Genomic DNA, 57,671 nt, shown 5'->3' with positions numbered 1-57,671 from the left:
GCCACCTCCATCTGCGTTTTGCCCTCGAAGAAGCGCAGGGTGAGGATCAGCCTTTCCCGGTCGCTCAGCTTGTCCAGCGCGTCCCGGATGGCGATCCCCTCCAGCCACGTGCTGTCGTGGTTCTTCTCGTCCGAGATCTGGTCCATCACGAAGATCGGGTCCCCGCCGTCGTGGTAGATCGGTTCAAAAAGGGAAACCGGCTCCTGGATGGCGTCCAGGGCGAACACGATCTCCTCCCGGGGGATCTTCAGTTCCTGGGCGATCTCGGTCACCGAGGGTTCCCGGGAGAAACGGTTGGCCAGGCTGTCCCGCACCTGGAGCGCCTTGTAGGCGACGTCCCGGAGGGAGCGGGAGACGCGGATCGGGTTGTTGTCGCGGAGGTACCGCCGGATCTCGCCGATGATCATCGGCACGGCGTAAGTGGAGAACTTGACGTTCTGGGAGAGGTCGAAGTTATCGATGGCCTTTATCAGGCCGATGCAGCCCACCTGGAAGAGGTCGTCGACGAACTCGCCGCGGTTGGTGAAGCGCTGGATAACGCTGAGAACCAGGCGGAGGTTACCGTTAACGAGCTTAGTCCGGGCGGAGGGGTCACCGTTGTGCATCGCTACGAAGAGTTCGCGCATCTGGGCGGAGGTGAGGACGGGAAGCTTGGAGGTGTTGACACCGCAGATCTCCACCTTGTTGACCACAGGCCACGGCCTCCCCTATGCTTTATGCGTTACTCATTATTGCCCCGCCCATCTGGGGCTATACGCGGCCATGGCCAAACAAAAAAGCGCTTTCCCGCCGGAAAGCGCCAGTCAGCTATGATGTGAGATGTGGGATGTGGGATGTGAGAGGTGAGAGGTGAGAACACATGTGGGATATAAGAGGTGGTATGGGGGGAGGGGCAGGGGATTCCCCCGACTCGGCTTCCAGCACTCAACTTACTGCCTTAGGAAAGCCGTCTGTACTTAGGTTTGCAATTCAACCAAAGTATAAAGTTGAGTGCTGGACTGGAAGCGGAGGGGGATTCCTCTGCCCCTCACCTCTTCTGCTACACCCGGTTCTGGCGTGCATAACGGTCGTCAATCATCAGACTTGATGGGGATTGGCGAAGCGAATTCCTTCAAGCATCCCACTTCCCACTTCCCACTTCCCCTTATCCCAGCCGGCTGATCTCTTTGCGCAGGCGCTTGATGATCCGCTTCTCGAGCCGGGAGATGTAAGACTGAGAAATGCCTAGCAGGTCCGCGACCTCCTTCTGCGTTTTTTCCACGCCGTCCCCGGCCAGCCCGAAGCGCAGCTCCATGATCATCCGCTCCCGCCCCGAAAGCTTCTGCAGCGCCAGGCGCAGGAGCTTACGGTCCACTTCATCCTCCAGGTTCTTGTAGATAATGTCCCCTTCGGTGCCCAGGACGTCGGAGAGCAGGAGTTCGTTGCCGTCCCAGTCGACGTTCAGGGGCTCCTCGAAGGAGATCTCGCTCCGCGTCCGAGCGTTGCGGCGCAGGTGCATCAGGATTTCGTTCTCGATGCAGCGGGAGGCGTAAGTGGCCAGCTTGATCCGCTTCGAGGGGTCAAAGGTATTAACCGCCTTGATGAGCCCGATGCTCCCGATCGACACCAGGTCCTCGATCCCCACCCCGGTGTTTTCAAACTTTCTCGCGATGTAGACCACCAGGCGCAGGTTGCGCTCGATGAGGACGGTGCGCACGGCGCTGTCCCCGGCCTCGAGACGGCTGATCAGCCCAATCTCCTCGTCCACCGAGAGGGGCGGGGGCAGGGTCTCGCTGGACCCGACGTAGTGTACCTCCCCTTGCCTCCGCCGCCACCACAGACGAAGCCGGAGCAGGATCCGCTCCCCAAACCGGCGGACGCCCGTAATCAGCGACAACGCATCGTCCCTCCTCCCCCCGCAAGGTCCTGTGTGCCCGGTCCCCTAATTGGGCGCCAGTTGAAAGGGTATGCCCGCCCCTGTTTCCAGAAGCCTGGGGTTCAAGAGCGCCCGGTATCCCGCCTCCGGGCTGAGGCGCCTCTGGTAGATGGCCACGATCACGTCGCGTATCTTGAGCCTTTCCCTCCCGAAAACAACCTCGACCTCGTCCGGCCGAAAGCCGAGCAGCAGCCCGTGGGCGCGCCCGAGCGAAGAAAACGGGATCAGGCGGAACCTTGTCGCCCAGCGTGTATCCCGCAGGGACTCCAGAATGGCTGCATAGTCGGGGTCCCGCCCGTCGGCCCGGGAAAGGAGCCGTTGGACCGCTTCAGGCAGGAGCTTGCGTACGGCCTCGTATTCCACGACGATCACCGGCGCATGCGACAGAGGGTCCGCCAGCTGGTTGCCGGTGTCCAGCAACGCTTCCAGGCGCAGGCGCCGCCCGTACAGGGTGATCGTCACCGGCAGGTGGAACAGGCCCTTCAGTTGCCGGCGCCGCAAGAAGGTCCGGCCCGCCTGCCCAACGCCCCAGGCTATGAGAAGGGAGATGGCAACCGCCGGCCAGAAAAAGTGCTGCGGCATAGCAAACAGCTGACTGGGATCCCCGGGGCCGCCCCCAAGCAGGAAACTCAAGCCGAAGACCAGGCCCCCCAGGCCGAAGGAGCAAAGATAGAACAGGACCAGGATCCCTCCCAGGGTCCGCCACGGGGGGAAGCCGAAGGCGACAAGGAGCATGACCACCGACAGGGCGAGTTTCGCCGGCAGCCCGGCGGCCAGCGGCACCGGGCAAAGGAAGATTGCCATGACGTAAAGCGCCCCGAGGGCCGCCGCGGCGGCCAGGCGCCATAGGGGGGCGGGGCACCGGCTGAAACGGGCGGTCACCCAGAGGATGGCGAAGTTCATCACCAGGTTTCCGGCCAGCACCTCGTCCAGGTAGACGGTATAGGTCATCCCCCTCGCCCCCAGTCCGCTACCAAATATATATGAGCCATCCCTGGACAGCTATGACGGAAATGAAATACCCCGGCTTCCATTATAGAAGACCGGGGTAAGAATCCTGTGTCGTCCCTTGTCCGGTGCAGAAAACCTTTTACGGCCTAATTTTGCGCTTTCCCTTTCGCCTAACGGCGGCGGCGCAGGAAAACCGGTATTTCGATATCCTGCACGCCGGGCCGCGCCACCGGCTTGATCTCCATCTCATCCCTGGAGACGCGCTCGACCGGCGCCTCGAAACCGGTGGCAATGACGGTTACACGCACCTCGTCGTTCAGGGTCTCGTCAATCACCGCGCCGAAGATGATGTTGGCATCCGGGTCCACGGCCTGGGCGATGATCTCCGCAGCCTCGTTCACCTCGAAGAGGCCCAGCGAAGAACCGCCGGTGATGTTCAGTAGAACTCCCCGCGCTCCCTCAATCGAGGTCTCCAGCAGCGGGCTGGAAATGGCGAGGCGCGCCGCGTCTACCGCCCGGGTCTCCCCGCTGGCCGTCCCGATGCCCATCAGGGCCGAGCCGGTTTCCCGCATGATCGTCTTCACATCGGCAAAATCCAGGTTGATGAGGCCGGGGACGGCGATCAGGTCGGAGATCCCCTGCACGCCCTGGCGCAAGACGTCGTCCGCGATACGGAAGGCTTCGATGATGGAGGTGTTCTTATCGATGACCTGCAGCAGCTTGTCGTTGGGGATGGTGATCAGGGTGTCAACGCGGGTCCGGAGGTTTTCAATGCCGGTATTGGCCTGGGAGTAGCGCTTCCGTCCCTCGAAGGTAAAGGGCCTGGTGACCACCCCCACCGTCAGGGCGCCCTGCTCGCGGGCGATCTCGGCCACCACCGGCGCCGCCCCGGTTCCGGTGCCGCCGCCCATGCCGGCGGTGACGAAGACCATGTCGGCTCCCTTCAGGCACTCAACGATCTCGTCCCGGCTTTCCTCCGCCGCCTTCTGCCCGATTTCCGGGTTTCCCCCGGCGCCGAGCCCCTTGGTCAGCTTGGCGCCGATCTGCACCTTCTGGCTGCTCAACGACATGGTCAGGGCCTGGGCATCGGTGTTGATGGCGATAAACTCCACGCCCCTCAGCCCGGCGCTGATCATGCGGTTGACCGCGTTATTGCCCCCTCCGCCGACTCCGATAACCTTAATGTTCGCCACGCCGGTGGGTTCCAGTTCAAGGTCGATCATCCCGCTCCTCCTTCGGGGTTTGTGCCACTTCCAGCTATAGCAGGAAGATTCAACACTGCGACCGCTATTCCTTTAACGGCGCGGGAAATTTATTTTATTTGTGAAACAGGTGCCGCCGGATCAGCGCCAGGTTCTGGAAGAGGCGAACCCCAAAAGCGACGATGGCGGCCAGGTAGAGGTCGACGGCCAACCGGTCCCCGATAAACACCAGCAACCCGGCCACCAGGGCGTTGCCCACAAAACCGGAGAGGAAAATGACATTATCGAAGCGGTCGTCCTGGGCGGCGCGGATGCCTCCGAACACCGAGTCCAGGCCGGCCAGGATGGCGATACCGAGATACTTCGAGTAGGCCTGGGGCAAGAACAACGGCAGATTAAGGCCGATACCCACGCCGGCGATAAGCCCGATGACGGCCAACCAGATCGACAGCCACATTCTTCGGTTCCTCCTCTTCCCGCAAAGGCCGGACAACCCGGCTTTCTTTGTTTAGGACCCTTCCGTTTTCGCAGACTGCCCCCTCACGGGCTGCGCGAAGAGAAGTGTGCTGGGGCCCTGATAGCCCGGGATTTCAATATGTGGATGGGTCTTGATCTCCACATCCACGCCCCATTCGCGCAACGCCGCGGCCAGGCCGTCGGTCATCTCCAGGGCGGCACGGAGGGCCTCCGGGTCGCCGATAGCCTGGATCCTGTAAGGGGGCGTGATACGGTTCATGTTGACGTTGATGAAGGCCCCCGCCAGCCTGATCTCCGAGGATCCGGTCAGGCGCTGGCCGTTGATCGCCAGGGCCTCGGCTCCGGCCGCCCGCAGTTCGTTGGCGGCGCGCAGCAGATCCTCGTCGCGTACCGTGAACAGATGATCACCGCCACCGCCCAACGTCCCATCCGTGGGCGGAGGGTTGCGCAGGATGACCTCGATGCCCGGGCCCTCCACCGGCGTAACACCGGCCATCACCTTGGTACGCTCGATCTCCTTGCGCAGGGCCACTTCCAACTCGTCGTTGCCCTTCCGCGCCGCCGACAGCCGGCTTTCCAGGTCGCGAATCTCGGCCTCGATGCTCATCCGTTCCGCCGTCAGGTCCTTCAGTTCCATGGTCAGGCCCTGGACCCGGTCGGCCGAGACGGTGGCCGGCGGCAGCGCGCTGGTACGGAACTGAAAGGCCATCATCAGCCCCAGGAGAAGGGCCACAACGCCGATCGAATACTTGCTGGCCATGGCGCCTTAGCCCTCCCCTCCCTTGGGACGCGCGTACTGCAGGCTGACGGCGCCCGAATAGGCCGGGATTTGGACGCGGGAGACCTTCTTCACCGTGGACTTGATGCCCCAGAAACCAAGGATATCGAGGACCCCGCCCTTCATCTTCAGGGCTGACACCAGCGTATCCGGATCACCGATGGCGGACACGACGAACGGGGCCGCCAGGTGCCTGGTCCTGTTGACGATGACCACCGGGCCGTTGCAGCGGATCTCGGTGGTGGCCAGGATACGCTCGCCGTTGATCGCCAGCGCCTCCGCTCCCGCGGCCCGGAGTTCGTTGATGACCTTCAGGAGGTCCTCGTCGTGCAGGACGTAGAAGTTAGGGTCCTGCCCCGGCTGGAGAGGGGCCTCACTGTCGTTCAAGGTCACTTCCACCCCCGGTCCGGCAACGGCCGCTACCCCTGCCTGGATCCCCAGGGTGTCCAGCTCGCCGCGTAACCGGCTGAGCGCGGGGTTGGCCGTGACCTGGTCCAGCTGCCGGCGCAGGTCCTCGAGACGCGCCTGCAGGCGGTCACGCTCCGCCGTCTCCCGGTCCAGTTCGGCCTTCAGCTGTTGGACTCGCTGAATGGTTAAAGTGCGTGAACTCTCGTCGGCGAAACGAAACTGGAGCGAGAGCATTACCCCCAGAGTCAAGGCGACCAGGACCACGCCCCACTGGACGCTCTTGATGTTAGCCATCCAGGCCGTTTTCAGCATACATCACCACCGCCTTCTCCGGGTCCGACAAGTCTATATAGGTCACCGGGCGGCCGTCACGCCGTACCGCGTGAAGGATACTCAATAACATAGAACCCTGCGCCCACGGCTTTTCTGCCGTCCCCAGGTGCACCTCAATACCTTCCAGGGTGTAAGCGACCAGGCACCGGTCGGGCCGCACGTGGATTTCCGAGAGTTCCGCCACGGCTTGGCCGGGAAAAGCGGCGACGATCCTCAGTACCCGGCCGAGACCGGGGCCTTCGGGAGCGACCCCGGTAATCAGGGGCAAGTCGCGGGCGCCCAGCGACTCCTCGCGCAGGGGTACCCCGTCCTCGGCCACGCTCCAATAACGGCCCCGGATGTTTATCAGCGCTACCGGCCGGCGCTCGGTGATTTCGATAACAACCGTGCCCGGCAGGTCGCGGCTCAAACGCGCTTCCTTGACAAGGGCCAGGCCCTTGAGCCTGGCCTGTGCCTCGGCAAGCTGCACGCGGAAGATGTTGGTGCCCAGGGCGATCCCGCTGGCCTCCACGACCTGGCGCGCCGGGAGGAGGACGTTGCCCCGGACGGTAACCTGGCGCACCTCGAACAGGGAGGAACGGATGAGGATGAAGGCGGCCACCAGGACCAGCGCCGCGAAAAAAACACTTTCCCACCAGTTAAAGCGACGTTCCGCCACGCGGGTACCCCTCCCTGACCAATTAATTATAACGCCGGCCCAGGGGGCCTGTCCAAGAGCAAAGCAAAAAACGGCGGGGTTAGTCCCGCTCCCTGGTAATCATAGCACCCAGTTTCTGGTATTTACCCACCAGGTCGTCATATCCCCGGTCGATGTGCAGGGGCTGTTCGATCACCGTCGTGTTTTCGGCGGCCAGCCCGGCCAGAACCAGGGCCGCCCCCGCCCGGAGGTCGGTGGCCTGAACCGTCGCGCCCCCCAGGTAGGCCATACCGCGGACGATCGCCGTCTGCCCCTCGATCTTCACCGAGGCGCCCATCCGCCGAAGCTCCGGCACGTGCTTGAACCGGTCTTCGAAGATGGTCTCGTGGACCACGCTGGTGCCCTCGCAAAGACAGAGAAAGGCCAGAAAAGGCGCCTGCATATCGGTTGGGAACCCGGGGTAGGGCATTGTCTTGATGTCCACCGCCTGGGTCCGTCCACGGGCGCGCACGCGTACCGAGTCATCTTTCACGGTCACCTCGACCCCGGCCTCGCGCAGCTTGGCGATCACCGGCTCGACGTGTTCTGGAATCACGTTGGTCACCGTGACGTCGCCGCCGGTGATGGCGCCCGCCACCAGGTGGGTCCCCGCCTCAATACGGTCCGGTATGACCTGGTGCCGGCAGTTGCCGAGGCGCGCCATGCCCTCGATGCGGATGGTACCGGTACCGGCCCCCTTGATCGAGGCCCCGGCGTTGTTGAGGAAGTTCTGCAGGTCGACGATCTCCGGCTCCTTCGCGGCGTTATGGATCAGCGTCGTCCCCTGGGCGAAAACGGCGGCCATCATGATGTTCTCCGTCGCCCCCACGCTGGGGAAGTCCAGATGAACATCCCGGCCCACAAGGTCCGGCGCCTCCGCCGTGATATACCCGTGGTGGTCCAAGATCCGCGCCCCCAGGATCTGTATCCCTTTAAGGTGCAGATCCATAGGCCGGGAACCGATGTTGCAGCCCCCGGGATGGGAAATGCGCGCCCGCCCGAAGCGCCCGAGAAGCGGCCCCAGGAACAGGTTCGAGGCCCGCATCTCGCGCATCAGCTCCTCCGAAACCTCATTGGAGTTGATAACCGAGGTGTCGACGCGCAGCACGTCCCCTTCCCATGAAACTGTTGCGCCGAGGTGTTCCAGGACGGCGAGCATAACCTGCACGTCCTTCAACCTCGGCACATCCTGGATCACACATTCCCCTTGACACAACAGAGTCGCCGCGATAATCGGAAGTACGGCGTTCTTCGCGCCGCTTACCCGCACCGCCCCCATGAGAGGGCGGCCGCCCTTGATAATGATCCGGTCCATCTTTCACCCCGCCCGCAAAAAGTCATGCGGTCTTCTACGGATCCTCCCCGAGAAGCTTCACCTCCAGTTCCAGAGTAATCCCAAAGCGCGCCGCCACCAATTCCCGGACGCGCGCGATCAGCTCCCGTACGTCCCGCGCCTTCGCCGAGCCAAGATTGACGATGAAGTTCGCATGGCGTATGGAAACCTCGGCGTCCCCGACGCGCAGGCCCTTACCCCCCGCCCGGTCGATCAGGCGGCCCGCCGCGTCCCCGGGCGGGTTCTTGAAGACACTGCCTGCGCTCGGGTATTCCAGCGGCTGCACACAACGGCGGCGGCGGAGAAGCTCCCCCATCTCCTCCCGGATCTCGGCCGGGTTCCGCGGCGTACCGCGTAATGCGGCCTCGACCACGATAAGGCCTTCGCGCTGCAACACCGTCTGCCGGTACCCGAAGCCGCACTCCTGCGCCGTGCGCGTCATCAGGCGTCCGGCGGTATCCAGAACCGTCACCCGCCCGACAACGTCGGCCATGGACCGGTCATGCGCCCCGGCGTTCATCATTATCGCTCCGCCCACCGAAGCGGGAATACCGGTGGTGAACTCAAAGCCGCTCAAGCCGACGCGCATCGCCGCGCCCGCCACCCGCGCGAGGCGCGCCCCGGCCTCGGCCCGGATGCGCGTCCCTTCCACTTCGATGCGCCCCATCCGTGTCCCCAGCTTGACCACCGCCCCGCACACGCCGGAGTCGGCGACCAGCAGGTTCGAGCCGTTGCCGATGACCGCCGTCGGCACCCCTTGCTCCCGCAGGTAACGCAGGACAAAGGCCAGTTCCTCCACCCCGGCGGGTTCGATAAACAGGTCGGCCGGGCCGCCGATCCGCCAGGTGGTATGGCGGGCCATCGGCTCATCAACGCGCACCTCGCCGGACAGGCGCCGGGCGAGGTACGCCGCCAGATCCTTCACCTTTTCCCCCCCAGCTTTTCCAATAGCGCCACGCCGGCCTTCCAGATATCACCCGCGCCCATCGTCAGGACCAGATCCCCCTTGCGCACCACGCCCGCCACTTTCTCGACCAGTTCCTCGCGCGATTCGTAAAGCGGAGGGACGGCGTCACGATGCCGTCCGACGGCATCGGCGATCATGGCGGCCGAAACGCCCTTGATCGGGGCCTCGCCCGCACCGTAGATCCCGTTCAGGAAGACGAGGTCGGCGGCGCCGAAGGCCCGCCCGAAGTCCTCGTGCAGGAAAAGCGTCCTGCTGTAGCGGTGGGGCTGGAAGACGGCTATCACCCGTCCCCCCCCCACGGCATGGCGGGCCGCCGCCAGGGTGGCGGCGATTTCGGTCGGATGGTGGGCGTAATCGTCCACGATGCGTACCCCCTGCGCTTCGCCGATCAACTCAAAGCGGCGCTTGACCCCATGGAAAGAGGCCAATACCTGCGCGATCTCGGCAAACTCCAGGCCCAGATGAAGCCCCACGGCGGTAGCCGCCAGGGCGTTCTTCAGGTTATGCATGCCCGGTACCAGAAGCTCCAGGCGCCCCAAGTGCCGGGCACCGTAGTAGACTTCCGCCCATGTCCCCACCCCGTTCACCCGCGGAGCGGCGAGGACGTAGTCGGCATCGGGGCTGGTGCCATAGGTCAGGACGGGAACCCTCAGTTCCAGCGCCAGGCGGCGCAGGAACGGGTCGTCGTGGCACAGGACGGCCAGTCCGTGTGACGGCACTCGTCCGATGAAGGCGCTGAAGGTTCGCTCGATGTTCTCGACGGTCTGGTAATAATCCAGGTGGTCGTTCTCGACGTTGGTGACGACGATGATTTCGGGGTTCAGCAGCAGAAAGGAGCCGTCGGACTCGTCAGCCTCGGCGACCAGATACTCACCCCGTCCCGTACGGGCGTTCTCCCCGAGGTCCCTGGAGTCGCCCCCGATAAGGATCGTAGGGTCAAAGCCGGTGCGTAAAAGGAGATGGGCCACCATCGCCGTGGTGGTCGTCTTCCCGTGGGCCCCGGCGATGGCGATGCCCCTCTGCCGACGCATCAGGCGGGCCAGCATCTCGGCCCGCGGCACCACGGGCAGGCCTCTTCGCCGCGCGGCTACCACCTCGGGGTTGTCAGGCCGTACGGCAGCGGAGATCACCACCAGTTCAGCCTCACCGAGGTTTTCCGGAGCGTGCCCGTAATAAACCCGGGCCCCCAGAGCCTGCAGGCGATCCGTAGTCGGAGACTTCTTCAGGTCCGAGCCGCTGACCTTCGTTCCAAAGTCCAGGAGGACCCTGGCGATGGCACTCATCCCCACCCCACCGATACCGACAAAATGCACGCGCTGGGGAATCAATGGCACTGACCTCTCTCCTTCCTGATCGGGGGCCTGCTCCTGTGCTGTCATACTATGCAGGGCCCGTGGCAAAGGGTGACGGGACTTGTCCATCCGTGCCCAATGCTTATGAACCGGTATAAGTATAACGCCCAAGCCGATCTACTGACAACCACGACCCTTGTCCCGGGAGGATCGGGCCAGGCGGTCGATGGCGTCGAGAAGGTTTTCCAACGCCCGCGGTTTGCCCAGCGCACGGGCGGCGGCGGCCATGGCCGCCCGCCGTTCCTCGTCGGCCCGCGCCAGGGAGGTGATCATCGATACCAGCGCCGCCCCATCCAGATCGGCGTCCCGGATCACGACGGCCGCTCCCCGCCGTTCCAGGGCCCGGGCATTGTATTCCTGATGGTTGCCCGTGGCGTAAGGATACGGAATCAAGATGCTGGGTAGTCCCAGCACCGTAAGCTCGGCGATCGTAGAAGCCCCCGCGCGGCAGATTACGAGGTCGGCGGCCGCCAGGAGCCCTGCGATGGCATGGAAGTAGGGGGCGACGGTCACGTTCGGCAACGAGTCCGGGTCCAGCCCCGTCGCGTGCAGGTCTTCAATGAAAGCCGAATAGCCCTGTTCCCCGGTGGCATGAAACAGGCGAAAACCCTTTCGCCCCGCAAACGCGCGCACTACATCCCGGTAGGCGCTGTTGATACTCTGCGCGCCGAGGCTCCCCCCGAAGGAGACGAGCACGAACTCCCCCGCCGCCGCGCCCAGAGCGGCACGCGCCTCGTCCCGCCGCGCCCCCAGGATCTCCGGCCGTACCGGCAGCCCGGTGAGGATGACCCGCGCCCCCGGCGGGAGGTGGCGGCGGGCCTCGATGAAGGTCAGGGCCGTCTTCGTGGCGAAGCGGGAGAGCAGGCGGTTGGTCAGGCCCGGCAGGGCGTTCTGCTCATGGATCAGAGTGGGGACCCGGGAGAGGGCCGCCGCGAGAATGACCGGCCCGCAAACGTAACCCCCCGTGCCTACCACCACCTGCGGCGCGAAATCGCGCAGTATGGCCCGTGAGGCCAGGAACCCCTGTCCCGCCTGCCACAAGGCCATGATGTTGGACGGCGAGAGCCGGCGTTTCAGCCCGGCCACCGGGATGGTGGTGAATGGAAACCCGGCGCGCGGCACGAGATCGGCTTCCATTCCGCGGCTCGTGCCGACGTAGAGGATCTCGGCCTCCGGATGGCGCTGTCTGAGGCCCCCCGCAATGGCCAGGGCCGGGTAGATGTGACCCCCTGTGCCGCCTCCGGCGATGATCACGCGCAACGGGAATTTCCACCCTTCGTTAGCATCCTACCTGGCCTGGGCATACTTCGAGATGTTCAGCAGGACTCCTACCCCCGCCATTGTGAACAGCAACGAAGTCCCACCGAAACTGATGAACGGCAAGGTAATGCCGGTGACCGGCATACTTCCCGTAACCACGCCGATGTTGATGATGGCCTGCAGGGCGATGCCGGCCGTCACGCCCGTCGCCAGCAGGCTGGAGAAGGCGTCGGGAGCGGCCACCGCGACGCGCAGCCCGCGCCAGACAAAGAGCGCGAAGAGAATAATGACCAGGGAACACCCGACAAAACCCAGTTCCTCCCCGATGACGGCGAAGATGAAATCCGTATGCTGCGCCGGCAGGTAAAGGAACTTCTGTTTGCCCTGCCCCAGGCCCGCGCCGAAAAGGCCCCCGGACCCCAGGGCGTAAAGGGACTGGATGATCTGGAAACCGGTATCCTGGGCGTCCTTCCAGGGGTCCAGGAACGAGGTGAGCCGCCGCATGCGGTACGGTTCCAGGTAGATCGCCAGCGCGATTCCGGCTACACCAAGTCCCGCCAGGCCGCCCAGGGCACGCAAGGAGGCACCGGCGGCGAAAAGCATGATGAACACCGTCCCGGCCATGGTGATCGCCGTACCAAGGTCCGGCTGCACCACGATCAGCAGGGACGCCAGCCCGCCCACGGCCAGGAAGGGCAGGACGCCGCGGCGGAAATTCGCGATGTAGTGTCTCTGCCGCGCCAGGCCGAAGGCGCAGAAGATGATGACGCAGAACTTGGCCAGCTCCGAGGGCTGGACGGTGAATGAGCCGAAACCCAGCCACCGCCGCGCGCCGTAGGCCTCGACGCCTATTCCCGGAATAAGCACGAGGATCAGTAGGACGAAAGACCCGATAATGAGCCACCCGGCCCACTGGCGCCACTTCCAGTAGTCCACCCGCATTGTGAACCACATCGCACCCAGTCCCAGCAATGCCCAGGCCAGTTGCCGCTTAAAGAAGTAGAAACTGTCCCGGTAGTTGACCAGCGTGGCATACTCGCTGGCGCTCAGGACCATAATCACGCCGACCGCCAGGAGCATCAACACCGTGATAAAGAGCAGAAAATCAGGGGGCCCCTTCTTCGGTGGCACCAGCGGCATCCGCCCGTCTCCTCCTCCCTACCGGTTCACGAGCCTTCCGCCATCTCCGTTACAGCCCGCCGGAACAGGTCGCCCCTCTCCTCGTAGTTCCTGAACATGTCCCAACTGGCACAGGCCGGCGAGAGCAGCACTATGTCCCCGGGCCGCGCCAGTTCCGCGGCAGCACGCACGGCCGACGGCAGGTCGGGAGCGGACCTGATCTCCCGCAACCCGGCTTCGGCCGCGGCGCGGGCGATCTCGTCCGCGGCCTCCCCAAGCACGACCAGGGCCCGCACCTTGTCCCTGAAGCGGGCGGCGAAGGGCCGAAAGTCGTTGCCTTTGTTACGCCCCCCGGCGATGAGCACGATCGGATCCGTAAAGGCTTCCAGGGCTTTGATGGACGCGTCGGGGTTGGTGCCCTTGGAGTCGTTTATAAACCTTACGCCGGAGACGACACCTACCAACTCCAGCCGGTGCGGCACTCCTTGAAAGGCTTGCAGGGCCCGGGCTACGGTCTCGACAGGGACGTCCATCGCCCATGCGGCTCCCACCGCAGCCAGCGCGTTCTCCAGGTTATGGGCGCCGGGAATGCGGAGCGCGTTCACCGGGCAGACGGTCTGCGGGCCTTCCGGCCCTCCCCCGTTGACCACAATCCGGCCCTGATGGACAAAAACGCCTAGCTCCAGTCTATGTCGGCGGCTGAAGAATATGACCCGTCCCGGCGATGACGCCGCAAGGGCCGCCGTCGGCGGGTCGTCGGCGTTCAGGATCGTCCAGTCATCCGGCCCCTGATTGGCGAAGATCCGCGCTTTGGCCGCGGTGTAGGCGGTCATGTTTCCGTGGCGGTCCAGGTGGTCCGGGGTGATGTTCAGGATCAGGGCCACGTGCGGCCGGACGGTGGGCGCGGCCTCCAGCTGGAAACTCGAGACCTCAAGGACGATTACGTCCTCCGGGCCGAAGTCCTCCACCGCCGCCGATAAAGGGGTGCCGATGTTCCCCGCGACCAGTGTCCGCCGTCCCGCGGTGCGAAAGATCTCCCCGACCAGGGCGGTCGTCGTCGTCTTGCCGTTGGTGCCCGTAACGGCCACCATCGGCGCGCGGGCGAACCGCCAGGCCAGTTCCATTTCCCCGATGACTTCCACTCCGGCGGCGTAGGCCTGAGCCAGCAGGGGGATGTTCGCGGGCACCCCCGGGCTCACCACCACCAGGTCCCACGCCTCCCGCGTCACGTCCGGATAGGAGCCTAACGCAAGGGTTACCCGGTCGTCCAGGCCGGAGAGGCGGCCGCCCAGTTCATCCGCTCCCTTGGCGTCGCTCAAGGTCGCGCGCGCTCCCTTCCGCGCCAGGAGATTCGCCGCGGCGAGGCCGCTTTTCCCCGCCCCGACCACCAGCACCCGCCGGCCTTCAAGTTGCATATCCGCTCACCTCAGAAAGTTACTTAACAACCACCAATGTTACGTAAGCCGCGAATCCCTGTTATATAACCCCTATAAATTTCTACTTGGTTTCCACTTATTTACGCTCCCAACCGGTACATGCCGGCCAGGCCGGCGAGCGCCAGCACCGCTCCGAGGACCCAGAAGGTGACCACCACCCGCACCTCGGTCCAGCCGGAAAGCTCGAAGTGGTGGTGCAAAGGCGCCATGCGGAAGACCCTCCGTCCCGTCAGCTGGTAGGAAATAACCTGTAGTATAACCGAGAGGGTCTCCAGGACGAAGACCCCGCCGATGAAGAGTAAAAACAGCTCGCTCCGGGTCAGTACGGCGGCCGCCGCCAGCCCCCCGCCGAGCGCCAGGGAGCCGGTGTCGCCCATGAAAACCCGGGCCGGATAACGGTTGTAATAGAGAAATCCCATGCAGCCCCCGGCCAGGGCGCCCAGGACGACGGCCACCCAGGTTTTCTCCGCCGCCAGGGCGATCAGGGCGAAAGCCAGGGCGGCGATGACCGTCGCGCCCGACGCCAGCCCGTCGAGGCCGTCGGTGAGGTTGACGGCGTTGGCCGTCCCCAGCAGAACCAGGACCGTAAAGGCCAGGAAACCCCACCACCCGGGATCGAGGCTCAGGCCCCCGGGGACCAGAAAACCGGAAAAGGGCAGCGTGATGGCGGTACCCCGGTCAAGGACGAAAACGGCGACCACCGCCAGGGCCACGCTCACCAGGACCTGTCCAAGAAGCTTTTCCCGGGCCCGTAAACCCAGCGGGCGCCGGAAGGCGATCTTGATGAAGTCGTCCAGGAAACCCACGAGGCCGAAGCCCAGGGTCACCAGGAGCACCGCCAGGCCGTCGCCCGCGCCGGCGGCTGCCGGCGTCCCGCGGACCAGCCACAGCACGGCGGCCACGGCCGCCGTGCTCCCGGCGAGAAACATCACCCCGCCCATGGTCGGAGTACCGGCCTTCTGCAGGTGCCGCCGGGGCCCGTCCGACCGGACCCTCTGGCCGAACTTAAGGGTGCGCAGGAGCGGGATAACCAGCGGCCCCAGGGCCAGGGTCACCAGCAGGGCGATGCCGGCGGCCGGAAGAACGAGCTTCATGCCCCGGCCTCCCTGTCGCCCGCCGTCCGACGACCGATGTCCGTCTCTGCCAGGGCGGTCACGATTTCCTCCATGCGCATCCCACGTGAGCCCTTCACCAGGACCATCTCCCGGCCGGAAAGGCGTTCACGGAGAGCGGCCACGGCCTGCGGGTTGGCCGTGCAGCAGACGATCCGCGCGGGATCCATCCCCGCCTCGCGGGCCCCCTCGGCGATAAGCCGTGCCCGCTCGCCCACCGTGACGAGAAGGTCAAGCCCGAGCGCCGCGCAGGCCGCGCCGACCTCCCGGTGCCCGCCGAGCGCCCGGGATCCCAGTTCCAGCATATCACCGAGGACCACGACCCGCGGTCGGCCGCCGGCCATCTCGCCGAGCAAGCCCAGTGCGGCCTTCATTGAGGCCGGGTTCGCGTTATAGGCATCGTTGATGACGGTCAGGTCCCCTGCCCGGACAACGGCCTGCCGCATAGGGGAAAGCCGTGCCTCCGCCAGGCCCTCGGCGACCTCCGCCGGTCCCAGGCCGAGTTCCATGCCCGTCCCGACGGCCGCCAGGGCGTTTAGCGCCTGGTGCTTTCCGGCAAGGGCCAGGCGGAAGGCGTGCCGCCGTCCCCGGCAGGAAGCTTCAAAAACGCAGCCCCCCGCCTCGGGGCGGTACGCCGTAAGGGCGTAATCCGCCCCGGGGTCCTCACCGAAGTAGAGCACCCGGGCCGGCGTGCGCCGCGCCTGCCCGCGCAGGTAGGGGCTTCCGGCGTGCAGCAAGGCGAAGCCCTCCGGCGGCAGGTGTTCCAGGACCTCGCCCTTGGCCCGGGCGATGTTCTCCACCGTTCCCAGGCGTTCGATGTGGGCCTCGCCGATGTTGGTGATCACGGCCGCCAGCGGTTTCACCAGGCGGCTTAAGAAGTCGATCTCGCCCGGGCCGCGCATCCCCATCTCAACGACGGCGGCGCCGGTGTTCTCGTCAAGGTCGAGCAGCGTAAGGGGCACCCCTATTTCGTTGTTAAAGTTCCCCCTCGTGGCCACCACGGGCCAGCGGCGGCCCAACACGGCGGCGATGAGGTCCTTGGTCGTGGTCTTGCCGGTGCTCCCGGTCACGGCCACGATGGGCATGTCCAGGGCGGAACGGTTCCAGGCGGCCAGCGCCTGCAGGGCCGCCAGGGTATCCTTTACAACAAGGACGGCGGCCGAGGGGGGCAACTCGACTTCCCGGCTCACGACCACGCCGGCCGCCCCGGCCTCTGCGGCCCGGCCGGCGAAATCGTGCCCGTCGAAGCGTTCCCCCCGGAGCGCGAAAAAGAGGCTCCCGGCGCAAAGCGCCCTGGTGTCGGTGGCGACCCGCGAGACAACGCGCCCCGGGGCCCCCTGTTTCAGAACGCCGCCCACGGCGGCCGCAATCTCGCCCAGCGTGCAGCTACGCATTGTTTTCCACATACCCCATCTCGGCCAGGGCCTCGCGCACCACCAGGCGGTCGTCGAAGGGGCATTTCGTCATGCCGATGATCTGGTAATCCTCGTGGCCCTTGCCGGCAATCAGGACGATATCCCCGGACCGCGCCATTTCCAGGGCGGCCCGGATGGCCTCCCGCCGGTCCGGGACGATGCTGTAGCGCGCGGTAACGGCCCGTGTTCCGGCCTCAATGGCGGCGATAATCGCCAGGGGGTCCTCGGTCCGCGGGTTGTCCGAGGTAACGATCGTGAAGTCCGCCAGTTCGCCGCTGATCCGGCCCATCAAGGGCCGCTTTCCCTGGTCCCGGTCGCCGCCGCACCCGAAAACGGAGATCACCCGGCCCTCCGTCACCCGGCGCGCGGCCCGCAAGACGTTCTCCAGCCCGTCGGGCGTATGGGCGTAATCGACGATAACCGTAAAGTCCTGCCCGCCATCCACCCGTTCGAAACGCCCGGCCACCCCGGAGACGGCCTCCAGGCCCGCGCGCACCGCGTCCGCCTCTATCCCCTGGGCCAGGCCCGCCGCTGCCGCGGCCAGGGCATTATAGACGTTGAACAGGCCGGTGAGCTTTAACCGCAGGGGGAACCCACCCCAGGGGCTCGCCACCCTGAATGAAGCCCCCCGCGCCTCGACCGCGACCCCCCCGGCCCGTACCGTGCCGCCCTCAACGCCGTACGTGACCGCCCGTTCCCCGCACATTTCCGCCAGGCGCCGCCCCCAGGGGTCGTCGGCGTTGATGACCGCCAGCCCCCCCGGCGGGAGCCCGGTGAAAAGCAAAGCCTTGGCGGCAAAGTAGTCTTCCATGTCGCGGTGAAAGTCGAGGTGGTCCTGCGTAAGGTTGGTAAAGACGGCGGCCGTGAAATCCGCGGGTGCGACGCGGCCCAGCCGCAGGGCGTGGGAGGAGACCTCCATCACGACGTGTGTCACGCCGGAGTCAACCATCCGGCGCCAGAGCCGCTGGAGGTCCAACGACTCCGGGGTGGTCCTTTCGGCCGGCAGGACTGTGTCCCCGACCAGTGTATGGATGGTGCCGATCAGGCCCGTGGCCAGCCCGGCCTGCCGGTAGACGGCGCGGGTCAGGTGGGTGGTGGTGGTCTTGCCGTTGGTCCCGGTAACCCCGGTCAGGCGAAGGCTCCGCGCAGGGTAACCGTAAAAGAAGGCCGCGGCGGCGGCCAGGGCGCGCCGGGCGTCCGGGACCCTCGCCCACGCCGCTTTCGCCGCCCATTCCGGCTCCACGCGTTCCACCACAAGGGCGGCCGCCCCCCGCTCCAACGCCTGAGGAATAAAGAGATGCCCGTCCGTGGCGTGGCCCGGAACGGCCACAAAAACGTGGCCCGGGGCAACCTGCCGCGAGTCGCAGGCCAGGCCCGTCGCTTCAATATTCAGGTCGCCTCCGGCCTCAAGCACTCCGAGAACCGAAATCAATTCGGCAAGGCGCAAAGGCCAACGCCTCCCACGGAAATCAGTATCGACAGGAAACTCGACAAACAAATTAAACCATTATTGGCATGTAGTATATGCCACTCACGGGCCGTTTTCTGACGCCGGCGGCCGGAATTCCACCCGCACCGCCGTGCCGCGCTCCACCTTTTTGCCCGGCGGAACGGACTGTCGCCAGGCGATCCCGCTGCCCACCGGCTCCATGCGCAGTTCCAGGCTCTCCAGCAGCGTGCCCGCCTGCTTGATGGTCATGCCGGAGAGGTCCGGCATGGTAACGTCCCCCTTGGCCTTGCCGGTCGGGGCGGGCTTGAGATCAAGGACGACCGTCGTCCCCTCGGTGACCCGTGCGCCGGCCTGCGGCACCTGTCCGTAGACGACGTCTCCCTGCCCGCGCAGCAGGAAGTTCAAGCCCTCCGCGCGCAGGTCCTTCACCGCCTCGTCGACCGGCAGGTTCACGACCTGCGGCACCGTGACCTCCGCGAGTTCGCGCGGCTCAACGTAGGGCCAGACCCGTTCCGGCTTCGGCAGGCCCTTCTGCTCCGGGACGCCCAGGTAGCGCAGGGCGTCCTGCATTACGGAGCGGAAATACGGTGCCGCCACCTGACTTCCGAAATAGACGCCGCCCTGGGGCTCGCTGACCATTACCAGGGTCACGAGCCGCGGGTCGTCGGCCGGGGCGAACCCGACAAAGGACGAAACGTAACGCCCGCGGACATAGCCGCCCGAGGGGCCCACGACCTGTGCCGTACCGGTCTTGCCGCCGACCCGGTAACCCTCGATGTAGGCGTTGACCCCCGTCCCCTTGAGCACCACGTTCTCCAGGTACTCGCGCAGCTGGCGCGAGGTCTGGTCGGAGACCACCCGGCGGACCTCGCGGGGCTTGAACGACTTAATAACCCGCCCCTGGTTGTCGGTCACCGACTTCACCAGGTACGGTTGCATCAGCCGGCCGCCGTTGACCGCCGCCGAGACGCCGGTGACCAGCTGGATCGGCGTCACGGCCACCGACTGCCCGATCGACATCGTCGCCAGGTTCAGGTTGGTGGCCTTCTTCTCGGGGATCAGGATGCCCTTCGCTTCCCCCGGCAGGCCGAGATTGGTGAACTGGCCGAAACCGAAGGCGCGGAGGTACTTATAGAAGTTCGGGATCCCGATGTTGAGGCCGATGGTCACGAACCCGGGGTTGCAGGAGTTCTGCACGACCTCGGACAGGCTCTGACTTCCGTGTCCCCCGCCCTTCCAACAGTGAATGTTCCGGTCGGCCACCTTGATGTAGCCCGGGTCGTAGAAGCGGTCCTTCTCGCTTACGGCCTTCTCTTCCAGGGCCGACGCCAGGGTGATGATCTTAAAGGTCGAACCGGGCTCGTAGTTGTACCAGATGGCCGGGTTGCGGTCCCAGACCTGCTGCGGGTAATTCCGCCACTGGTTGGGATCGTAGGTCGGGCGGTTGCCCATCCCCAGGATTTCGCCCGTCTGCGGGTCCATGACAATTATAACCGCGCTTGCCGGGTGAAAGGTATCGACAATCTTATCCAGTTCGCGCTCGACAAAGTACTGGATGGTCTCGTCAATCGTCAGGACCAGATTATGGCCTTGTACCGGCGGGAAGTACTTGCGTTCGGCAAGCGGCAGCTCCCGGCCGGCGGCGTCCCGTTCCACGGCGATCCGCCCCGGGATCCCCCGGAGTTCACTGTCGAACGTCTTCTCGATACCGGTGAGGCCCTGGTTGTCGACACCGACAAAGCCCAGGATATGGGCGGCAAGGCTTTCCTTCCCGTACTCGCGCCTGCTCTCCTCCACCAGGCCGATGCCCGGCAGCCGCTCCCGCTTTACTCTTTCCGCCGTCTGGAAATCCACCCGCCGCTTGATGTAGACCGAGGAAGCGCGGGTCTTCAGCAGCTTGGCGATGTCGGCCCGGTCCATCTTCAGAATCGGGGCCAGCCGTGCCGCCGTCCCGTCCTGGTCTTTGACCTGGGCCGGGATGGCATAGATCGAGTCGGCGGAAACGCTGGTCACCAGTTCACGGCCGTTGCGGTCGAAAATCGTCCCGCGTTTCGCCTCCACCGGGATATCCCGCATTCGAATATCAATCGCCTGGCTCCGCAGCTTCTCCCCCTGGAAGAACTGCACGTAGGCCAGGCGGCACGTCAGCAGGAACAGTATGACAAGGGTGGCCCCGAGCAGCCAGGTGGTCCGTCGACGGATGAGGATATTGGTCGCCGGCATACCAGCTCCCCTCCCGGCAAGGCAAAATCATTGCAAAACCGCCCCCAGGCGCCAGCCGGCCCGTTCAGGCTCCAACCGGAGGGCGGTGAAACTTGCGTCTTCCAGAAGGTTTTCAGCCGGCTCGCACCCCGGGCTCAGCCGTTGCCCGCCCCGGCCGTACCCCTCTGACATACGACGCGCAGGAAGGCCTGCCACAGTCCATCCGGTTCCCGCTCCCCGGCGGTGGTGTTCAGCGCCACGCGGGCACCGGGATTGCCGGGTTTCACCTGTTCGGCGGCCTTCTCCCCCTTCGGGGGCTCGTCAACCGGCGGGTTAAGGGCCACGTACATTACGTTGCGCTCCGAGGGGGCCACCATTCCCAGCTTGGTCGTGGCAACCGTCTCTACCCGTTCCAGGGAATCCAGCCGCCCGAGCGCGGCTTCAAGGTTCTGGTTCTCGGCATCCAGGCGGGCGATTTCCTGTTTCAATGTCGTGAGGTTGTACCCCACCTTCACGACCTGCGTACTGTAAAAGCTGACGCCGACCCCCAGGACGAGGGAGACCAGCAGCAGGATCGTCACGGCCCCGCACCAGCGCCGGTCTTCGTTGGGCCGGCGGCGTTCCCGCGGCGGCGGGGCAGCGACGGGCTGTTCCGCATAGGTATAATTTGGCTTTTCCTGCGCCACTATCAAGCCTATTCACCCTCTTTGCCCGTTAGAACAGCGGGCAATTTCTCCGCCACTCGAAGTTTGGCGCTCCTGGCACGTGGATTTTGCGCCACCTCGCCTGCGGACGGGACCAGCGGCCGGCCGGTGACAATCTTCAGCACGGGGTTACGGTGGCACATGCAGACCGGCAAATCCGGCGGGCAGATACAGGTGCGCGCGAAGTCACGGAAACATTCTTTGACGATACGGTCCTCCAGGGAGTGGTAACTCAAGACCACGATACGTCCTCCCGGATTGACTACCTGCACCGCCTGCACCAGGGCCGCGCTCAGGGCGCTAAGTTCGTCGTTCACGGCGATGCGCAGCGCCTGGAAAGTGCGCCGCGCCGGGTGCGGCCCGGTACGCCGCGCCGCGGCGGGGATCGCTTCCTTGACAACCGCGGCCAGCCGCCCCGTGGTCTCGATGCGACCCTTGCCGCGCTCCGCTGCGATCCGCCGCGCGATGCGTTCCGCCCAGCGCTCTTCGCCGTAATCCCGGATGATGCGCGCCAGTTCGGCCTCGGGCAGTTCGTTCACCAGGTCGGCCGCCGTCCGGGGCAGCGAGGGATCCATCCGCATATCGAGCGGGGCGTCCCCGCGGTAACTGAAGCCGCGTTCCGGCTCGTCCACCTGCGGGGAGGAAACGCCCAGGTCGAACAGCACCCCGTCCACCCCGGCCAGTACCTGCTCCCTGACGATCCGCGCCAGTTCGTTAAAGTTGGCCCGTACCAGGCGGACCCGGCCCGCATACGGGGCCAGGCGCCGCCCGGCAGCATCCAGGGCCTTCGGGTCCCGGTCCAGCCCGATCAGGAGCCCCGTACCTTCCAACCGCTCCAGAATGGCCGCCGCGTGCCCGCCCCCGCCCAGGGTGCAGTCCACGTACACGCCTCCCGGCCGGATGTTGAGCGCCTCCAGTACGTCCCCGAGCATTACCGGCATATGGCGAAAGTCCTCCTGCACCACCAGAGACACTCCCCTAACCTTCCCAACCCCCAGGATGGTTTAACACCAGCGTTTCCAGCGCTTCACTGCGTTAAACCCCTCTCTAGAGGTCCAGGTCCAGGTCCACGATCTTCTCCGCGATCTCCTCGTAGGAACCGCCGGCCGCGCTCGAGTAACGGGTCCACTCCTCGCGGTCCCAGATCTCCACGCGGGACGAGACCCCGAGGACCACGACGTCTTTCTCCAGTCCGGCGTACTCGCGCAGGTGGGCCGGTAGCAGGATGCGGCCCTGCTTGTCGATCTCCAGTTCGGCGGCGCCGGAAAAGAAAAGCCGCGCGAAGGCGCGGGCGTCGGCCCGGGCCAGCGGCAGCTTCCGCAGCTTGCCCTCCATGTTCCGCCACTCCTCGGCGGAGAACAGGAACAGGCAGCGGTCCAGCCCCTTGGTGGCCACGGCGGTGTCACCCAGACCGTCGCGCAGCCGGGCCGGGATGAAGAGGCGTCCCTTGGCGTCCATGGTATGCTGATACTCGCCGATGAACACCCCGCACCACCACCCTCAGGATTGGTCCACCACTTTCCCCCACTTTACACCACATAGTCTTCGATGTCCAGCATGGATATCCTTCCCCGTTTTCCGAAAGCGCCAAAAATTTTTTAAAATGGGAAAAAGGTCCCAGGCAAAAAAGGAAACCCCCCGAGAAGCGGCGGGCGATTAGCCGTCCTCGGGGGGCTGAGCGTTTGAAAGGCGTTCCTGTCTACCACCCCAGTTCGCGCAGGATATCGTAAATCTTCCGTTCTTCGTTAACGACCAGGCCCAGGGCGCGGGTGACCATGGCCACGCAAATGATCGACCTGAATTATTTGAACTATAAAGTGATGGTTTTGCGTCGCCGGCTGTTGAAAAGAGCGACATCCTGATAGCCGACCGCACAGAGCAGAGCCGCCGCCTTGTCGAAATCGGCCCCCACCTGGTCGGGGTGGTGAGCGTCGGAACCCAGGACGACGGGGACCTCCTGCTCCAGGCAGAACGCCAGGAAGGCGCGGGCGGGATAGATCTCGCCGACCGGGGCGCGCAGGCCGGCGGTGTTGACCTCGACGGCGACGTTGAAGGCGTTGCAGGTGCAGGCCGTGCCGTGGTAGAGGCCGGTCAGGTCCCCCGCAGCGCGGCAGCCGAACTTCTTGATCAGGTCGGGGTGCGCCAGGATGTCGAAGAGCCCTGAACGGGCGGCCTTCTGGACCAGTTTGAAGTATTCCTGGTAAAGCGCATCGGGGTCGCGCCCCTCGTAGCCGCCCGCCTGGTCCGGGTTGTCGAAGCCCCACCCGTCAATATAATGGACCGCCCCGATGACGTAGTCGAAAGGATGAGCTTCCAGGATGCGGCGCAGTTCTTCCTCGCGCCCCGGGATGTAGTCGGCCTCGATCCCGAGGCGGATGGTCAGGTCGGGGAACTCCCGCCGCACGGAGAAGACCTCTTCCACGTAGGCCGGCAACTCCTCCTCGGCCATCGCCAGCGACGGGTCCCTCTCCTCCCGCGGCAGCCAGTACATATAGATGTGGTCTGCGAACCCGATCTCCGCAAGACCCATTTCCCGGGCGCGCAGGGCGTAATCCCGCACGGAGCCGGCGGCGTGCCCGCAACGCCCGGTATGCAGGTGGTAGTCCGGGGGCAGGCGCAGTGCAGCCAAGGCTATTCCCCTCCCTCGCGGAGCAGGGCCCCGACCTCGTGGGTCAGGCCGTAAATGCGCTCCGCCAGCTCCGGTTCCAGGGCCCCGGTACCGCACGCCGGGGTGATCAGCGCCTGGGCGCGGACCTGTTCCGGGCTCGCCCCCCACTCCGCCAGTTCGCGCCAGTAGCTGCGCAGCCTCGCGGCCAGGGTCGCCCCGGTCTCTCGCCGCGCTTTCTCGGACGTGGGCACGACCCCCCAGGCCAGGATGCCGCCGCGGTCCAGGAAGTCCAGGGTCTCACGCCGGAAAGGCCGTAGAGAGTCAAAGTACTCGTAAGCATCGAAGCTGACCACCGCCGCCCCGGCGTCGTACAGGAGGCTCCAGTCCACCGCCGCACAGGAGTGGATGCCGGGAATGGCCCCGGCGGCGGAGACGGCGGCGGCGATGGCCCCCATGTCTTCGACGATCATCTCCCGGGTCACGGTGATGTAGGTCGACTGGCCATAGATGCTGACCCCGGGCTCATCGACGAAGACCATCGCCCGCCCGGCGTAACGCGCCAGTACGGCGGCCTGCCAACGGGCGCTCATCGCCAGGTTGCGGACGAGCAGGTCGCGCACCTGCTCGTCGTAGTACGCCGGCCGCCCGGCGGCGTCGGTCAACTGGAACCCCGCCGTCAGTGGCCCCACGACCTGTCCCTTTAGGCAGGGCCATCGCTCTTCACTTTCGAGCGCCTGCAGGAAGGCCCAGAAACCGACGGCCGCTTCCCGCGGGATGGCGAAGGTCTCCAGGGCCGCCTCGTCCCCTTCTTCGGCCGCCAGGTAGAGGGCGTAGAAGGCCGCGAGGCGGTCCGGCCAGTCCGGCGCGTCGGTGGGAAAGACAAGCTTCTCCCCCTCCCGGACCAAAAGACCATTGTCCACCAGGGGGGTCAAAAACTGCTGCACAAACCCCTCCTGCGCCCCGCGCCGCGGCAACTGGGGCCAGTGGGGTACATCCAGGTTGGCGGCAATGAGGTAAAGGGCGGGCTCCGGTTCCCGGTAGGGCAGGCTGCCCACTCCTGTCGTCAGGCCGTTGGGTTGCCACATAAGCTTTTCCGTCCTCCACTGTATTGTGCTTGTGATCCCATGGTTTACCTTAGTTTTTGGCTTTTCCCCGCCGATATCCTGCCGCGAAACACAACGAAATAAAAGAGAGGCTGACCCCTTTTGTCAGCCCCTCTTATGAACGCGGATCTTCGTTAACCGGTGGTCGCGACCGGCGTCACGCTGATCAGCTTGCGGTCCCGGCCCTTGCGCTCGAAGCTGACGACCCCGTCGATCTTCGCAAACAGGGTGTCGTCCCCGCCGATGCCTACGTTACGGCCCGGGTGGATCTTCGTCCCCCGCTGCCGGACCAGGATGCTCCCGGCGGTCACGAACTGCCCGTCACCGCGCTTGATGCCCAGCCGCTTGGATTCGGAATCGCGGCCGTTACGCGAGCTGCCTACACCTTTCTTGTGTGCCATTGGACCTCACCTCTCAATCTTCTCGATGACCACCTGCGTCAACGGCTGCCGGTGGCCCTGCTTGCGCCGGTAGTTCTTCTTCGGCTTGTACTTGAAGACGATGATCTTCTTGCCGCGCGCCTGCTTCAGGACCTTGCCCGTGACCCGGGCGCCGTCCACCGTCGGCCGGCCCACCGCCAGTTCCTCACCGTCCCCGCCGATGGCGAGCACGCGGTCGAAAACGACGGTGTCACCGGGCTCGGCGGGCAGTTTCTCCACGAAGAGCCGCAAGCCCTCCTGGACGCGATACTGCTTGCCGCCGGTCTCGATAATGGCGTACACTCTACGCTGACCCCCTTGTATTCGGGACTCGCCGGGCAGGGTGGGCCCGAGAGCGCCGCTTAAACCCGTCCCGTGCGGTTCACGCAAGTTTTATTGTAACACAGCGGCACCGCAACAGGCAATGCCCTTCACGCATGCTGCATCCGCACCGCCGGGTCCGCGGCCACCTTGCCAAGCCCGTGGCAGGTCGGACAGACGGTGAGCAGGGTTTCCGCCAGGCTGGGGTGCACTTTTTTGCGTGTGAGTTCGACGAGTCCGAGCCTGGTGAGGCCCAGGATGTGCGTCCTCCGGCGGTCCTTCTTGATTTCCTCCGCGAAGACTTCCAAGACTTTGGCCCTGTGGCTCTCGTGGGACATATCGATAAAGTCGATGATGATAATGCCCCCCAGGTTGCGCAGCCGGAGCTGGCGGGCGATCTCCACGGCGGCGTCAAGGTTGGTCTTGTAGACCGTGTCCTCCAGGTCGGTACGTCCGGTGTACTTGCCGGTGTTCACATCGATCACGGTCAGGGCCTCGGCCTGGTCGAAGATCAGGTAGCCGCCGCATTTCAGCCAGATGCGGCGCTGCAGCGCCTTTTCAATCTCCTGCGTCACCCCGTAACGGTCCATCAGGTCATCCCGTTCATCCAGGAAGACCCGGCTTATAAGCTTTTTGTCGAACTGGACCACCTCGTTCATCACCCGGGCGTGGTCGGCACGGTTGCTGACCACCAGCCGCTCGACCTCTTCCGTGAAAAGGTCACGGATTACGCGCGGCAACAAGGCACACTCCTGGTACAGGAGGGACGGCGCGGCCGCCTTTTGGGCCCGCGCCTGAATCTCCCGCCAAAGCCGGACCAGGTTGGCCACGTCCTCTTTGAGGGCCTCTTCCGGGGCCCCCTGGGCCGCCGTGCGCACAATGACCCCCATGCCCGGAGGCCGCGCCTCATTAACCACCCGCTTGAAACACTCGCGCTCCGCTTCGTCCTCGATACGGCGCGAAACGCCGACATGGTTCACGGTGGGCATCAGCACCGTATAGCGCCCCGGCAGGTTGACGCGCATCGTCACGCGCGGACCCTTGCTGCCCAGGGGGTCCTTCGCCACCTGGACGACAATTTCCTGGCCCGGGCGCAACAGTTCGCGGATGCCGGCCCGCCGGCCGTTAACCCCCGGGGGCGGGAGCACATCGTTGACGTAGAGGAAGGCGTTGCGTCCCATTCCCACATCGACGAAGGCGGCCTCAATGCCCGGCAGGACGTTGTCGACTTTGCCCTTGAAAATGCTGCCGACCATGCAAAACTCGGTAACCGGCTCGATATATATCTCTACGGGGACCCCGTCTTCCAACAGGGCCACCCTGGTTACACCGTCACAGGTACAGACGACGATCTCTTTCCGGATCATCCCTTCCCCCCTTTCTTCAGCATTCCCATAGCAGGCGGCCGTCACCGGAAAGGAGCGCCGTGCGCCACACCTCGGCCCCCACGAGGTCCAGACCCGCCTCTTCCCGCAGCGCCCGGAGCACCTCGTCGGGGCGGACAGTGCCGCCCCCGCCCGCGGCGAGTTCCATCGTAAGGATCAGCGTTTCGCCGTCCGTCCGGGCCCGCAGGCTGCGGATGCCGGGGCGGATATCCTTCTTTTTTGTTCCTTTCCCGGTTCGGCGGGTAACAAAAACCTCGGCCCGGCCCAGAAACCGCTCAACGGCCGCGCGCAGCCTCTCATCGTCCCACTTTTCTCCGTTGGCGGCCCGCCCGGTAACCCGGTAGTGCGCGCGGCCCAGTTGACCCATGAGAGGGGAGCCGCCGGCCTCCACCGGCCTGGCTCCCAGCACCGTCAGGCCTGCCGGCAACTGCCGGGCGAGCGCCGCCGCCACGTCCGCGGCCGGCGCTTCGCTTTCCAGTTCCAGGTCCACGTACTCCCGCGCCCCGTTCATTCCTACCGGCAACGGCGCCGCGAAGCCCATTTTCGGGTGGGGATTGAAACCTTGCGTGTAAGCCGGGCGCAACCCGGCCCGGCGGCAGGCGCGCTCGAAGGTGCGCATGACGTCGAGGTGGCCCAGGAACCGCGCCGGTCCATCCTGCCGGAAGGCGAGCCTAATGCGCGGCATCGATGGCCACCCTCTGCGGCAGGCGGGGTTCGACTTCCAGGGCCGGGCACAGCCCGCAGCCGGTGCAGCGCCCGGCGCGGCAGTCGGCCGTGGTCTCCCCGGCCAGGGCGCGCTTGTGCTCCAGGGCCAGGAAACGCTTGCCCACCCCGGCGTCAAGATGCCCCCATGGCAGTATATCCTCGTAGGCATACCGGCGGTACGCGTAATCTTCGGGGGCCAGGCCGACGTCGGCGAAAGCCTGCCGCCAGAGGTCGGGGCGGAAATGCTCGCGCCAGCCGTCCAGGCGCGCCCCCAGTTGCCAGGCCCGCTCCAGGGCGGCGCCCAGCCGCCGGTCGCCCCGGGAGAAGACGGCCTCCAGGAAGCTGGCCTCCGGATCATGCCAGTGGAAGACCAGCCCCCGGCCCTTCAGGCGCCGCTTCAGGTAGGCCTGCCTCTCGCGCACCTCGCCCAGGTACAGGAAAGGCTCCCACTGGAAAGGCGTATGCGCCTTCGGCACGAAGGTCGACACGCTGGTGGTGATACTCAGGCGCCCCTTCGGCACGCCGGTCTCATCCCCGACGGCCAGCACCCGGCGGGCCAGGAGGTTGATCCCCTCCACGTCTTCCAGGGTCTCGGTCGGCAAACCGAGCATAAAGTAGAGCTTGATGCGCAGCCAGCCGGCTTCGAAGGCCGCCCTGGCGGTGGCCAGCAAATCCTCCTCGGTCACCTGCTTGTTGATGACGTTGCGCAGGCGCTGCGTCCCCGCCTCGGGGGCGAACGTGAGGCTGGACTTGCGCACCTTCTGGATCAGCCGCGCCAGATCCACGGCGAAGGCGTCGACCCGGGTGGAGGGGAGCGCCAGGCCCACCCTCTCCCCGGCGTAACGTTCGACCAGCTTTTCCACGAGGGGACGGATCGCCGAGTAGTCGGTGGTGGACAGCGAGGCCAGCGAGAGTTCGCCGTACCCCGTATGGCGCAGGATCTCATCCGCCTGTTCAAGGAGCCTTTCCGGATCCCGCTCCCGCACCGGGCGGTAGATCATCCCCGCCTGGCAAAAGCGGCAACCGCGTGAGCAGCCGCGGAAAACCTCCAGCACGGCCCGGTCGTGCACAACAGCCGTCGAGGGCACCAGCGGCCGCGTCGGGTAGGGCACCCGGTCCAGGTCGTCGACCACTCGTTTCACGACCCGCTCCGGGGCCGACTCGTCGGCCGGCGTTATCTCCCGCACCCGCCCCGCGCTGTCGTAGGCCACGCGGTAAAAGGACGGCACATATACCCCCGGGACCTGCGCCAGGGCACGGAGAAGCCCCTGCCGGTCCACCCCCGCGGCACGCGCTTGGCGGCAAACCTCGATCAGCTCACCGAAACCGTCCTCGGCCTCCCCGAGAAAGACGGCGTCGAGGAAGTCGGCCAGGGGCTCGGGGTTGAAGGCGCAGGGGCCCCCGGCGATGACCAGGGGCATCCCCTCCCGCCGGTCGGCGGCCCGCAGCGGAATCCCGCCCAGGTCCAGCATGTTGAGGACGTTGCTGAACGAAAGCTCATACTGCAGGGTGAAGGCCAGGATATCGAAATCTCTCACCGGCCGCCGGGACTCCAAACTGAAGAGAGGTATGCCCTCCTCGCGCATCAATCCCTCCATGTCGGTCCAGGGTGCGAAGACGCGCTCCATCAGCGCGTCCTCACGGCTGTTTACGACGTGGTAGAGAATCTGCAAGCCGAGGTGGGACATGCCCACCTCGTAGACATCCGGAAAGGCGAAGGCCACCTTCACGGCGGCCCGGTCCCAGTCCTTGACCACCGCGTTATATTCCCCGCCCACATAGCGCGCCGGTTTTTCCACTTTGGGCAAGAGGTGTTCAATTTCTAGCATGACGGAAGCTTCCTCCCATGTTATATCCCATGCCCAGTATTCCCACTTACCTATTCTCTGCCTACTCTGGAAAACCTTCTTTTACCGCCCCCAGGGGAAGCCCGGCCCCGTGGCGCATAACGGCGCGGACGACCCGGGTCTCGTCAAGCGTCTCCGCAATCCGCCCCTCTTCGTCCACGAGAAAGACGATATGGTAGCGTTGCGGCACAAAAAGACGCGTCACCCTCCAGGCCGGGGTCTGGGGGCGCGCCACCAGCACCTCTCCCGGCAAAAGCCCTTTTGCTGCCAGCTGCCGCTCCTTGCTGAGCAGGTGCTGGGCGTAGAGGTAGGGTACCTCCACCCGTTCCCGCCGGGCGGCGTAAAAAAGGAAAAGGCCGGTGGCGACGATGTCCAGGCCGCAGTAATGGAGGGCCACCCCGGCGGAGCCCGCCAGGGTCAGGATGACTCCCCACACCTGTCCCCAGGAGGCCGTGCGGTAGGTGGCGTCCGAAAGGCTGGCGCGCCGGGCCAGCATGGCGCGCGCCACCCGTCCCCCGTCCAGGGGCAGCCCCGGTAGCAGGTTGAAGAGGAAAAGGAGGAGGTTCGTCTGGATGAAGAAGGGCCCCAGTTCCTCATGCCAATAGCCGTACCGGCTCAGACCGAGGGCGAGGCCGATGAGGATCAGGTTGCTGACCGGCCCCGCCGCCGCGACCAGCATCTCCCGCGGCGGGTCCAGAGCGAGGGCGCTGTCGATCCGGGCCACGCCGCCGAAGGGCAGGAGTTCGACCTTGCTGACGGTCATCCCCAGCCTCCGGGCGGTCCAGACGTGGGCCAGCTCGTGCAGCAACACGGTGGCGAAGGCCACCATGCCGCGGTCCAGTACCCCGGCGGCGAAGTACACCCCCAGGAGGGCCAGGAACCAGTTGTTGATCTCCAGGGTGATGCCCTGGAAGCGGCCGAGCTTCAAGGGATACATCCTCATTTCAACCTACTATTTAAGAGGGGGCTGGGGGTCTTCTCTGAAGAGGCTTGCGGAGCGTCGGTACCCAGCACTCAGCCTACGCCCTTAGTTACGACGCCACGCCTACCGTAGTTTACTCGTGCACGACATCAGGCTGAGTGCTGGACGACGCGGAGCACTGGAAGCGGAAGGGAAGCACCCCCAACCCCGAACGTCGGTGTTTAGGGCCCGGCGGGGTGCACATCACCTTCCTGGGCGAGGTCGAACTTGGTCAGAGGGTCGACCAGCTTCGAACCTTCCCGGTACTCGAAGTGCAGGCCGGCCTCGCCGACCTCCCCCTCCGCCCCCGCATGGGCCAGGACCTGCCCTGCGGACACCTCTTCGCCCTCCTTGACCTGGATATCCTGTACCTGAGCGTAGAGGGTATAGGTCTCCCCCCCGTGGTTCAGGAGGACGTACGGACCGTAGAGGCGGTCATCCCCCACCTGGGCGACGGTGCCGGCCAGGACCGCCTTCACCGGGGTGCCCTCGGCGCAGGTGATGTCCACCCCGGGGTGAAAGCGCTCCATGCCGTCCAGGGAGTCGATCGTCCAGCCGTAGCCGCGCAGCACCCGCCCGGAGACCGGGAGGGCCGGCAGGTCGGCGGGTTTCATCACCTCGGTCGCGGGCGGGCCGGGGGGTTCCTCCCCTTTGCGGTAAGGTAGGTCTTCCAGGAGCGGCGTGTTGACGCTCACCGTCTGCAGGCCGAAGTCCACCACCCGGCCGAGAACCGGACGGTAATCCCACTCCGTCGTGAGGACGTACGCCAACCGGTCCCTCACCTGGCCCCCCAGGCCCCCCTCTTCCCCGCGCAGGCCCAGGATGATCACGAGCAGCAAGGCGGCCACCCCGACCCGGAAAATCATGCGCCTGCTTCGGCGCCCCGGTCGTCCGGGGGGGGATCCCCCCGGGGGCCAGTCCATCCGCCTCTCAAGTATCGGGCGCAAGGCTTCCACCCCCACATAGCATCCAGTGGTACATGCTATGTGGACGAGCGGCAAATATGACCGGGGGAAAGGCGTCGGGAGAGATCAATCTCGGGGCTGTACCGGGGGGCGCGGATCCGGTCCATGCGGGCGATGACCAGGGCGCCGAACGGCCTGGCCGCCACGCGGCCCACCGCTTCACAAAGGTCGGCGGCGGCCAGCCACCCCGGACCGGCTCCGGGAGGAATGAAGACGGTGCTGCTCCACCGGATGGGTTCCCCCCCGCCGGTACGGCGCAGGAGGCCGGTGATTTCGGGAGGGCTGAAGAAGCGGGCGTGCGCGAAAACCCCGCCCCGTACCCGGGCGGCACGCCGCCGGCGCCAGGCCCAGGGGCTCCAGGAATTGAGGACGGCGACCACCAGCCGTCCTCCCGGGCGGACCAGCCGCCAGAGTTCCTCCACGGCCCGCGCCGGGTCAGGGGTGAATTCCAGGGAGTTAAAGGCGATCACCAGGTCGAACTGTCCCGCGGGCAAAGGAAGGGCCTCAACGTTCCCCCTCTGCAGCGTGACGTTGGCCAGGCCCCGCGTCCTGTCACGCGCCACGTCGAGCATGGCCTCGCTCAGGTCGACTCCCATCAGGGAAAGGCCCAAAGACGCCAGTTCCGCTATAAGCCGTCCCGTGCCGCAGCCGGCGTCGAGCGCCCGTTCGCCGGGGCGCGGCTCGGCCACGGCGAAAAGAAGGCGACGTTCCAGCCGGTCCACCGTCCGCCCAAGCGGTGTCTCGTACCAGGCGTCGTATGTCGGGGCCAGGGGGTCGAAGAGGGCCGTCAAAAGACGATCTTCTGCCGCCGTACCCAGATGCTGAGGAGGATACCCAAGGCGGCCAGGTTCATGATCATGGCGCTCCCCCCGTAGCTGATGAGCGGCAGCGGTATCCCGGTCACCGGCATAATCCCGGCGTTCATCCCGATATTGACCAGGATATGAAAGACCAGCATGGACACGATGCCCGCCGCCAGGAGGGTCCCAAAGGTGTCGCGCGCCTGGGCGGCGATGCGCGCGCCCCGGTAAAGAAGGACGAAATACAGGGTCAGGAGCAGTATCCCGCCGATCAGGCCCAGTTCCTCGGCCAGGACCGAGAAAATGAAGTCGGTATGCTGGATCGGCAGGAAGTTGTACTGGCTTTGGGTGCCCTGGTAGAGGCCCTTCCCCCAGAGGCCGCCCGAACCGATGGCGATCTGGGACTGGATGACGTTGTAGCCGTCCCGGTGCGGGTCCACCCAGGGGTTTAGGAAGATCGTCAGCCGGTTAATCTGGTAGTCTTTGAGGGGGATCCAGATACCGTAGGACAGGTGAGCCCACACCCAGCCGACGGCGGCCGTCACCCCGCCCAGGCCGAGGCCGGCCAGCAGACGGGGGTTGGCCCCGGCCATAAAGAGCATCCCCCAGGTGATGGCCAGGAAGACCAGGGACGTCCCCAGGTCGGGCTGTTTCATAATCAAAAGTATCGGAACCCCGACGTAGGCAAACACGGGCAGCAAGTCGCGCAGGGTCTTTAACTCCCCCTCGCGGTGAGCCAAAAAGTTGGCCAGGGTGATAATGATGATCAGTTTCGCGAACTCGGAAGGCTGGAAGGAGAAGGGCCCCAGCTGGATCCAGCGCTGTGCCCCCAGGGACTCGCGCCCGGCGATGAGCACGGCGGTCAGGAAGACCAGGTTTACGATGTAGAGCAAACGGTGATAGCGCGCCAGGTCCTCGTAATTGAAGAGGAGCATGGTGACCAGCGCCACGCTCCCGAGAAGGATCCAGACCGCCTGCATTCTGACGAGGTGCAGGTTCTGCGGGCCGCCGGGGGCGTGGGTGGCGCTGGAGACGGCGACCAGGCTGAGGGCGACAAGGACCGCCGCCACCAGAAGAAGGGTGTAATCCAGGTTCTTGATGAACCGCCTGCTGCCCAGCATCAGTTTCACCCCGTCCCACCTTTAGATTATAAGGGGTAGAACCTCTCGCGGCAAACAGAAAGCACGGTGACCGTTCACCGTGCCGAAAAGGGCCTGACCTCTACTCAACTGACAGGCCTTTTAAGCCGTTGTCCCCACCACGCGCTTCATCTTCTTCACCGGAATACTGGCCACCAGGGCCACCGACTTCTCGTCGCGTTCCAGATTGACCTCCAGCCCCTCTTCGTCGATTTCCATGTAGTTGGAGATCACCTTGATCATGTCCGCCTTCAGCAACTGCAGGAGCTGGGGCGAAACGTTGGCCCGGTCGTGAACGAGGACGAGCCGCAGTCTTTCCTTGGCAACACTCTTGCTCCCCACCGTATCCCGGCCGAAGAGGCGGGCGATAAACTCCAGCACCATTGTTCCCTCCTTCGCCTCAGCGCAGGCCCATAATCTTCCGCAGCCGCCCCAGGAGGCCGGGATGCTCCTCAAGGTCCATCAGGGGCACCGGTTCGCCCAGGATGCGCATCACGATGTTCTTAAAAGCCCGCCCGGCGCGGGACCGGTCGTCGAGCACCACCGCTTCACCCCGGTTGGTGCTGACGACGATCTGCTCATCATCGGGGATGACGCCGAGGAGATCAATGGCCAGGATATCGATAATATCGTCGATACTCATCATATCCCCACGGGCCACCATTTGGGGCCGCAGGCGGTTGATAATCAGCTTGGGATCGCGCAACTCGGCGGCTTCCAGGAGCCCGATCACCCGGTCGGCGTCCCGGACCGCGGCGACCTCGGGCGTCGTTACGACAATGGCCCTGTCCGCCCCGGCGATCGCACTCCGAAAGCCCTGCTCGATCCCGGCGGGGCTGTCGATGATCACATAATCGAACTGTTCCCGAAGTTCCCGGCAGACCTCTTTCATCTGTTCGGGGTTGACGGCCGACTTGTCCTTGGTTTGGGCCGTAGGGAGCAGGTGCAGGCCTTCGAGCCGCTTGTCCTTGATGATGGCCTGGCGCAGCCGGCAGTTGCCGCTCACGACGTCGGTCAGGTCGTAAACAATGCGGTTCTCGAGCCCCAGTACGACGTCAAGATTGCGCAACCCGGTGTCGGCGTCCACCAGGCAAACTTTATGACCCAGATCGGCAAGCCCGGTGCCGATGTTGGCCGTGGCCGTGGTCTTGCCCACCCCTCCCTTGCCCGAAGTCACGACAATAACTTCGCTCATGGCTTCTAGCTCCTCCCTTTGGCCTTCTAGATTTTACCCTTGCCGCTCCCCGCCCGGCGGGAAGGCCTCGATGGTTACTGTGCCGTCTTTGACGCGCGCGATTTCGGGCCGCTCGGGGCCGCCGAACTCCCCGTCCGGTGAGCGTGCGATATAATCTGCAATGCGCAACTGGGTAGGTTGCAGCCGAAAGGCGACAACCACCGCGTTCGGATCCCCGGTGGCGCCGGCATGGACCATCCCCCGCAGGACACCCATAACGACCACGTTACCCGCCGCCGTAACCTCGGCGCCCGGGTTGACGTCCCCAAGGATGACCACATTGCCGTTAAAGCGCACGCACTGACCCGAACGTAAGGTGCGTTGCATAACGACTGTCCGCGGTTCGTTTACTCCGTCGAATAATTGCAATGCCATCGCCCAATCTACACCTCGCTCTGGTTAATTCAACGAGGCGTACCCAAATCCTGCTAAATTAGCTCTTGGATTTTCCCTGTTATTTTGCCGAATGCGGACAGTCTATGACCCTTATTCCGTCACCGGTACGACAGTCTCCGTCTTAACCGGCAAGCGGAGGTAGGCGGCGATCATGTCCCGCGCCACCAGTCCCGCCGTCGAGCTGCCGTGGCGGCCGTGCTCGACAATGACCGCAACGGCGATATCGGGCTTCTCAAACGGGGCGAAGGCGACGTAGAGGCCGTGCGCCTGGTGCCCGAAGACTTCCGCCGTCCCGGTCTTCCCGGCCGTCGCCACGGGGAAATCCCTGAAGAGGCCGTAGCCGGTGCCGCCCGGCTGGGTGACCATCCGCATACCCTTTAGAATGGCCTGGCGGGCGCCGGGTGAAAGGCCGTCGCGCCCGACTGCCTCCGGCTTGAATTCGCGCACCACGCGGCCATCGGGGGAAACCACTTGCTTCACCAGGTAAGGCTTATAGCGCGTGCCCCCGTTCGCCAGGGTGGCGATGTAGTTGGCCAGTTGAAGAGGGGTGTAAAGGTTGTAGCCCTGACCGATCGACATGTTCAGCGTGTCGTAAGGACGCCATTCCAACTCCCAGGCGTCGCGGTCGTAATCAGCCTGGATGCGCGCCCGCTCACGCTCTTTCTGCCGGGCCAGTTCCCGCTTCGTTTTGTCATCCGGCGCCATGGCGGTCAGCGCTTCGTACTTTTCGTCGAGAGCCGCGAACTGCGGCTTGTACTTCCTGTCCAGGAGGGCCTGGTAGAGTTCCTTCTTGTAGGCGGGGGTCGGGACCACGCCCTTCGCCTCGCCGGGGAGCCCCAGGCCGGTTCTTTCGCCCAGGCCGAAACGCTTGGCCCAGTCGGAAATGGCCTCGTTTCCGACCATCCGGCCGACCGTCCAGAAGTAGGTGTCGCAGGAAACCTGGATCGCCCTGGCCAGGTTGACCCGCCCGTGCCCGGTGCTCACCCAGTCGGTATACCTGCGGCCCAGGACGAAGTAGCCCGGGTCGTAGATGGTGTAATCAGGGTGAACCTTTCCGCTTTCCAGGGCCGCCGCGGCCACGACCATCTTGAAGGTCGAACCCGGGGGATAGGCGCTCTGGATGGCACGGTTGAGGAAAAGGCGGTCGGGTGAATTGATGATCTGCTCGGCGACCTGCGGCGACAACTCCCCGGCGAACATGCCGGGGTTGAAAGCCGGGTAGCTCGCCATCGCCAGTATATCCCCGGTCCGCACGTTGATCGCCACCGCCGCTCCGGCGCGGCATTCCTTGTTACCCATCTTCTGTTCCTGGGCGATGACACGCGCCAGAGCCTCCTCGGCCGCCTTCTGGGTCTCGAAGTCGATGGTCAGGACCAGGTTGTCGCCCGGCACCGGGTTCTTGATGCCCAGGCTTCGCACCGGGTTCGCGTAGGCGTCGACCTCAAGCTGGTAAGCGCCCGGCTCCCCGCGCAACTCGCTTTCAAAGGCGTTTTCCAGCCCCGCCTGCCCGAACATGTCACCAAGACGGTAGCCGCGGTCACGGTACTTGGCCAGCTGTTCGGAGGAGATTTCCCGAATGTAACCGAGGACGTGCGCCAGGAGGTTCCCGTAGGGATAGTCCCGCATCGGCGTGGTGTCGATGACGACACCCTTGAGTTCCATGCGTTCCTCCTCGATACGGGTCACGACATCCAGGGGAACGTCCTTGGCCACCCGCACGGGCTCGAAGCGCCGCAGGGCCCCCTCGTCCACCAGGCGGGTGATCTCGACACGGTCCTTGCCAAGGATGACCGACAGGCGGTCAATTACCCTATTTAGTTCCTCGTCGCTCAAACCGACATTGATCAGGGACACGCTGTACAGGGGGCGGTTGCCGACCAGTTTTTTCCCGTTGCGGTCAAAAATCTCGCCCCGCGGGGCAGGAATGGTGATCAGGCGCATGCTGTTTTCCCGCGCCAGGGTGCGGTAGTGCTCCGTCTCGTAGATCTGCAGGTAGGCCAGGCGGCCCAGCAGAACGAGAAACAGTACGGCGATGAAGGCGATCAAGACATTGCTCTTGCGCTGGAGATGCTTCCGCTTGTCCACGTTCTCCTACCTCGCATTGGCCTCTAATTCATGCCGGGGCGGTCAAAGAAGCCGCGCAGGCCCAGGCGCTGGTAACCCCGGTAAAAGAGCAGGGCCACCGCCCCGTTGTAAACCCCGATCGGGAAGATGAGGTTCAAAAGAGCGGCCTCGGGGGGGATGCTGACCCCCAAAGCAAGGAGCAGAAGGTAGTTAAGGCCCTCGGCCCCCCAGGAAACAAGCATGGTGAGCCCCGCCACGAGTACCGTGCTCTCCCGGTAAACCCGCGTGGAAAGCAGGCCCACCAGGTACCCGGCCACGGCCCGGCTCAAACCGTTCATCCCGAGGTAAAAACCGGACAGCACGTCCTCGGCCAGGCCGCCCAGTAAACCTAAAAAGGCCCCCTCCCGGGGGCCCCGCAGGATGGCGTGGAAGACGACCAGGACCATAACCAGGTCGGGCTTCATACCGGCCACGCGTACGAACTCGAGAGCCGTGGACTGCAACAAGAGGGCCAGTCCCAGCAGCCCCAGCAGCAGGAAGGTTTGCAAACTCCTATCCCCTTACTCCGGGCAGCTCGATGACCACAAGGACTTCTTCCAGGTGCTCAAAGTCCACCGCCGGCACCAGGTCCGCGGTTTTCGTCAGACCGGACGGCTCCCGCTCAACGGCGGCAATGCGCCCGATGGGGATACCCTTCGGGAAGAGCCCGCCCAGGCCCGAGGTCACCACCATCTGTCCCTTCTCAATATCGGCATCCTTGCTCAGGTATGACATCCGCAGGGCCGACGTCCCCTGGAAGACGCCTTTAACCACTCCGGGCGTCCGCGTCTCCTGCACCAGCCCCCCCACGCCGCTGCGCGGGTCGGTGATCAGGAGAACGTCGGTGGTGTGCTGGCCGACGACATAGGCGCGGCCGACCAGCCCCGCCGGCAGTACCACCGGCATATCGCGGCGCACCCCGTCCGCCGCCCCCCGGTTAACACGGATCATGGCGAACCAGTTTCCCGGGTCCCGGCCGATCACGCGCGCCGGTAGCATGCGGCCGGCGGCGTCCCTTTCTTCGATCCGGTAAGCCAGGAGCCCGCGCAGACGGGCGTTTTCCTGTTCCACCTCGTGCAGGCGGTTGATCTCGGCTTCCAGTTCATCGATTTTGGCCTTGAGAGCCTCGATCTCGCCAGCGTGGCCAAAAGAAAAGACCGTCCGCAGAGCCTTCGCCATCCCGTTACCGGCGGCGGTCACCCAGCCCTGTATCGGAGCGACGACGTCCTTAAATGTCCCGCCGAGCGGGATACGGGCCGTTTCTTCCGGCGCGGTGACGTACATGCTTCCGACCAGGCAGGCCACCAGGACTCCCGCGGCCAGGGCCTTCTTAAGCCAGGCAAGGCGCACTACATCACCTTCTTAGGCTGGATGAGCACCCTCTTCAGAATGTCGATGTTCTCCAGGACCCGCCCCGCCCCGTGGGCGACGGCCAGCAGGGGCTCGTCCGCCAGGTGGACGGGCATGTGCGTCTCCTCGCTGACCAGGCGGTCCAGACCGCGCAGCAGGGCCCCGCCGCCGGCCATGACAATGCCGCGGTCCATGATGTCCGAGGCCAGTTCCGGCGGCGTACGCTCCAGGGTCTGCCGGATGGCGTCCAGAATGGCGGCCACCGGCTCTGAAAGAGCGCGGTAGATCTCTTCAGACGTCACCGTAACCGTCTTCGGCAGGCCGGTAACCAGGTCCCTCCCGCGGACGTCCTCTGTGTCGTTGACATCCGGCGGGTAGGCCGTGCCGATTTTGATCTTGATCTCTTCGGCGGTTCTCTCGCCGATCATCAGGTTGTAGCTGCGCTTGATGTGCTGGATGATGGCCTCATCCATCTCGTCGCCGGCGACGCGGATCGAACGGCTGGTCACGATCCCCCCGAGGGAGATCACGGCGACCTCCGTCGTCCCGCCGCCCACGTCGACGATCATGTTCCCCGTCGGCTCGTGGACCGGCAGTCCGGCCCCGATAGCGGCGGCCATCGGCTCTTCGATCAGATAGGCCTCGCGCGCCCCGGCCTGCAGGGCGGCCTCGCGGACGGCGCGTTCCTCGACGGCCGTCACCCCGGAAGGCACGCCGATCACGACCCGCGGCTTGATAAGGAAGGTTTTCCCGCGCAGCGCCTTGCTGATGAAATACTTGATCATGCTCTGCGTGGTGTCAAAATCGGCGATCACGCCGTCCTTCATCGGTCTGATGGCCACAATGTTCCCCGGCGTACGGCCGATCATCTGCTTGGCTTCCTCGCCCACGGCCAGTACCTGCCCGGTATCTTTCTGGATGGCGACCACCGACGGCTCGCGCATGACGATCCCTTTTCCCCGCACGTAAACCAGGGTGTTGGCGGTCCCCAGGTCAATACCCATGTCTCTGGAGAAAATACCCATTCGCAACTGACGGCTCCTTTCCAAGGCCTTCGCCCGGCAGAGTTAGAGGTGGCCTTCCGCCTTCAGGCTTGTATATCTATTATCCCCGATGATCAGATGATCCAGGATGGAGATGCCCATCACATCCCCCGCCGCAGCCAGCCTTTTGGTCAACTCCAGGTCCTGCCGGCTGGGTGTTGGATCACCGCTTGGGTGGTTGTGGACCAGGATCAGGGCTGCGGCACTCCGCCGGACGGCGCATTTAAACACTTCCCGCGGGTGTACCGTGGTGGTGTTCAACGTCCCCACCGCCACCCGCTCCACGGCCAGCACCTGGTTCTTGGTGTTCAGAACCAGCGCCGCGAAGTGCTCGCGGTCCAGGTGCCGGAACTCCTCCATCACCACCGCCGCCGCGTCGTCCGGGGTACGTACCACCGGCCGTGCCGCCTGCCGGGATGCGGCCAGCCGTCGCGCCAGCTCAAGCGCCGCCTTTACCTGGGCGGCCTTGGCGGGCCCCATTCCCCTGACCGCGGCCAGTTCATCCAGGCCGGCGGCGAGGAGCCCCCGCAGTCCCTCGAAGCGGGCCAGCAATTCCCCCGCCAGGTCCAGGGCACTGACCTGACTGGTGCCGGTACGGAGAAGGATGGCCAGGAGTTCCGCTTCCGAGAGCGCTTCCGCCCCATGCCGCTGCAGGCGTTCCCGGGGCCGGAGTTCCTCCGGCAGGTCCTTCATCGTCAGACGGTAACTAACGGACAGACGACCCGCCTCCTCATCCCATCGTCAGTCGTCGGTCGTCGTCATCAGGACGTCTCCATGGTATCGCATTTTGCGGCAAGGGTCTAGCCGGGCTCTTTTACCCGCGCCGCCCGGGCCAAAAGGTCACAGCCGAAGACCCGCAAAAGCTCGGTCAGACGCCCCAGAGGCAGGCCGACAACATTGGTGTAACAACCCTCGATCCCGGCAACGAGGAAGGCGCCGATCCCCTGGATACCATACGCCCCCGCCTTATCCAGCGGCTCCCCTGTGGCAACGTAGGCGGCGATCTCGGCCTCCGTCAGGGACCTGAAGCGCACGACGGTCCGTTCGTGGTCCACCACCGCCCGGCCGCTGCCGGCCTCGACAACGGCCACCCCTGTATACACCTCGTGGCTCGCCCCCTCGAGGTCCCGGAGCATGGCCGCCGCCTCCCGGGCGTCGGCGGGTTTGCCCAGGATGCGGCCCCCCAGGACGACGACGGTGTCGGCGCCGATCACGAGACCGCAGTCCAGGCGCCCCGCCACGGCGCGCGCCTTTCGAAGCGCCAGGGCCTCCACCTGCGGGGCGGGAGCGCCCCCTGCGTCAATGGACTCGTCCACGTCACAGGCGAACACGGTAAAGTCCAGGCCCAGGCCCTTTAGAAGCTCCCTCCTCCTAGGGGAAGAGGAAGCCAGGATCAGCGGAGAAAAGAGAACCGGTTTACGCTCTGGCATAAATGAAGTAGCCCAGGACGAACCCCAGCAGCGTCAGGGGCCCGACCGAAACGGAAAAGCCGAAGGTGATGGTCATAAAGTGGAGGTCCAGGACCCCCGGCCGCAGGCCGATGCTTGTCCCGGCCTTCAGTATGGGGAGAGTGGGTCCCAGGATCTGTCCCAGGAGGCTGCCCGCCAGCCCCCCCAGGATGAGGAGAATGATCAACACCCAGACGCTCTTGGGCCCCCGTGACGCTCCTTTCATTCTGCGAAAACCCCCGAATAAACGGCAGTTTGTACCCCTTCAGTGTAGCATTCGGGGAAAGCCTTTGACAAGCTCCCTGTTAGGCCAACCGCCCCGTGGTCACCGCGGCCACGAAGAGCCCGTAGAATAAAGCTCCCGTTCCGATCAGGAGCCAACCGTTGAGGTAACCCCGCCGCCCGATGAACCAGTAGGCCAGGAACGCCGAGATGACAGCCAGGCCGGCGCTGGCCATGGCGGCCGGGGTCAGTTCCCAGTTGGTGAAGGCGATCCCGACACACGGGACGATGGAGCCCTGAAAGACCATCGCTCCCGTGATGTTGCCCAGGGCCAGGGTATCCTTCCGCTCGCGGATCCAGATCACGCTGTTGCACAGCTCCGGCAACTCCGTCGCCACGGGCGCCACGAGCATGGAAAAGACGAGCGGCGCCACCCCGAAGCCGGACGCCATGTCGGCCACGCTGTTGACGAAAACCTTGGCCCCCCCCATAACGATGAGAAAGGCGGCGATCACCTGCCCCAGGATCAGCCAGAGGGGGGGGACGGCCAGGCGCGGTGCGACGAGAAGAGGGCCCGGGCCCTCCCCGTTCCCCCCTTCCCCTACCGGCTCCCCCTGGGTCAGGGCGCGCGCGAGGAACATCACATAGGCTCCGAGCAGGGCGTACACGACGTAGGTGCGGGTGCCCCCGGGAAGAAAAGCCGACCCGATCGCCAGCAGGTAGGTCCCGAGGAAAAACCCCAGGTCCCGCCGCGTCAGCGCCGGCTGCGGTGTCAGCCGGCCCCCGCGGCCGCGGCGGAACAGGATCACCGCCGACAGGCCGGCCAGAATGAAGCCCATGGTGCTGAGCATAAAGGGCGCGCCGAGGATGGCCCCCACCCCTACCTCCTGCGCCGCGTCCTCCCCCCGGCCGAGGACGATGGCCACCACCGGGATCATCGTCTCGGGCAGGGCGGTTCCAATGGCGGCCAGTACGCTCCCGACGGCTCCCCGCGCCAGGCCGAGGCGCAGGCCGAGCCACTCCACTCCGTTGGTGAAAAAACGCGCCCCCAGCAGAATAACCGCCAGGGCCGCGGGCAGCATTAGAAAAGCCACAGCATCCTCTCCCCCGGGGTCCGGTAAAGGCGCCGCCCCGCCGGCGCCGGCCCCGACATGCAAAGCTTATGAGACCCCCGGGGGGAAGATGACTCACGAGAGCGGCAACAGCCGCTAGCCGGAAACGGCGGCGCACCGCGGCCCCCGCGCTAGTTCTTGATCGTCATCCCCCGTTCGATGAAGCCCGTGCGCCGGATGCTGGCCTCGGCATGCGCCGTGATCTCGACGGTGGGGAAGATCTCCGGCCAGTTCTCCTTCATCTCCCGCCATTCATCCGGATACTTCCGGTGAAAGGCCGCCCCCACGCCGAGCACGTCGGAGCCCAGGGTCTGCGCCCGGGCGGCCGCAGCCAGCATATCATCCTCGATTCCCCGGACCAGCGCCTTTTCCAGGGCGCGCACCGCTTCCGGGCGGGTCAGATCCAGCGGACTTTCGCTCTCAGCGACGAGCGCATCCACCCCCTTCACCTCCAGCGTCGCCAGGAGACGCCCCTCCCGGATGGCGGGAATGATCCGCGCCTTTCCAGGTCCGACCTCCAGGGTGACATAACCGCCCGAAGGGCCGGGAGCGGTGACCTCCCCTCCGCGCACCTTATTCCTCACCCAGAGCAGGCCGCGTGTCTCCCTCTCGTCCAGGTAGCCGGCGAGCCGGTCACCCCGGAAGGCCGCCGCGCCGCTCAGTTCCAGGACCGGGTCGGGTTCGGGCGCCTCGGGCTGCTGCGCCGTGGAGGGGCGGGCCGGGTTGGGCCGCATCCGCACCACGCCGCAGTAAGCCTCCTGCCCCTCGGCGGCCAGCATCCTGAAGAACTCGCTCAGGCTGACCACCGCGAAGCGCGAGGACAGTTCCTCATGCTCAATGATGCGCTCGATACGGCCCGCCGGAGCCGGCTCGTGCGTGCCGGGGATGTCGAACAGCCGGTAGGGATCGCTCGGGGTGATCAGAATGCTGACCAGACGCCGGCGGATCTCCTGGCTACGCTCGAAAAAATCCAGGTGCGGCGCGAGACCCTCGCGCGCCATTCCCTCGCAGAAGACGACCAGCGCGTTCTGCCCCCAGAACAACCGCCGCGGGGAGGCGAGGGACATCCGCCGGATGGCCTCGAAGATCGTTCTCCCGTCAGCCACATAATTGCGGTAGGGTTTCGAGGCGACACTCACGCCGGGAGTGATCGCCGCCATTATGCCGCCGCCGATGGCGCGGGGGTTGGGCACCTGGGCGAGTATGCGGACACCCCCTTCCGGTCCACAGTCGACCACCGTCGCCCGCACGTAGGCCAGGTCCTCGGCCTCCCTCTTGTCCCAGCACCCGGCGGCAAGCCCGCCGGCCAGGAGCAGGACCGCGAGCACAAGGAGTAAACGGGGTGCGGGCCGCGTGCCGTCGGAGGTATCGGCCTTTACGGTTTTTGGGCGGACGGCGTCCGGCGGATGCACATGCCTCATATCCTTGTCGTCCACCTCCCCCCTATGCCTCCGGCCCGGGCTTCAGGCCCGGACCCTGCCGGCGCGGGTCGTCCTTGGACAGTTCGTGCGGCCGGCGGCGCATGGCCCACCACGGAAAACGGACGGCACTGTCCTTCAGGTCGGAGACGTGCAGGGGCGTAAAACCCGCCAGGTAGGGTACGCCCAGTGTGCGCAGCCCGGCCAGGTGAATGATGACGGCCAGCACCCCGATGATGACCCCGTACAACCCGAAGACCCCGCCCAGGATAGTCAACGGGAAACGGATGAAGCGTATCGCGAAGGCCAGGGAAAAGGCCGGCACGGCGAAGGATGCAATCCCCGTGAGGGCCACGATGATGACCGCCAGGGGCGAGGTCAGGCCGGCCTGGATAGCCGCCTGGCCGATGACCAGCGCCCCGACGATGGAGACCGCCTGGCCCACCGGGCGCGGCAGCCGGATGCCGGCCTCCCGCAGGATCTCGAAGGCGTAGTCGATGAGCAGCATCTCGATGACCGCCGGGAAGGGTATCCCCTGGCGCGCGGCAACGACCTGCACGAGCAATCGCTCCGGGATCATCTCCTGGTGGAAGGTGGTGATGGCCACGTAGATCGCGGGCCCCACCAGGGCGATGGCCAGGGAGATGTAGCGGAGAACACGGATGGCTGAGCCGAACCAGTAGTTCTGGTAGTAATCCTCCGCTGACTGCATGAGGGCCATGAACTCGAAGGGCACGACCAGGGCGAAAGGCGTGTTCTCGACCAGGATGGCGATCCGGCCCTCCAGTAGGGCGGCGGCCACCCGGTCGGGGCGCTCGGTGTTCATCGCCTGGGGGAAGGGAGAGAGCGGCTGGTCGGCGATCATTTCCTCGATGTAGGAGCTTTCCAGTACGGCGTCCACATGGTCGCCGATCCGCTCCAGGCGCCGGCGCAGTTCCGCCACGCGTTTCGGGTCGGCGCGCCCCTTGAGGTAGAGCACCGCCACCTGGGTATGGGTTTCCCGACCCAGGAAGTGGTTCTCCACGGCCAGGTTGGGGGTCTTGAGCCGGCGCTGGATCATGGTCAGGTTCTGGGCCAGGGACTCGGTGAAGCCGTCCCGCGGGCCGCGGACCGCGGTCTCGCTCACCGGCTCCTCGATGGACCGGGTGGGGAACCCGGTGACCTCCACGGTCAGAGCCCGGGGCTCCCCGTCCAGGAGAACCACCGCGGCGCTGTCCAGCACGTCACGGACCACCTGGCCGGCCGACCGGCATTCGCGTGTCGGGGCGACAGCGACGGCGGTCGCCCGGACGGCGTCCAGGAGACGGCCACTCCCGGAAGACGGGTAGGATTTACGGTCCATGCCCATCAGGGGCCGCAAGATGCCGACGGTTACCAGTTGCCGGTTGACCAAACCCTCGATGAACAGCAAAGCTGCGCGCCTCTCTCCGGCCACCAGCAGTTCCCGCACGTTGAAGCCGGGGCTGTCTCCGAGAACGCGGCGCAGCATCGCCAGGTTCTCGTCGAGGGACACCGTGAGCGGCACTTTTTCCAGTTCCTTAAGGTCACAGAAGTCCTTCACGCCGCCCGTCGCCTGCGGCGCCCGACGCCCGCCGGCGGCTTGACCCATGCGGCGAAGCATCTCGCTCAGCCGGCGGACGAACCGCCGCCGTTTACCTTCCGACACCCTTCGCACCCCCTCCCGTCTCCGGCTCCGGGGCCGTGCCCCGGACCAGGGCCGCCGCCAGGATGAGGCCGGTGAGCAGGAACTGGACGAAGGTGATGGCCAGGGGAAAAACCTCCGCCGAAAAGGACTTCAGTTCGACGATGCCCGTCCAGGACTGCATGGCCAGGACTGAGATGATGACCGCCACGGGCAAGACCAGGGGACGGTAGTCCTTCAGGTTAAGCCACTGGGCCAGGGCCAGTGTACCCGCGTAAAAGAAAGTGGCCAGCTTGAAGAGCATCCCCGCCACCCAGAAAATCATGAAGACGGGGTCCTGGCGTTCAACGATGGGCAGCGCCGGAACAGTGATGTGCCGCGCCAGCGAAAGGGTCGGAAAGACCTTGGTGGCGGCCTGCTCGATGCCGAACCGTCCGATGGAGGCCACGACGATCATCTCCATAACCAGGAAGAGGACCAGGACCGCCAGGAGGTTGAACCTCACCATGCGGGGCTGTTCAGCCGAACTGATGAAGGGCATCAGCATCAGGACGACCGCCGTCTCCCCGAACCAGGAGCCGGGCGCGACCGCCCCGAGCACCACCGGCCCGGCGCCGTGCTCCAACACCGGCTGAAAAGCGTCCAGCCGGATCTCCTTCGCCCCGAGGGCGACGATGAGGACGATGGACGCCAGGATGCTCCAGAGGACAACGGTGTTCACCCGGCAGAGGACCTCCAGGCCCTGGTAAAGTACATAGACGGCCAGCAGCGTCAGCAGAGCGATGATCACGATCGGCGGCGTCTTGAGGAGGTACGCCGTGTTCATCAGCTCCGAGAACTCGCGCTGCACGAAGTAAGCAACGAAAAGGTAGTAGAAAACGTAGACGAAGGCGACCGCCTTGCCGACCACCGGCCCGAGCACCCGGGGGGCGTACTGGACGACGGTCTCCCGCGGGAAGCGCTGGGCCAGGCGCACCGCCATGTACGTGACCAGTATCCCGAAGACCCCGGCCACGATCAGAGAAAGCCATGCGTCCTGGCGGGCGTACTGGGCGGTGATGGCGGGAACGAAGAGGATCGCCGTCGCCAGGACAATGCTGATCTCGTAATTCATGGCCTGGAAGGCCGAAATCCGCCCTTCTTCGCGTACCATCAAAAGCCTCCTGCCATGTATAGCTATACATGGTACAGTATCCCACCTTCAATCAACTATCATTCGTCGCTGCACCGCCAAAGTAAACGGCACCGGGCCTTTGCGCGGTGCCGTCGATGGCTTCGAACCAAGGGACCTCACGGGGTCAGCAAACGCTCGAAGGCCAGGAAGACCGGGCGGACCACGGCCTCGATGCCCTTCGTGACATTCGGGACCGGGAGCTTCAGCGCCACCCCGAAGCTCCAAACCATCGCCAGCAGGGTAACCCCGCCGAAGGCCCAAAGTTCCCGGTACATCCTCTGCCGCAGGAGCCTGGGCACCTCGACGGTGATGATGACGATGAAGAGCAGGGATAGGAGGAAGATGCTCAACGATAACACCTCACTCGGGGAAATGTATGGCTGTGCCCGGGCCTTGCCGCCGCGCCCGGCCGGTGCCCGCGCTCTATTTCGGGATGAGCCGTGGCCCGCGGCCTGTCTCAGTCTTTGATCGTTACGCCCTTTTCGATCAGACCTGTTCGCCGGACGGCCGCCTCGGCGCGCGCCGTGACCTCCACCGTGGGGAAGATCTCCGCCCAGTCGGCCTTCATCTCCCGCCACTGGCGCGGGAACTTCCGGTGGAAGGCCGCCCCCACCCCGAGAACGTCCGCCCCGAGTTCCTGCGCTCGCACGGCCGCGGCCAGGACCTCCCCCTCGATGGCCTGCGAAAGGGCGCGGTCCAGAGCGCGGACCGTCTCCGGGCGCGACAGGTCCAGGGCGCCCTCGCTCTGGGCGACGTCAGCCTCCACCCCCGTGACCTTCACCGTCGCGGTGAGCCGCCCGTCCTCGATGGCAGGGACGATGCGCCCCTTGCCGCGCACGATCTCCAGTGTCACCCGGCTCCGGCCGTCCGGCGCCGGGACGGTGACCGCCCCTCCCAGCAGCCGGTTTTGCGCCCATAGGAGACCGCGTGTCTCGCGCTCGGTGAGGTAGCCGGCGAAACGATCGCCGCGGAAGGCCGCGGCGCCGCTCAATTGCAGGGTCAGCCCGGGCTCCGGCGCGTTCGGGTCCTGCACCCGCCCCGGGAAGGCGGGATTGCGCCGCGCGCGCACCACCCCGCAGTAGACGTCCTGCCCCTCGGTGGCCAGCATTTCAAGGAAATCCGAAAGGTTGACCACCGCAAAGCGCGAGGACTGCCGCTCCTGTTCGATGATCCGCTCGATGCGCCCCGAGGGGTTGGTTTCATGCGGCGCGGGGATGTCCAGCAGAATGTTCGGTTCGCTGGGCGTTACCAGGACGTGGTTCAGACGCCGGCGGATCTCCATACTCCGTTCGAAAAAGTCCAAGTGCCGGGCGATCCCCTGCCGCGCCAGGTCCTCCGTAAAGATGACCGTCCCGTTCTGCGCCCAGAACAGCCGCCGCGGGGACTGCAGGGCCAGTTGCCGGATGGCGTCGAAGACCGTCGCCCCGTCGGCTTCGAAGTTCCGGTAGGGCTTGGAGGCGATGCTGGCGGCGGGGGTGATCGCCGCCATCCCGCCCCCGCCGATGGCCCGCGGGCTGGGCACCTGGACGAGCAGGCGCACCTTACCGCCCGGGGCGCGGTCCAGCGCCGTCGACCGTACGTAGCCCAGGTCCTCGGCCTCCCTTTTGTCCCAGCACCCCGTCGCAACCACCGTCATCAGGAGCACAACCGCCACCGTCACGAAGAGCCGCGGAAGACCGCCTAAACACGGGCGGACGCGGAGATCCGCCCCTACAGTTTTCTCCCCGAAGACCGGGGGATGTCCACGTCCCATCTTTTTTCCTTCCATCCTTTCCTCGCTACGGCTCGGGCCGGGGTTTCAGCCCCCGCCGCAGGCGTCGCGGGTTGCGCTTCGCCAGCTCGTGCGGCCTGGTGCGCATGGCCCACCAGGGGTAGCGGACGACGCTGTCGTCCAGGTCGGAGACGTGCAGGGGGGTGAAGCCCCCGAGGTAGGGCAGGCCCAACGTCCTCAGCCCGGCCAGGTGGATGATGATGGCCAGGACCCCGGCGATGACTCCGTAGAGACCCAGGATGCCGCCCAGGATGGTCATGGGGAAACGGATCACCCGCACGGAAAAGGCCAGGGAAAACGCCGGCAACGTAAAGGAGGCGATTCCCGTGAGGGCCACGATGATGACCGCCAGGGGCGAGGTCAGGCCGGCCTGGATCGCCGCCTGGCCGATGACCAGCGCCCCGACGATGGAGACCGCCTGGCCCACCGGCCGGGGCAGTCTGATCCCGGCCTCCCGCAGGATCTCGAAAGCGTAGTCGATGAGCAGCATCTCGATCACCGCCGGGAAGGGTATCCCCTGGCGTGCGGCCACGACCTGCACGAGCAATCGCTCCGGGATCATCTCCTGGTGGAAGGTGGTGATGGCCACGTAGACCGCCGGTCCGACCAGGGCGATGGCCAGGGCGACATAGCGCAGGATGCGGACCGCTGTGGCGAACCAGTAGTTCTGGTAGTAGTCCTCCGCAGACTGCATGAGGGCCATGAACTCGAAGGGCACGACCAGGGCGAAAGGCGTGTTCTCGACCAGGATGGCGATCCGGCCCTCCAGCAGGGCGGCAGCCACCCGGTCGGGGCGCTCGGTGTTCATCGCCTGGGGGAAGGGGGAGAGCGGCTGGTCGGCGATCATTTCCTCGATATTGGAGCTTTCCAGCACCCCGTCGATGTCCCGGCCGATCCGTGAAAGCCGGCGGTCAAGCTCCGCCACGTGCTCCGGGTTGGCCAGCCCCTTGAGGTAGAGCACGGACACATGCGTACGGGTTTCACGTCCCAGGAAGTAATTGACGACCGCCAGGTTCGGGGTCTTCAGGCGGCGCTGCACCAGGGTCAGGTTCTGCGCCAGGGACTCGGTGAAACCCTCCCGCGGCCCGCGGACCACGCTCTCGCTGACCGGCTCCTCGACCGAGCGCGTCGGGAAGCCGGTGCTCTCCACAGCCAGGGCGCGGGGCTCCCCGTCCAGGAGGACGACCGCGCACCCTTCCAGCACGTCACGGGCCACGTCCCCGAGCGTTTGTCTTGTGCGCACCGGGGCGGCGGTTAGGGCCGCCATGCGGAGGGTATCCAGGAGACTTCCTTTCCGGGGCCAAGACCCGTCGTACTGCATTAGGGGTTTCAGGACGGTCTTGCTGACCAGGTTGCGGTCGATCAGCCCCTCGATGAAGGTTACGGCCGCCCGCGTCTCCCCGGCGACCAGGAACTCCCGGGTAACGAAGCCGGGGTTGTGCCGGAAGACGCGGTGCAGGACCTCGACGTTTTCGTCCAGGGATGCCGCCAGCGGCACCCCTTCCAGTTCGGGCACACGGACGGCCGGGTTCACGGCGTCCCGGGCCGGGGCGTCGCCGGCAGGGCCCGCAACGGGCAGCGCGCCCTCTCCCGGCCCCGGCGCCTTTTCCCCCGCGGCCTCCCGCTTCGCCCGCGCCCGGACCAGCATCTCGCTCAGGCGGCGGACGATCAGCCGCCGGTCTCTTTCGCCCATACTACGTCTCTTCTCCTTTCCCGGGCTCCCCCGCCGCGCGCCGGGCCACGGCCGCCAGCAGCAGCAGTCCGGTGAGGATGAACTGCACGAAGGTGATAGCGAAGGGAAAGACCTCGGCCGAGAAGGACCTCAGTTCCGTGACGTCGGCCCAGGACTGGATGGCGAGGACGGTCAGGATGACGGCCAGGGGGAGAAGCAGGGGGCGATAGTCCTTAAGGCCCAGCCATTGGGCCAGCCCCAGCGCGCCGGCATAGAAGAAGGTGGCCAGCTTGAAGAGCATCCCCCCTACCCAGAAGATGGTGAAGACGGCGTCCTGGCGCGAGAAGATCGGCAGGGACGGGATGTCGATGTGCCGCACGAGGGAGAGGGTCGGGAAGAGCTTGACCGCCGTCTGGGCGGGGCCGAGGCTTCCCACGGCGGCGACGACGATCAGCTCTAGGACAACGAACAGGATCAGCACCGCGAGCAAGTTGAACTTCACCATCCGGGGCCGGTCGACCCGGCCGATGAAGGGCATCAGCATCAGGATCACCGCCGTCTCCCCGAACCAGGAACCGGGGGCGACCGCGCCGAGGATCACCGGCCCGGGACCGTTTTCAAACACCGGCTGGAAGGGATCCAGCCGGAGTTCCTTGGCGGCCATGGTGACGATCAGCAGGATCGCCGCCAGCACGCTCCACAGGACAACGGTATTCACCCGGCAGAGGACCTCCAGGCCCTGGAAAAGGGCATAGACGGCCAGCAGGGTCAGCACACCGATGACCACGACCATCGGGGTACGGGGCAGGTAGGCGGCGTTCATCAGCTCGGCGAACTCCCGCTGCACGAAATAGGCCACAAAGAAGTAGTAGAAAACGTAAATGAAAGCGACCGTCTTGCCAATAACACGCCCGAGCACCCGCGGCGCGTACTGGACCACCGTCTCTCCGGGAAAGCACAGGGCGAGCCGTACCGCCAGGTAGGTCACCAGCGCGCCGAAGGCCGCGGCCAGGAGAAGGGAAAGCCAGGCGTCCTGCCGGGCAAACTGCGCCGTGATCGCCGGCACGAAGAGGATGGCCGTGGCCAGTACGATGCTGATCTCGTAGTTCATGGCCTGGAAGGCCGAGATCTGTCCCTCTTCCCTTGCCAAGAGCGTTCCTCCTGCCTCTCCGTAGTCCGCCTCTCCCGTGGTACGGCTCTCCCGCCGTCCCACCATCACCCTGTCTTTGCATATTCTTCAACGCGCCGCTCGCGTTTATGACGGTCGTTTGCCACGCCGCAGCGCCGCGGCCAGCCAAAGCACCGCCGTCAGGCCGCCGTTGACCAGCAGAAGGAAGACAGGCACCGTCTCGGTAACGTAACGCACCAGGTAGACCACGTTCGGGAAGCCCTGCACGGCCAGGGCGACCAGCAGGACGCCCAGGGGAAGGACCAGGGGACGGTAATCGGCAAGGCCGAGCCATTGCCCAAGCGCCAGCAGGCCGGCGTAGAAGAAGGCCCCGACCTTGACCAGCATCCCCGCAATCCAGATGAGCATGAAGACCGGGTCCTGGCGCTCGAAGACCGGCAGGGTCTCGAAATGCACCTGCCGGATGAGCATGAAGGTCGGGAAGAGCACGTCTGCGGTCGGGCCGGCTCCGAAGTTACCCAGGGTGGCCACGAGTACCAGCACCAAAACTACCGTCAGGACGGCCGCCGCGAGGAGGACCGCCCGCGCGGCGCGGCGCTGTTCGGTGCAGGTGATGTACGGCAGCAGCATCAGGATCACCGCCGTCTCCGCCAGCCAGCCGCCCGGGGTGAGCGCCGCCCGCAGGACGGGGAGCGGGCCGTTTTCCAGGAGGGGTTGAAAATAGGTCACCTGGATATCCTTGGCGGTGAACAGGAAGACGAGCAGGGCGGCCAGGAGGAGGACGGGCAGGATGAGGTCGTTCACCCGGGCGTAGATCTCCAGGCCGCGGGAGACCATGAAGGCGGCCAGGAGCACCAGCACGCCCATGTGCACGACGGCGGGTGTGCGCGGGAGGTAGGCCGCGCCCAGCAGGACGTGGAACTCGGCCAGGATGACATAGCCCGCCCAGAAGAAGTAGAAGACGAAAAGGAAACCGACGACCTTCCCCGGAATACGCCCCAGGAGCCGCGGGGCGAACCGGATCACCGTCTCCCCGGGGAAACGCAGGGCAAGGCGGGCCGCCAGCCACCCGATCCCGCCGCCCAGCAGGGCGGCGGGGAGAAGGGCGAGCCAGGCGTCGCGCCCGGCCGCGGCGGCCGTGACCGCCGGGACAAAGAGGACCGCCGTGGCCAGAACGGTGCTGATCAGGAGACCGGTCGCCTGCCACGCTGAAATGCGTCCGTCCTCGAGCACTCGACACCCCCTCACAGTCATGCCGTTACGGGGTCATCCCTAGTTTTTCAACATGAGAGGTAGAATTATGAAGGAAAGATGTCTTCTTCTTGCCTTCCGCTAATCCGCCAGGCGGAAATGAGGACTTGCCTTTCTGGTCGCCCGCAGGGCTTCCAGGTACTCGGCCCCGGTGACGCGGCGGGAGAGTTCGGGATAGCGGTGGGCGAAATAGGCGGGATAATACTGGTCCATGATGTTGATGTAGGTCCGCGGGGAGACTTCGTTCGCCAGGAACTCCATTACCGTTTCCGTGCCGGCCAGCCCGTTCGGCAGCACCAGGTGCCGCACGAGGAGGCCCCTTACGGCGATACCGTGCTCGTCGACGACCAGGTCGCCGACCTGCCGGTGCATCTCTTTCACGGCCTTTTTGGCCACGGTAAAGTAATCCTTTACCCCTGTGTAACGCCGGGCCGTCTCATCGTCGCCGAACTTGATATCGGGCATATAGATGGCTATCACGCCGTCCAGGACCTTCAGGGTATCCAGATGGTCGTAGCCTCCGGTGTTGTAGACGATGGGCAGGTCCAACCCCTTACCGGCGGCCAGAGAGAGGGCTTCGAGAATCTGCGGGACGTAGTGTGTCGGGGAAACGAGGTTAATGTTATGGCAGCCCTGGCGCTGCAGGTCAAGCATGATTTCCGCCAGCTCTTCGGGGGTGACCGGGTCGCCCTCGCCCAGGGCGCTGATCTCCCAGTTCTGGCAGAAGACGCAGCGCAGGTTGCAGCGGCTGAAGAATATCGTCCCGGAGCCCCCGGTGCCCACGAGTACGCTTTCTTCGCCGAAGTGTGGGCCGTAGCCGCTGATGACCGCCAGATCCCCGGCACCGCAGACCCCCTTTTCTCCGCCGAGGCGGTCAATGCGGCATTCGTGTCCGCAAAGGCAGCATTCGGAGAGAAGGGACCCGGCCTCTTCCGCCCTTGCCGCCAGTTCATCCGGAGTCAGATGCATAACCGTTCACCTCAACCGGGAGCGCAGGGCGCCTACCAGATAGAGCGACCCGGCGACGACCACCGTGCCGTCCGGCCCGGCCAGTCCCCGGGCCCGATCCAGGGCGGTGCGGGGCTCTTCCTCGACCTCCACCCGGACGACGCCGGTTTGCCTGAGGATGGATGCCAGTTCACGCCAGCCCTCGGCCCGCGGCCCCGGCGGACGGGTGACGACCACGGCGACGGCCAGGGGGGCCAGGAGGCGGACCATCGTCGCCCTTTCCTTGTCATCCAGAATGCCCAGCACGAAGACGAAGCAACCGACCGGGTTATGGAGCCGCAAGGTCTCGGCCAAGGCGGCCGCACCGGCGGCATTGTGGGCTCCGTCCAGGATGACGGCCGGGCGACCGGGGAAGACCTCGAAGCGGCCGGGCCAGCGGGTCTCGGCCAGGCCGGTGCGCACGGCATCGGGGGTGATCCGGTCCCAGCCGCGTTCGGCCAGCACCTCGGCTGCGGCCACGGCGCAGGCGGCATTGGCCTGCTGGTGAGGGCCCCGGAGGGGGATGTACAGGTCCCGGTACGTCTGCAGGCGCCCGTAAAGCGTAACGGTCTGGCCCGGGCGGACACGGAGGCCCGCCCCTTCGGTTTGGACGGCACCCCCTGCTTCCCACGTCACGTCCCGTCCCACGAGGATCAGGGGGGCACGGCGCGCCTCGCAGGCGGCGGCCACGACCTCCAGTGCCTCTCCGGCGGCGGCGGTCACCAGGGGTACCCCGTCCTTGATGATCCCGGCCTTCTCGGCGGCGATCTCCCGCACCGTCCGGCCCAGGTAGGCAACGTGGTCGATGCTGACGTTGGTGATGACGGTGACCTCCGGCAGGATGACATTGGTGGCGTCAAGCCGCCCGCCGAGCCCCACCTCCAGGATGGCCAGGTCCAGGGCGTACGCCGCGAAAAGGCTCAGCGCCGCCGCGGTGTGCGCCTCGAACTCGGTGGGCGCGGCGCATTCCGCTGCCAGGGCCTCCAGGTGCGGCAACAGCCCTTCCAGCAGGGCGGCCAGTTCCTCCGGCGCCACAGGCCGGCCGTCGATCCGGTATCGTTCGGTGTAGGACTGCAGGTGCGGGGAAATGAAGGCTCCGACCCGGTAGCCGGCCGTCCGCAGGATGTTCTCCAGCATGGCCGTCACCGAGCCCTTGCCATTCGTGCCGCCGACGTGGACAAAACGCCTTCCTTGGTGGGGATCTCCGAGGCGCGCCAGCAGGCGTCGCACACGCCCCAGCCCGAGGGCGAAGTGGGTCCCGGTGAGAGCCTGGACCTGTGCAATCATGGCGTCAAGGCCTCTTTCCGCGCAGGGACGCGGCTGCGCCGTGGCGCGTGCTTCGGAAAGATACGGGCGGACACCGAGGTCCGCCCCTTCAGGTTTTCTCCGAATGTCTTGCCGCTTATCGCACAAAGGTCGATCTACGCCCCTTCGAGCATTGCCAGGCGGGCTGCGACGGCCTCCTTCTTCGCCGCCCACTCGGCCCGCTTGCCGCGTTCTTTCTCCACCACGTCCGCCGGGGCCTTGGACAGAAAGCCTTGGTTACCCAGCTTAGCCTCCACCCGGGCCAGTTCCTTTTCGGCCGTCGCCAGTTCCTTGCGCAGGCGGGCGATTTCCTGGGGGATGTCAATCAGCCCCGCCAGGGGCAGGTAAATCTCCACGCCCCGCGCTACGGCCTGGGCCGCCTGGGCGGGTTTTTGCTCCAGGCGGGCCGTCACGCGCGCCTCGCCGCCGGCCAGTTCACCGATATACCGGGCCTGGGCGGCAAGGGCTTCGAGGATCGGCCCATCCGGGGCGACGAGGATGATCTCCGCCTTCTTCCCCGGCGGCACGTTCATCTCGGCGCGCAGGCTGCGGACCGCCCGCACGGCTTCGATCATCAGCCCCGCCCGCTCCTCGCTTTCCGGGTCAACCCATTCCCGGGGCGGCGCCGGCCAGGGGGAGCGCATGATGGTCTCGCCTTTATGAGGCAGGTGCTGCCAGATCTCTTCCGTGATGAAGGGCAAGAAGGGGTGCAGGAGTTCCAGCGTCCCGCGCAGGACGGTCGACAGCACCCACCGCGCCGTCGCCTGTTCCGCGGGCGTGCCGCGGTAGAGGCGCGGCTTCGCCAGCTCGATGTACCAGTCGCAAAACTCGTCCCAGGTAAAATCGTAAAGCTCCCGGGCCGCCTCGCCCAGCTCGTAGGCATCCAGGTCGTCCGTGACCGCCTGTGCCGTCCGGGCGAACCGGCTCATAATCCAGCGGTCGGCCGGCTCCAGGCTGTCAGGGGCGGGGGCCTGGGGGTGCGTGCTCCCGCCGTCCAGGTTCATGATGACGAAGCGGGCGGCGTTCCAGAGCTTGTTGGCGAAGTTCCGCGCTCCCTCCAGCTTCTCGAAGTGGAAGCGCAGGTCGTTGCCCGGAGTGTTCCCGGTCACCAGCATGAAGCGCAGGGAGTCGGCGCCGTACTTCTCGATGACCTCGATCGGATCCACGCCGTTGCCCAGAGACTTGGACATCTTCCGCCCCAGGGCGTCGAGGATCAGGCCGTGGATGAAGACCTCCCGGAAGGGAACATCCTCCATAAACTTGAGGCCCATAAAGATCATGCGCGCGACCCAGAAGAAGATGATGTCCCGGCCGGTAACGAGGACCGAGGTCGGATAGAAATGCTTCAACTCGGCGGTCTCCCCGGGCCAGCCCAGGGTTGAAAAAGGCCAGAGGGCCGAGGAGAACCAGGTGTCCAGGACATCGGGGTCCTGCTCCAGGTTGCCGCCGCCGCACCGGGTGCAGGCGGAGGGGTCCTCCTTGGCGGCGATGACCTCGCCGCAGTCCTTGCAGTACCAGACGGGGATGCGATGACCCCACCAGAGCTGGCGGGAGATGCACCAGTCGCGGATGTTCTCCAGCCAATTCAGGTATATCTTTGTGAAGCGCTCGGGGACAAAGCGCAGGCGTCCTTCCTTCACCACCTGGATGGCCGGCTCGGCCAGGGGCTTCATCCGCACGAACCACTGCTTGGAGAGCATGGGCTCGATGACCGACCGGCAGCGGTAGCAGTGGCCGACCGCATGCTCGAGGTCCTCGACCTTGACGAGGAGACCCCGCCCTTCCAGGTCGGCCAGGACCCTCTTACGGCACTCCAGGCGGTCCATTCCCTCGTAAGGCCCCGCCGCTTCCGTCATCCGTCCTTCCAGGCCGATGACCTGGATCTCGGGCAGCTTGTGGCGCCGCCCGATCTCGAAGTCGTTCGGGTCGTGCGCCGGGGTAATCTTCACCGCCCCGGTACCGAACTCCGGGTCCACGTAGTCGTCGGCGATTACCGGGAGCAGCCGGTTAAGGAGGGGCAGGACGACCTGCTTGCCCAACAGGTGCCGGAAACGCTTGTCCTTCGGGTGCACGGCCACGGCGGTGTCCCCGAGCATAGTCTCGGGGCGCGTCGTGGCCACGGTGATGAAGTCCTTGCCGTCCGGGGTCGGGTAGCGTATGAAGTAGAGGTGCGCCGGCACATCCAGGTGTTCGACCTCGATATCGGAGATGGTGGTCGCGCAGCGCGGGCACCAGTTGATAATGTAGTAATCCTGATAGATCAGGCCCTCTTCGTAGAGGCGGATGAAGACCTCGCGCACAGCCTGCGAACAGCCCTCGTCCATCGTGAAGCGCTCGCGCTCCCAGTCACATGAGGCCCCCAGCCGCCGGAGTTGGGTGGTGATACGATTCCCGTACTGCTCCTTCCAAGCCCAGACCCGCTCAAGGAACGCCTCCCGCCCCAGGTCGTACTTGGAGCGGCCCTCGGCCGCCAACCGGCCTTCGACCTTGGCCTGGGTGGCAATGCCGGCGTGGTCGGTGCCCGGCACCCAGAGGGTGTTGTAACCCTGCATCCGCCGCCAGCGGATCAGGACATCCTGGAGGGTGTTGTCCATCGCATGCCCCATATGAAGCTGCCCCGTCACGTTGGGAGGAGGCATGACGATGCTGAAGGGGGTACGGCCGGGGTCTACCTCGGCGTGGAAATATCCACCCTTCTCCCATCGCGCGTACCACTTCTCCTCCACATCTCCGGGGTTATAAACCGGCGGCATGCCCGTTGCACCCAATTTTTACCCTCCCCTGTTTCGTTAGAAATCATCTTAATAGAAGGCCTCTTCCTCTGTCAATCAAACCGCCGGGCCCGCCGTTGCAGGAACCGTTCTCACCAGCATAATTCCCCGCCGGGGCTCGTATCTATGAAGCAGATTTTTTTCGAGCGGGGGTTGAAGTATGCCTCGCCGCTTTGCTTATGTACTGTTGCTCCTCATTCCGGCCGTTATCGGCCTGGCCGTATTCGGATACCGGCATTGGGGCGGACGGGAGCCTTTAACAGGCACCGGGCTCCAGGTCTGGGAGCCGGCGCGGGACCT

General features: G+C 65.6%; 54 protein-coding genes (1 of these 54 only partly in view). All 54 read right to left on the bottom strand.

Annotated features, from left to right (window positions below; genetic code table 11):
- Nucleotides 1–692, bottom strand: partial view of an RNA polymerase sporulation sigma factor SigG gene (sigG, locus tag QMC81_03275; GenBank protein MDI6906501.1) — the 5' portion only. The gene continues 79 nt to the left of window position 1, outside the view; the window shows 692 of its 771 coding nt (coding positions 1–692); it begins with the start codon at nt 690–692; its stop codon lies beyond the left edge, outside the window.
- A gap of 452 nt (nt 693–1,144) precedes the next feature.
- Nucleotides 1,145–1,837 carry an RNA polymerase sporulation sigma factor SigE gene (sigE, locus tag QMC81_03270; protein ID MDI6906500.1) on the bottom strand — a complete coding sequence of 231 codons (693 nt, stop codon included), beginning with the start codon at nt 1,835–1,837 and terminating at the stop codon, nt 1,145–1,147.
- 84 nt (nt 1,838–1,921) lie between these two features.
- Entirely contained in the window at nt 1,922–2,866 is a 945-nt protein-coding gene (gene spoIIGA, locus QMC81_03265; protein MDI6906499.1) for a sigma-E processing peptidase SpoIIGA, read from the bottom strand.
- A gap of 170 nt (nt 2,867–3,036) precedes the next feature.
- Nucleotides 3,037–4,089 carry a cell division protein FtsZ gene (gene ftsZ / locus QMC81_03260; protein MDI6906498.1) on the bottom strand — a complete coding sequence of 351 codons (1,053 nt, stop codon included), beginning with the start codon at nt 4,087–4,089 and terminating at the stop codon, nt 3,037–3,039.
- A gap of 94 nt (nt 4,090–4,183) precedes the next feature.
- Nucleotides 4,184–4,525: a small basic family protein gene (locus QMC81_03255; GenBank protein ID MDI6906497.1), complete on the bottom strand. Its 342-nt coding sequence runs from the start codon at nt 4,523–4,525 to the stop codon at nt 4,184–4,186.
- Between the two features lie 51 nt (nt 4,526–4,576).
- Nucleotides 4,577–5,305, bottom strand: coding sequence for a DUF881 domain-containing protein (locus QMC81_03250; GenBank protein ID MDI6906496.1), 729 nt, complete (start codon nt 5,303–5,305; stop codon nt 4,577–4,579).
- A gap of 6 nt (nt 5,306–5,311) precedes the next feature.
- Nucleotides 5,312–6,043, bottom strand: a complete 732-nt coding sequence (locus tag QMC81_03245; GenBank protein ID MDI6906495.1) for a DUF881 domain-containing protein — start codon at nt 6,041–6,043, stop codon at nt 5,312–5,314.
- The gene (locus tag QMC81_03240; GenBank protein ID MDI6906494.1) at nt 6,018–6,722 is read right to left on the bottom strand and encodes an FtsQ-type POTRA domain-containing protein; all 705 of its coding nucleotides are present in this window, start codon (nt 6,720–6,722) and stop codon (nt 6,018–6,020) included. The genes QMC81_03245 and QMC81_03240 overlap by 26 nt, the downstream gene beginning before the upstream one ends.
- A gap of 79 nt (nt 6,723–6,801) precedes the next feature.
- Nucleotides 6,802–8,055 (bottom strand): UDP-N-acetylglucosamine 1-carboxyvinyltransferase, encoded by a 1,254-nt coding sequence (gene murA / locus QMC81_03235; GenBank protein ID MDI6906493.1) that lies wholly within the window; start codon nt 8,053–8,055, stop codon nt 6,802–6,804.
- Nucleotides 8,056–8,089: 34 nt separating this feature from the next.
- Nucleotides 8,090–8,998 (bottom strand): UDP-N-acetylmuramate dehydrogenase, encoded by a 909-nt coding sequence (murB, locus tag QMC81_03230; GenBank protein ID MDI6906492.1) that lies wholly within the window; start codon nt 8,996–8,998, stop codon nt 8,090–8,092.
- Nucleotides 8,995–10,374, bottom strand: coding sequence for a UDP-N-acetylmuramate--L-alanine ligase (gene murC / locus QMC81_03225; protein ID MDI6906491.1), 1,380 nt, complete (start codon nt 10,372–10,374; stop codon nt 8,995–8,997). Before murC ends, murB begins: the two co-directional genes overlap by 4 nt.
- Before the next feature lie 135 nt (nt 10,375–10,509).
- A complete protein-coding gene (gene murG / locus QMC81_03220) occupies nt 10,510–11,646 on the bottom strand; it encodes an undecaprenyldiphospho-muramoylpentapeptide beta-N-acetylglucosaminyltransferase (GenBank protein ID MDI6906490.1) in 1,137 nt (378 codons plus the stop codon).
- 33 nt (nt 11,647–11,679) lie between these two features.
- Nucleotides 11,680–12,792 (bottom strand): stage V sporulation protein E, encoded by a 1,113-nt coding sequence (spoVE, locus tag QMC81_03215; GenBank protein ID MDI6906489.1) that lies wholly within the window; start codon nt 12,790–12,792, stop codon nt 11,680–11,682.
- 26 nt (nt 12,793–12,818) lie between these two features.
- Entirely contained in the window at nt 12,819–14,186 is a 1,368-nt protein-coding gene (gene murD, locus QMC81_03210) for a UDP-N-acetylmuramoyl-L-alanine--D-glutamate ligase (GenBank protein MDI6906488.1), read from the bottom strand.
- Nucleotides 14,187–14,287: 101 nt separating this feature from the next.
- Nucleotides 14,288–15,301 carry a phospho-N-acetylmuramoyl-pentapeptide-transferase gene (mraY, locus tag QMC81_03205; protein ID MDI6906487.1) on the bottom strand — a complete coding sequence of 338 codons (1,014 nt, stop codon included), beginning with the start codon at nt 15,299–15,301 and terminating at the stop codon, nt 14,288–14,290.
- Nucleotides 15,298–16,713, bottom strand: coding sequence for a UDP-N-acetylmuramoyl-tripeptide--D-alanyl-D-alanine ligase (gene murF, locus QMC81_03200; protein MDI6906486.1), 1,416 nt, complete (start codon nt 16,711–16,713; stop codon nt 15,298–15,300). Before murF ends, mraY begins: the two co-directional genes overlap by 4 nt.
- A complete protein-coding gene (locus QMC81_03195; GenBank protein MDI6906485.1) occupies nt 16,706–18,181 on the bottom strand; it encodes a UDP-N-acetylmuramoyl-L-alanyl-D-glutamate--2,6-diaminopimelate ligase in 1,476 nt (491 codons plus the stop codon). The genes murF and QMC81_03195 overlap by 8 nt, the downstream gene beginning before the upstream one ends.
- 84 nt (nt 18,182–18,265) lie before the next feature.
- On the bottom strand, nt 18,266–20,407 hold the full coding sequence (locus QMC81_03190; protein ID MDI6906484.1) for a stage V sporulation protein D: 2,142 nt from the start codon (nt 20,405–20,407) through the stop codon (nt 18,266–18,268).
- A 134-nt stretch (nt 20,408–20,541) separates the two neighbouring features.
- Nucleotides 20,542–21,072: a cell division protein FtsL gene (locus QMC81_03185; GenBank protein ID MDI6906483.1), complete on the bottom strand. Its 531-nt coding sequence runs from the start codon at nt 21,070–21,072 to the stop codon at nt 20,542–20,544.
- A gap of 8 nt (nt 21,073–21,080) precedes the next feature.
- On the bottom strand, nt 21,081–22,055 hold the full coding sequence (gene rsmH, locus QMC81_03180) for a 16S rRNA (cytosine(1402)-N(4))-methyltransferase RsmH (GenBank protein ID MDI6906482.1): 975 nt from the start codon (nt 22,053–22,055) through the stop codon (nt 21,081–21,083).
- A gap of 82 nt (nt 22,056–22,137) precedes the next feature.
- A complete protein-coding gene (gene mraZ, locus QMC81_03175; protein MDI6906481.1) occupies nt 22,138–22,575 on the bottom strand; it encodes a division/cell wall cluster transcriptional repressor MraZ in 438 nt (145 codons plus the stop codon).
- Nucleotides 22,576–22,900: 325 nt separating this feature from the next.
- Nucleotides 22,901–23,719, bottom strand: coding sequence for a histidinol-phosphatase HisJ family protein (locus QMC81_03170; GenBank protein MDI6906480.1), 819 nt, complete (start codon nt 23,717–23,719; stop codon nt 22,901–22,903).
- A 2-nt stretch (nt 23,720–23,721) separates the two neighbouring features.
- Nucleotides 23,722–24,783, bottom strand: coding sequence for a hypothetical protein (locus tag QMC81_03165; protein MDI6906479.1), 1,062 nt, complete (start codon nt 24,781–24,783; stop codon nt 23,722–23,724).
- 152 nt (nt 24,784–24,935) lie between these two features.
- Nucleotides 24,936–25,202, bottom strand: a complete 267-nt coding sequence (gene rpmA / locus QMC81_03160) for a 50S ribosomal protein L27 (protein MDI6906478.1) — start codon at nt 25,200–25,202, stop codon at nt 24,936–24,938.
- Between the two features lie 6 nt (nt 25,203–25,208).
- A complete protein-coding gene (rplU, locus tag QMC81_03155; GenBank protein ID MDI6906477.1) occupies nt 25,209–25,523 on the bottom strand; it encodes a 50S ribosomal protein L21 in 315 nt (104 codons plus the stop codon).
- A gap of 128 nt (nt 25,524–25,651) precedes the next feature.
- Nucleotides 25,652–26,908 (bottom strand): Rne/Rng family ribonuclease, encoded by a 1,257-nt coding sequence (locus tag QMC81_03150; protein ID MDI6906476.1) that lies wholly within the window; start codon nt 26,906–26,908, stop codon nt 25,652–25,654.
- Between the two features lie 16 nt (nt 26,909–26,924).
- On the bottom strand, nt 26,925–27,611 hold the full coding sequence (locus QMC81_03145) for a TIGR03936 family radical SAM-associated protein (GenBank protein ID MDI6906475.1): 687 nt from the start codon (nt 27,609–27,611) through the stop codon (nt 26,925–26,927).
- The gene (locus QMC81_03140) at nt 27,598–29,460 is read right to left on the bottom strand and encodes a TIGR03960 family B12-binding radical SAM protein (protein MDI6906474.1); all 1,863 of its coding nucleotides are present in this window, start codon (nt 29,458–29,460) and stop codon (nt 27,598–27,600) included. Before QMC81_03140 ends, QMC81_03145 begins: the two co-directional genes overlap by 14 nt.
- Nucleotides 29,461–29,521: 61 nt before the next feature.
- Nucleotides 29,522–30,406 (bottom strand): site-2 protease family protein, encoded by an 885-nt coding sequence (locus QMC81_03135; GenBank protein ID MDI6906473.1) that lies wholly within the window; start codon nt 30,404–30,406, stop codon nt 29,522–29,524.
- A gap of 215 nt (nt 30,407–30,621) precedes the next feature.
- The gene (locus QMC81_03130; GenBank protein ID MDI6906472.1) at nt 30,622–31,305 is read right to left on the bottom strand and encodes a M23 family metallopeptidase; all 684 of its coding nucleotides are present in this window, start codon (nt 31,303–31,305) and stop codon (nt 30,622–30,624) included.
- A gap of 116 nt (nt 31,306–31,421) precedes the next feature.
- The gene (locus QMC81_03125) at nt 31,422–32,195 is read right to left on the bottom strand and encodes a class I SAM-dependent methyltransferase (protein MDI6906471.1); all 774 of its coding nucleotides are present in this window, start codon (nt 32,193–32,195) and stop codon (nt 31,422–31,424) included.
- On the bottom strand, nt 32,192–33,325 hold the full coding sequence (gene rodA, locus QMC81_03120) for a rod shape-determining protein RodA (protein ID MDI6906470.1): 1,134 nt from the start codon (nt 33,323–33,325) through the stop codon (nt 32,192–32,194). The genes QMC81_03125 and rodA overlap by 4 nt, the downstream gene beginning before the upstream one ends.
- A gap of 120 nt (nt 33,326–33,445) precedes the next feature.
- On the bottom strand, nt 33,446–33,727 hold the full coding sequence (gene minE / locus QMC81_03115; GenBank protein ID MDI6906469.1) for a cell division topological specificity factor MinE: 282 nt from the start codon (nt 33,725–33,727) through the stop codon (nt 33,446–33,448).
- Between the two features lie 16 nt (nt 33,728–33,743).
- Nucleotides 33,744–34,538 (bottom strand): septum site-determining protein MinD, encoded by a 795-nt coding sequence (gene minD, locus QMC81_03110; GenBank protein ID MDI6906468.1) that lies wholly within the window; start codon nt 34,536–34,538, stop codon nt 33,744–33,746.
- Between the two features lie 33 nt (nt 34,539–34,571).
- On the bottom strand, nt 34,572–34,952 hold the full coding sequence (gene minC / locus QMC81_03105) for a septum site-determining protein MinC (GenBank protein ID MDI6906467.1): 381 nt from the start codon (nt 34,950–34,952) through the stop codon (nt 34,572–34,574).
- A 111-nt stretch (nt 34,953–35,063) separates the two neighbouring features.
- Nucleotides 35,064–37,058, bottom strand: a complete 1,995-nt coding sequence (gene mrdA / locus QMC81_03100; protein ID MDI6906466.1) for a penicillin-binding protein 2 — start codon at nt 37,056–37,058, stop codon at nt 35,064–35,066.
- 23 nt (nt 37,059–37,081) lie between these two features.
- The gene (mreD, locus tag QMC81_03095; protein ID MDI6906465.1) at nt 37,082–37,585 is read right to left on the bottom strand and encodes a rod shape-determining protein MreD; all 504 of its coding nucleotides are present in this window, start codon (nt 37,583–37,585) and stop codon (nt 37,082–37,084) included.
- Between the two features lie 4 nt (nt 37,586–37,589).
- Nucleotides 37,590–38,426 carry a rod shape-determining protein MreC gene (mreC, locus tag QMC81_03090; GenBank protein ID MDI6906464.1) on the bottom strand — a complete coding sequence of 279 codons (837 nt, stop codon included), beginning with the start codon at nt 38,424–38,426 and terminating at the stop codon, nt 37,590–37,592.
- Nucleotides 38,426–39,451 carry a rod shape-determining protein gene (locus QMC81_03085; GenBank protein MDI6906463.1) on the bottom strand — a complete coding sequence of 342 codons (1,026 nt, stop codon included), beginning with the start codon at nt 39,449–39,451 and terminating at the stop codon, nt 38,426–38,428. The genes mreC and QMC81_03085 overlap by 1 nt, the downstream gene beginning before the upstream one ends.
- 42 nt (nt 39,452–39,493) lie before the next feature.
- Entirely contained in the window at nt 39,494–40,162 is a 669-nt protein-coding gene (radC, locus tag QMC81_03080) for a DNA repair protein RadC (GenBank protein MDI6906462.1), read from the bottom strand.
- A 107-nt stretch (nt 40,163–40,269) separates the two neighbouring features.
- Nucleotides 40,270–40,899 (bottom strand): Maf family protein, encoded by a 630-nt coding sequence (locus QMC81_03075; GenBank protein ID MDI6906461.1) that lies wholly within the window; start codon nt 40,897–40,899, stop codon nt 40,270–40,272.
- Nucleotides 40,886–41,143 carry a DUF4321 domain-containing protein gene (locus QMC81_03070; GenBank protein ID MDI6906460.1) on the bottom strand — a complete coding sequence of 86 codons (258 nt, stop codon included), beginning with the start codon at nt 41,141–41,143 and terminating at the stop codon, nt 40,886–40,888. The genes QMC81_03075 and QMC81_03070 overlap by 14 nt, the downstream gene beginning before the upstream one ends.
- A gap of 79 nt (nt 41,144–41,222) precedes the next feature.
- Nucleotides 41,223–42,233, bottom strand: a complete 1,011-nt coding sequence (locus QMC81_03065; protein ID MDI6906459.1) for a sodium:calcium antiporter — start codon at nt 42,231–42,233, stop codon at nt 41,223–41,225.
- A 149-nt stretch (nt 42,234–42,382) separates the two neighbouring features.
- A complete protein-coding gene (locus QMC81_03060) occupies nt 42,383–43,672 on the bottom strand; it encodes a Ger(x)C family spore germination protein (GenBank protein MDI6906458.1) in 1,290 nt (429 codons plus the stop codon).
- Between the two features lie 22 nt (nt 43,673–43,694).
- Nucleotides 43,695–45,335, bottom strand: coding sequence for a spore germination protein (locus QMC81_03055; protein ID MDI6906457.1), 1,641 nt, complete (start codon nt 45,333–45,335; stop codon nt 43,695–43,697).
- Complete coding sequence (locus QMC81_03050; GenBank protein MDI6906456.1) at nt 45,322–46,464, bottom strand: endospore germination permease; 1,143 nt, start codon at nt 46,462–46,464, stop codon at nt 45,322–45,324. Before QMC81_03050 ends, QMC81_03055 begins: the two co-directional genes overlap by 14 nt.
- Before the next feature lie 137 nt (nt 46,465–46,601).
- Nucleotides 46,602–46,835 carry a hypothetical protein gene (locus QMC81_03045; GenBank protein ID MDI6906455.1) on the bottom strand — a complete coding sequence of 78 codons (234 nt, stop codon included), beginning with the start codon at nt 46,833–46,835 and terminating at the stop codon, nt 46,602–46,604.
- Nucleotides 46,836–46,942: 107 nt separating this feature from the next.
- A complete protein-coding gene (locus tag QMC81_03040; GenBank protein ID MDI6906454.1) occupies nt 46,943–48,238 on the bottom strand; it encodes a Ger(x)C family spore germination protein in 1,296 nt (431 codons plus the stop codon).
- A gap of 25 nt (nt 48,239–48,263) precedes the next feature.
- Complete coding sequence (locus QMC81_03035) at nt 48,264–49,949, bottom strand: spore germination protein (protein MDI6906453.1); 1,686 nt, start codon at nt 49,947–49,949, stop codon at nt 48,264–48,266.
- A 1-nt stretch (nt 49,950) separates the two neighbouring features.
- On the bottom strand, nt 49,951–51,078 hold the full coding sequence (locus tag QMC81_03030) for an endospore germination permease (protein ID MDI6906452.1): 1,128 nt from the start codon (nt 51,076–51,078) through the stop codon (nt 49,951–49,953).
- 105 nt (nt 51,079–51,183) lie between these two features.
- A complete protein-coding gene (locus QMC81_03025; protein MDI6906451.1) occupies nt 51,184–52,290 on the bottom strand; it encodes an endospore germination permease in 1,107 nt (368 codons plus the stop codon).
- Between the two features lie 99 nt (nt 52,291–52,389).
- Entirely contained in the window at nt 52,390–53,277 is an 888-nt protein-coding gene (locus QMC81_03020; protein ID MDI6906450.1) for a radical SAM protein, read from the bottom strand.
- Between the two features lie 6 nt (nt 53,278–53,283).
- Complete coding sequence (locus QMC81_03015) at nt 53,284–54,582, bottom strand: folylpolyglutamate synthase/dihydrofolate synthase family protein (GenBank protein ID MDI6906449.1); 1,299 nt, start codon at nt 54,580–54,582, stop codon at nt 53,284–53,286.
- A gap of 134 nt (nt 54,583–54,716) precedes the next feature.
- Nucleotides 54,717–57,353 carry a valine--tRNA ligase gene (locus QMC81_03010; GenBank protein ID MDI6906448.1) on the bottom strand — a complete coding sequence of 879 codons (2,637 nt, stop codon included), beginning with the start codon at nt 57,351–57,353 and terminating at the stop codon, nt 54,717–54,719.
- Between the last annotated feature and the right edge of the window lie 318 nt (nt 57,354–57,671).

Source organism: Thermoanaerobacterales bacterium (genome assembly GCA_030019475.1).
Taxonomy (GTDB): Bacteria; Bacillota; Desulfotomaculia; order Desulfotomaculales; family JASEER01; genus JASEER01.
Note: the sequence above shows the minus strand (reverse complement) of the source record. Positions and strands in the feature narration are given on the sequence as shown.

Coding starts and splice junctions, on each gene's coding strand:
- spoIIGA (MDI6906499.1), bottom strand. CDS start 2,866: ATGACCTATACCGTCTACCTGGACGAGGTGCTGGCCGGAAACCTGGTG.
- ftsZ (MDI6906498.1), bottom strand. CDS start 4,089: ATGATCGACCTTGAACTGGAACCCACCGGCGTGGCGAACATTAAGGTT.
- QMC81_03255 (MDI6906497.1), bottom strand. CDS start 4,525: ATGTGGCTGTCGATCTGGTTGGCCGTCATCGGGCTTATCGCCGGCGTG.
- QMC81_03250 (MDI6906496.1), bottom strand. CDS start 5,305: ATGGCCAGCAAGTATTCGATCGGCGTTGTGGCCCTTCTCCTGGGGCTG.
- QMC81_03245 (MDI6906495.1), bottom strand. CDS start 6,043: ATGCTGAAAACGGCCTGGATGGCTAACATCAAGAGCGTCCAGTGGGGC.
- murA (MDI6906493.1), bottom strand. CDS start 8,055: ATGGACCGGATCATTATCAAGGGCGGCCGCCCTCTCATGGGGGCGGTG.
- spoVE (MDI6906489.1), bottom strand. CDS start 12,792: ATGCCGCTGGTGCCACCGAAGAAGGGGCCCCCTGATTTTCTGCTCTTT.
- murD (MDI6906488.1), bottom strand. CDS start 14,186: ATGCAACTTGAAGGCCGGCGGGTGCTGGTGGTCGGGGCGGGGAAAAGC.
- mraY (MDI6906487.1), bottom strand. CDS start 15,301: ATGAAGCTCGTTCTTCCGGCCGCCGGCATCGCCCTGCTGGTGACCCTG.
- murF (MDI6906486.1), bottom strand. CDS start 16,713: ATGCGTAGCTGCACGCTGGGCGAGATTGCGGCCGCCGTGGGCGGCGTT.
- QMC81_03190 (MDI6906484.1), bottom strand. CDS start 20,407: ATGCCGGCGACCAATATCCTCATCCGTCGACGGACCACCTGGCTGCTC.
- QMC81_03165 (MDI6906479.1), bottom strand. CDS start 24,783: ATGTGGCAACCCAACGGCCTGACGACAGGAGTGGGCAGCCTGCCCTAC.
- rpmA (MDI6906478.1), bottom strand. CDS start 25,202: ATGGCACACAAGAAAGGTGTAGGCAGCTCGCGTAACGGCCGCGATTCC.
- QMC81_03150 (MDI6906476.1), bottom strand. CDS start 26,908: ATGATCCGGAAAGAGATCGTCGTCTGTACCTGTGACGGTGTAACCAGG.
- QMC81_03145 (MDI6906475.1), bottom strand. CDS start 27,611: ATGCCGCGCATTAGGCTCGCCTTCCGGCAGGATGGACCGGCGCGGTTC.
- QMC81_03140 (MDI6906474.1), bottom strand. CDS start 29,460: ATGCTAGAAATTGAACACCTCTTGCCCAAAGTGGAAAAACCGGCGCGC.
- QMC81_03130 (MDI6906472.1), bottom strand. CDS start 31,305: ATGATTTTCCGGGTCGGGGTGGCCGCCTTGCTGCTCGTGATCATCCTG.
- rodA (MDI6906470.1), bottom strand. CDS start 33,325: ATGCTGGGCAGCAGGCGGTTCATCAAGAACCTGGATTACACCCTTCTT.
- minE (MDI6906469.1), bottom strand. CDS start 33,727: ATGGTGCTGGAGTTTATCGCCCGCCTCTTCGGCCGGGATACGGTGGGG.
- minD (MDI6906468.1), bottom strand. CDS start 34,538: ATGAGCGAAGTTATTGTCGTGACTTCGGGCAAGGGAGGGGTGGGCAAG.
- minC (MDI6906467.1), bottom strand. CDS start 34,952: ATGGCATTGCAATTATTCGACGGAGTAAACGAACCGCGGACAGTCGTT.
- QMC81_03085 (MDI6906463.1), bottom strand. CDS start 39,451: ATGGGTATTTTCTCCAGAGACATGGGTATTGACCTGGGGACCGCCAAC.
- radC (MDI6906462.1), bottom strand. CDS start 40,162: ATGAAGGACCTGCCGGAGGAACTCCGGCCCCGGGAACGCCTGCAGCGG.
- QMC81_03075 (MDI6906461.1), bottom strand. CDS start 40,899: ATGCCAGAGCGTAAACCGGTTCTCTTTTCTCCGCTGATCCTGGCTTCC.
- QMC81_03070 (MDI6906460.1), bottom strand. CDS start 41,143: ATGAAAGGAGCGTCACGGGGGCCCAAGAGCGTCTGGGTGTTGATCATT.
- QMC81_03060 (MDI6906458.1), bottom strand. CDS start 43,672: ATGAGGCATGTGCATCCGCCGGACGCCGTCCGCCCAAAAACCGTAAAG.
- QMC81_03050 (MDI6906456.1), bottom strand. CDS start 46,464: ATGGTACGCGAAGAAGGGCGGATTTCGGCCTTCCAGGCCATGAATTAC.
- QMC81_03040 (MDI6906454.1), bottom strand. CDS start 48,238: ATGGGACGTGGACATCCCCCGGTCTTCGGGGAGAAAACTGTAGGGGCG.
- QMC81_03035 (MDI6906453.1), bottom strand. CDS start 49,949: ATGGGCGAAAGAGACCGGCGGCTGATCGTCCGCCGCCTGAGCGAGATG.
- QMC81_03020 (MDI6906450.1), bottom strand. CDS start 53,277: ATGCATCTGACTCCGGATGAACTGGCGGCAAGGGCGGAAGAGGCCGGG.
- QMC81_03015 (MDI6906449.1), bottom strand. CDS start 54,582: ATGATTGCACAGGTCCAGGCTCTCACCGGGACCCACTTCGCCCTCGGG.
- QMC81_03010 (MDI6906448.1), bottom strand. CDS start 57,353: ATGCCGCCGGTTTATAACCCCGGAGATGTGGAGGAGAAGTGGTACGCG.